Source organism: Rhizobium sp. C1, assembly GCF_021026335.1.
GTDB lineage: Bacteria > Pseudomonadota > Alphaproteobacteria > Rhizobiales > Rhizobiaceae > Ensifer_A.
Genome location: NZ_JAJNCY010000004.1, coordinates 342,726 through 396,070 on the forward strand (window position 1 = coordinate 342,726; position 53,345 = coordinate 396,070).

General features: G+C 61.1%; 46 protein-coding genes (1 of these 46 only partly in view). 19 read left to right on the forward strand and 27 right to left on the reverse strand.

Going from position 1 to position 53,345, the window contains the following annotated elements; genetic code table 11:
- Positions 1–361: the 5' portion of a nitroreductase family protein gene (locus LQK83_RS11775; RefSeq protein ID WP_230837593.1), read on the reverse strand. The gene continues 221 nt to the left of window position 1, outside the view; the window shows 361 of its 582 coding nt (coding positions 1–361); the start codon lies at positions 359–361; its stop codon lies off the left edge, out of view.
- 359 nt (positions 362–720) lie between these two features.
- On the opposite strand from LQK83_RS11775, the gene LQK83_RS11780 reads away from it, so the two are divergent.
- The 8 genes from LQK83_RS11780 to LQK83_RS11815 all read left to right on the forward strand — a co-directional run bounded on the left by LQK83_RS11780 (position 721) and on the right by LQK83_RS11815 (position 8,638).
- On the forward strand, positions 721–2,013 hold the full coding sequence (locus tag LQK83_RS11780; RefSeq protein ID WP_230837594.1) for a polyhydroxyalkanoate depolymerase: 1,293 nt from the start codon (positions 721–723) through the stop codon (positions 2,011–2,013).
- Between the two features lie 152 nt (positions 2,014–2,165).
- On the forward strand, positions 2,166–2,600 hold the full coding sequence (locus LQK83_RS11785) for a DUF2852 domain-containing protein (RefSeq protein WP_230837595.1): 435 nt from the start codon (positions 2,166–2,168) through the stop codon (positions 2,598–2,600).
- A gap of 110 nt (positions 2,601–2,710) precedes the next feature.
- Positions 2,711–3,451: a M48 family metallopeptidase gene (locus LQK83_RS11790; protein WP_230837596.1), complete on the forward strand. Its 741-nt coding sequence runs from the start codon at positions 2,711–2,713 to the stop codon at positions 3,449–3,451.
- 96 nt (positions 3,452–3,547) lie between these two features.
- Positions 3,548–4,222 carry a phosphoribosylanthranilate isomerase gene (locus tag LQK83_RS11795; RefSeq protein WP_230837597.1) on the forward strand — a complete coding sequence of 225 codons (675 nt, stop codon included), beginning with the start codon at positions 3,548–3,550 and terminating at the stop codon, positions 4,220–4,222.
- Positions 4,219–5,439, forward strand: coding sequence for a tryptophan synthase subunit beta (gene trpB / locus LQK83_RS11800; protein WP_230837598.1), 1,221 nt, complete (start codon positions 4,219–4,221; stop codon positions 5,437–5,439). The genes LQK83_RS11795 and trpB overlap by 4 nt, the downstream gene beginning before the upstream one ends.
- Before the next feature lie 5 nt (positions 5,440–5,444).
- Positions 5,445–6,284, forward strand: a complete 840-nt coding sequence (gene trpA / locus LQK83_RS11805; protein ID WP_230837599.1) for a tryptophan synthase subunit alpha — start codon at positions 5,445–5,447, stop codon at positions 6,282–6,284.
- A 136-nt stretch (positions 6,285–6,420) separates the two neighbouring features.
- Positions 6,421–7,287, forward strand: a complete 867-nt coding sequence (gene accD / locus LQK83_RS11810) for an acetyl-CoA carboxylase, carboxyltransferase subunit beta (RefSeq protein WP_230837600.1) — start codon at positions 6,421–6,423, stop codon at positions 7,285–7,287.
- Between the two features lie 55 nt (positions 7,288–7,342).
- Positions 7,343–8,638, forward strand: a complete 1,296-nt coding sequence (locus LQK83_RS11815) for a bifunctional folylpolyglutamate synthase/dihydrofolate synthase (protein ID WP_230837653.1) — start codon at positions 7,343–7,345, stop codon at positions 8,636–8,638.
- A gap of 59 nt (positions 8,639–8,697) precedes the next feature.
- On the opposite strand, the gene trxA is transcribed toward LQK83_RS11815, so the two are convergent.
- From trxA to LQK83_RS11875, 12 genes are all read right to left on the reverse strand, one after another.
- Complete coding sequence (gene trxA, locus LQK83_RS11820; RefSeq protein ID WP_109856249.1) at positions 8,698–9,018, reverse strand: thioredoxin; 321 nt, start codon at positions 9,016–9,018, stop codon at positions 8,698–8,700.
- 85 nt (positions 9,019–9,103) lie between these two features.
- The gene (gene addA / locus LQK83_RS11825) at positions 9,104–12,679 is read right to left on the reverse strand and encodes a double-strand break repair helicase AddA (protein WP_230837601.1); all 3,576 of its coding nucleotides are present in this window, start codon (positions 12,677–12,679) and stop codon (positions 9,104–9,106) included.
- On the reverse strand, positions 12,672–15,863 hold the full coding sequence (addB, locus tag LQK83_RS11830) for a double-strand break repair protein AddB (RefSeq protein WP_230837602.1): 3,192 nt from the start codon (positions 15,861–15,863) through the stop codon (positions 12,672–12,674). Before addB ends, addA begins: the two co-directional genes overlap by 8 nt.
- A 3-nt stretch (positions 15,864–15,866) precedes the next feature.
- Positions 15,867–16,601, reverse strand: coding sequence for a nucleotidyltransferase family protein (locus LQK83_RS11835; RefSeq protein ID WP_230837603.1), 735 nt, complete (start codon positions 16,599–16,601; stop codon positions 15,867–15,869).
- A 30-nt stretch (positions 16,602–16,631) separates the two neighbouring features.
- A complete protein-coding gene (gene tsaE, locus LQK83_RS11840; protein ID WP_230837604.1) occupies positions 16,632–18,155 on the reverse strand; it encodes a tRNA (adenosine(37)-N6)-threonylcarbamoyltransferase complex ATPase subunit type 1 TsaE in 1,524 nt (507 codons plus the stop codon).
- Positions 18,152–20,638 (reverse strand): ATP-binding protein, encoded by a 2,487-nt coding sequence (locus LQK83_RS11845; protein ID WP_442966740.1) that lies wholly within the window; start codon positions 20,636–20,638, stop codon positions 18,152–18,154. Before LQK83_RS11845 ends, tsaE begins: the two co-directional genes overlap by 4 nt.
- Before the next feature lie 257 nt (positions 20,639–20,895).
- Complete coding sequence (gene ahcY / locus LQK83_RS11850; protein ID WP_230837606.1) at positions 20,896–22,296, reverse strand: adenosylhomocysteinase; 1,401 nt, start codon at positions 22,294–22,296, stop codon at positions 20,896–20,898.
- Between the two features lie 236 nt (positions 22,297–22,532).
- A complete protein-coding gene (locus LQK83_RS11855) occupies positions 22,533–22,805 on the reverse strand; it encodes an HPr family phosphocarrier protein (RefSeq protein WP_230837607.1) in 273 nt (90 codons plus the stop codon).
- A gap of 28 nt (positions 22,806–22,833) precedes the next feature.
- Complete coding sequence (locus tag LQK83_RS11860) at positions 22,834–23,235, reverse strand: PTS sugar transporter subunit IIA (protein WP_230837608.1); 402 nt, start codon at positions 23,233–23,235, stop codon at positions 22,834–22,836.
- A 148-nt stretch (positions 23,236–23,383) separates the two neighbouring features.
- Positions 23,384–23,833, reverse strand: coding sequence for an HPr kinase/phosphorylase (locus LQK83_RS11865; protein ID WP_230837609.1), 450 nt, complete (start codon positions 23,831–23,833; stop codon positions 23,384–23,386).
- Positions 23,830–25,593, reverse strand: a complete 1,764-nt coding sequence (locus tag LQK83_RS11870) for a stimulus-sensing domain-containing protein (RefSeq protein ID WP_442966746.1) — start codon at positions 25,591–25,593, stop codon at positions 23,830–23,832. Before LQK83_RS11870 ends, LQK83_RS11865 begins: the two co-directional genes overlap by 4 nt.
- A gap of 114 nt (positions 25,594–25,707) precedes the next feature.
- Positions 25,708–26,439 carry a response regulator transcription factor gene (locus LQK83_RS11875; RefSeq protein ID WP_112628918.1) on the reverse strand — a complete coding sequence of 244 codons (732 nt, stop codon included), beginning with the start codon at positions 26,437–26,439 and terminating at the stop codon, positions 25,708–25,710.
- Between the two features lie 327 nt (positions 26,440–26,766).
- Between LQK83_RS11875 and LQK83_RS11880 the strand changes: the two genes are divergently transcribed.
- From LQK83_RS11880 to LQK83_RS11890, 3 genes are all read left to right on the forward strand, one after another.
- The gene (locus LQK83_RS11880; protein ID WP_230837610.1) at positions 26,767–28,377 is read left to right on the forward strand and encodes a phosphoenolpyruvate carboxykinase; all 1,611 of its coding nucleotides are present in this window, start codon (positions 26,767–26,769) and stop codon (positions 28,375–28,377) included.
- A 139-nt stretch (positions 28,378–28,516) separates the two neighbouring features.
- Positions 28,517–28,951, forward strand: coding sequence for an alternative ribosome rescue aminoacyl-tRNA hydrolase ArfB (arfB, locus tag LQK83_RS11885; protein WP_230837611.1), 435 nt, complete (start codon positions 28,517–28,519; stop codon positions 28,949–28,951).
- Positions 28,952–28,980: 29 nt separating this feature from the next.
- Entirely contained in the window at positions 28,981–29,592 is a 612-nt protein-coding gene (locus LQK83_RS11890; protein ID WP_230837612.1) for an alpha-ketoglutarate-dependent dioxygenase AlkB family protein, read from the forward strand.
- Between the two features lie 9 nt (positions 29,593–29,601).
- Here LQK83_RS11890 and coaA read toward each other — a convergent pair whose 3' ends face one another.
- The 8 genes from coaA to hisB all read right to left on the reverse strand — a co-directional run bounded on the left by coaA (position 29,602) and on the right by hisB (position 34,679).
- Positions 29,602–30,597: a type I pantothenate kinase gene (gene coaA, locus LQK83_RS11895; protein ID WP_230837613.1), complete on the reverse strand. Its 996-nt coding sequence runs from the start codon at positions 30,595–30,597 to the stop codon at positions 29,602–29,604.
- The gene (locus tag LQK83_RS11900) at positions 30,594–30,917 is read right to left on the reverse strand and encodes a phosphoribosyl-ATP diphosphatase (RefSeq protein WP_230837614.1); all 324 of its coding nucleotides are present in this window, start codon (positions 30,915–30,917) and stop codon (positions 30,594–30,596) included. The genes coaA and LQK83_RS11900 overlap by 4 nt, the downstream gene beginning before the upstream one ends.
- Entirely contained in the window at positions 30,914–31,708 is a 795-nt protein-coding gene (hisF, locus tag LQK83_RS11905) for an imidazole glycerol phosphate synthase subunit HisF (RefSeq protein WP_230837615.1), read from the reverse strand. The genes LQK83_RS11900 and hisF overlap by 4 nt, the downstream gene beginning before the upstream one ends.
- Positions 31,709–31,805: 97 nt before the next feature.
- On the reverse strand, positions 31,806–32,099 hold the full coding sequence (locus LQK83_RS11910; protein WP_230837616.1) for a hypothetical protein: 294 nt from the start codon (positions 32,097–32,099) through the stop codon (positions 31,806–31,808).
- 38 nt (positions 32,100–32,137) lie between these two features.
- Positions 32,138–32,875: a 1-(5-phosphoribosyl)-5-[(5-phosphoribosylamino)methylideneamino]imidazole-4-carboxamide isomerase gene (gene hisA, locus LQK83_RS11915; RefSeq protein ID WP_230837617.1), complete on the reverse strand. Its 738-nt coding sequence runs from the start codon at positions 32,873–32,875 to the stop codon at positions 32,138–32,140.
- Positions 32,876–32,900: 25 nt separating this feature from the next.
- A complete protein-coding gene (hisH, locus tag LQK83_RS11920) occupies positions 32,901–33,551 on the reverse strand; it encodes an imidazole glycerol phosphate synthase subunit HisH (RefSeq protein ID WP_230837618.1) in 651 nt (216 codons plus the stop codon).
- Entirely contained in the window at positions 33,551–34,021 is a 471-nt protein-coding gene (locus tag LQK83_RS11925) for a DUF2628 domain-containing protein (RefSeq protein ID WP_230837619.1), read from the reverse strand. The genes hisH and LQK83_RS11925 overlap by 1 nt, the downstream gene beginning before the upstream one ends.
- Before the next feature lie 49 nt (positions 34,022–34,070).
- Entirely contained in the window at positions 34,071–34,679 is a 609-nt protein-coding gene (hisB, locus tag LQK83_RS11930; protein WP_230837620.1) for an imidazoleglycerol-phosphate dehydratase HisB, read from the reverse strand.
- Positions 34,680–34,895: 216 nt separating this feature from the next.
- On the opposite strand from hisB, the gene hslV reads away from it, so the two are divergent.
- The 5 genes from hslV (at position 34,896) to LQK83_RS11955 (ending at position 41,269) form a co-directional block, all read left to right on the forward strand.
- A complete protein-coding gene (gene hslV / locus LQK83_RS11935) occupies positions 34,896–35,426 on the forward strand; it encodes an ATP-dependent protease subunit HslV (protein WP_230837621.1) in 531 nt (176 codons plus the stop codon).
- A 28-nt stretch (positions 35,427–35,454) separates the two neighbouring features.
- Positions 35,455–36,762, forward strand: a complete 1,308-nt coding sequence (gene hslU, locus LQK83_RS11940; protein WP_230837622.1) for an ATP-dependent protease ATPase subunit HslU — start codon at positions 35,455–35,457, stop codon at positions 36,760–36,762.
- 250 nt (positions 36,763–37,012) lie between these two features.
- On the forward strand, positions 37,013–37,942 hold the full coding sequence (locus LQK83_RS11945) for a DUF1402 family protein (RefSeq protein WP_230837655.1): 930 nt from the start codon (positions 37,013–37,015) through the stop codon (positions 37,940–37,942).
- Positions 37,943–38,056: 114 nt separating this feature from the next.
- Positions 38,057–39,739: a B12-binding domain-containing radical SAM protein gene (locus LQK83_RS11950; protein ID WP_269065497.1), complete on the forward strand. Its 1,683-nt coding sequence runs from the start codon at positions 38,057–38,059 to the stop codon at positions 39,737–39,739.
- A gap of 165 nt (positions 39,740–39,904) precedes the next feature.
- Positions 39,905–41,269: a cytochrome P450 gene (locus LQK83_RS11955; RefSeq protein ID WP_230837624.1), complete on the forward strand. Its 1,365-nt coding sequence runs from the start codon at positions 39,905–39,907 to the stop codon at positions 41,267–41,269.
- On the opposite strand, the gene LQK83_RS11960 is transcribed toward LQK83_RS11955, so the two are convergent.
- Positions 41,270–41,536 carry a DUF2798 domain-containing protein gene (locus LQK83_RS11960; RefSeq protein WP_230837625.1) on the reverse strand — a complete coding sequence of 89 codons (267 nt, stop codon included), beginning with the start codon at positions 41,534–41,536 and terminating at the stop codon, positions 41,270–41,272.
- Between the two features lie 259 nt (positions 41,537–41,795).
- Between LQK83_RS11960 and LQK83_RS11965 the strand changes: the two genes are divergently transcribed.
- On the forward strand, positions 41,796–43,796 hold the full coding sequence (locus LQK83_RS11965) for a hydantoinase/oxoprolinase family protein (RefSeq protein ID WP_230837626.1): 2,001 nt from the start codon (positions 41,796–41,798) through the stop codon (positions 43,794–43,796).
- A 111-nt stretch (positions 43,797–43,907) separates the two neighbouring features.
- The gene (locus LQK83_RS11970; protein WP_230837627.1) at positions 43,908–46,067 is read left to right on the forward strand and encodes a malate synthase G; all 2,160 of its coding nucleotides are present in this window, start codon (positions 43,908–43,910) and stop codon (positions 46,065–46,067) included.
- An 88-nt stretch (positions 46,068–46,155) separates the two neighbouring features.
- On the opposite strand, the gene LQK83_RS11975 is transcribed toward LQK83_RS11970, so the two are convergent.
- Positions 46,156–46,809: a L,D-transpeptidase gene (locus LQK83_RS11975; protein ID WP_230837628.1), complete on the reverse strand. Its 654-nt coding sequence runs from the start codon at positions 46,807–46,809 to the stop codon at positions 46,156–46,158.
- A gap of 186 nt (positions 46,810–46,995) precedes the next feature.
- On the opposite strand from LQK83_RS11975, the gene LQK83_RS11980 reads away from it, so the two are divergent.
- Complete coding sequence (locus tag LQK83_RS11980; RefSeq protein WP_230837629.1) at positions 46,996–47,502, forward strand: MmcB family DNA repair protein; 507 nt, start codon at positions 46,996–46,998, stop codon at positions 47,500–47,502.
- Between the two features lie 6 nt (positions 47,503–47,508).
- On the opposite strand, the gene LQK83_RS11985 is transcribed toward LQK83_RS11980, so the two are convergent.
- The 4 genes from LQK83_RS11985 to LQK83_RS12000 form a co-directional block, all read right to left on the reverse strand.
- Positions 47,509–48,054, reverse strand: coding sequence for an ActR/PrrA/RegA family redox response regulator transcription factor (locus tag LQK83_RS11985; RefSeq protein ID WP_230837630.1), 546 nt, complete (start codon positions 48,052–48,054; stop codon positions 47,509–47,511).
- 86 nt (positions 48,055–48,140) lie between these two features.
- A complete protein-coding gene (locus LQK83_RS11990; RefSeq protein ID WP_230837631.1) occupies positions 48,141–49,448 on the reverse strand; it encodes an ActS/PrrB/RegB family redox-sensitive histidine kinase in 1,308 nt (435 codons plus the stop codon).
- Between the two features lie 12 nt (positions 49,449–49,460).
- Positions 49,461–51,938 (reverse strand): ATP-dependent helicase HrpB, encoded by a 2,478-nt coding sequence (hrpB, locus tag LQK83_RS11995; protein ID WP_230837632.1) that lies wholly within the window; start codon positions 51,936–51,938, stop codon positions 49,461–49,463.
- Positions 51,939–52,026: 88 nt separating this feature from the next.
- Entirely contained in the window at positions 52,027–52,986 is a 960-nt protein-coding gene (locus tag LQK83_RS12000) for an ornithine cyclodeaminase family protein (protein WP_230837633.1), read from the reverse strand.
- Between the last annotated feature and the right edge of the window lie 359 nt (positions 52,987–53,345).

Sequence of the window (53,345 nt, forward strand, 5' to 3'; positions counted from 1 at the left end):
CCTGGAGAGCCAGCGACATCCAGGCAGCGCCTGCATCGAAGGCATGGCTGTAGAAAGGCTTTTCCTCGCCCGAGTCCGACGTCACCGTCTTCTGCGAGAAGATGAAGACGAGAGCCGACGCATTCTTGGCCCACATGGCATTGAACTCGATGAGTGCGGACGCAAGCTTTTCGAATTCCGGCGTGTCGCGATGCGCATAGACGAAGCGCCAGGGCTGCGCGTTCATGGCGGAAGGAGCAAACCGCGCGGCTTCGAGGATCGTCATCAGATCCTTGTCGGAAATCGCTTTCGGAACGAAGGAGCGGGGGGACCAGCGGTTGGTAAAGAGAGGATCGACGGGAAATTCTGACTGACGCGACATATCTATTTGCCTTGTCTTGATGTGAAGCCTTGGGGTGAATGACGTTTGAAAACTGCCTCATGAATGCCGGCGGGAGGAGCCGATACGAGGCAGGCGGACCTTAGTTCCATTCCTCAAAGCTGGGAAGAGTGTTGCAGCGCAACACCGTTCACTGATTCGTCATCGTTCAAGCCTGAGCGATATAATGACGGCAAGGCAATTCGTAAGCTGCCACCTGAATTCATTGAAAACAGAGGTCAATCCATCCCTAGTTCTGCTCCATAATCTTGATTGTTCGGAAAGGGAAAAGTGCTAGGCTTGAACAATAGTCCGGTGCAGTGCGTTACGACATCTGTGATCCGGCAAGAAAGGCACGGCTGATGTTCTATCAGATGTATGAGTTCAACCACGCGGTCATGGCCCCGTGGAGAGCAGCGGCAGAGGCGATGCGTGTAGCCTACCGCAACCCCTTCAACCCTCTCTCGCTGACCGCTTATGGACGCACGATGGCCGCAGGCTTCGAGGTCTTCGAGCGTGCCACGCGCCGTTATGGCAAGCCCGGGTTCGGCCTGCACCATACGGTTATCGGAGATGAGGAAGTCTCCGTCCACGAGAAGATCGTGTGGAAGAAGCCCTTCTGCAATCTCCTGCATTTCGAGCGCGTGCTGCCGCAGGGTGCGGAGCGAGGCCCGAAACTGCTGATGGTCGCGCCCATGTCCGGCCATTATGCCACGCTGCTGCGCGGGACGGTCGAGACCATGCTGCCGCATGCCGATGTCTACATTACCGATTGGGTAGATGCCCGCATGGTGCCGGTTCAGGACGGCACGTTCGATCTCGATGATTATATCGACTATGTCATCGATATGATCCGCTTCCTCGGCCCCGATACGCATCTCATGGCCGTCTGCCAGCCTTCCGTTCCGGTGCTCGCCGCCGCCGCCGTGATGGCGATGGATGACGATCCGAACGTGCCGGCCTCCATGACGCTCATGGGCGGACCGATCGATACCCGCAGCAACCCGACGGCCGTCAATCGTCTGGCTGAAAACAAGCCGATCGAATGGTTCGCCGAAAATGTCATCATGCAGGTTCCGTGGCCGCAGCCGGGTGCCATGCGCCTCGTCTATCCCGGCTTCCTGCAATTGACCGGCTTCATGTCGATGAACCTCGACCGCCACATGACGGCGCAAAAGGATTTCTTCTTCCATCTGGTCAAGAACGATGGCGAGCCGGCAGAGAAGCACCGCGAATTCTATGACGAATATCTCGCCGTCATGGACCTCACGGCAGAATTCTATCTCCAGACGGTCGATACCGTCTTCATACGCCACGCGCTGCCGAAGGGCGAGATGACCCATCGCGGCCGTCCGATCGACCTGAAGGCGATCACCAAAACGGCGCTGATGACGGTTGAGGGCGAGAATGACGACATTTCCGGCGTCGGGCAGACCGCGGCGGCGCAGACGCTCTGCTCGTCCATCCCGGACGGCATGCGGATGCATTATCTGCAACCGGATGTAGGTCACTATGGCGTCTTCAACGGCTCCCGCTTCCGCCGCGAGATCGCACCGCGAATTCTCAACTTCATGAAGGCAAACGCGCTGGAAAATCGTGCATCGACCGCCGAAGCGCCCCGCGTTGTCAAAGGCCGCTTCACACGCAAGACCTGAAGCAGGGGCGGGATTAGAGCGAAATCCTTGAGCGTTTCGCAGCGCTTATCCGGTTTCGGCCCGGATCGTCTTGAAAGCGATCCGGGCCTTTCCCACTTCGTTATCAGTGAGATCGCATGGGGCGGTCTCCTTGAAAAAACGAGGTTTCTTCAATGAACCAGTCTGCCTGGATCCGTCCGGAATGGAATCCGGCGACCATCGCGCTCATGGTATTGGGTTTTGTCATCTTCTGGCCGCTTGGCCTGGCGATGCTCGCCTATATCCTCTTCGGCGACCGTTTGCATGAGTTCAAGCGCGAAGCGAACGCCACCGTCGATCGCGGCTTCGAGACCATGCGCCGCTACACGGGCGGCAAGGGCTTCAGCCAATATGCCGGCGGAACCGGCAATGCAGCCTTCGACGACTGGCGCCGTCAGGAGTTGGAGCGCATCGAAAACGAACGCCGCAAGCTCGACGAGGCCCGCCGCGAGTTCGATGAATATGTGAGCGAACTGCGCCGTGCCAAGGATCAGGAGGAATTCTCCCGGTTTATGCGCGAGCGCAATGCCCGCAGCGGCGGTGACGCGAATGGAACGACCGGCAATTGATCCGTCTGATCGATCGAAAGGACCGGCCTTCGTCCGAAGGCCGGTTTTTTCGTGCCGGAAGCCTGGCCGAATCGGCTAAACATGCGGTGACCACAAGACAAAGACCTGAGATGTTTTTCAGACGATCCAAACCCGTAGAGCCACAGCAGAGGACGGTCAGCGTCGCCGGCCGCGCCATTCCGCTGACGATCCGCAGCGATCGGCGCGCGACGCGGTTGACGCTGCGCATCGAGCCGGGTGGCCGGGCGCTCAAGATGACGGTGCCGCTCGGCGTGCCGATCCGCGATGTCGAGGATTTTCTGGAGCGTCACCACGGCTGGATCGCAACGCGGCTCTCGAAGCTTCCGAGCGAAGGTGGCTTGCGTGAGGGCGGGCAAATGATGCTGCGTGGCGTCAGCCACCGCATCGTGCTGACGGGCAAGCTCCGCGGCCTCACGGAAAAGTCGCAGATTGATGGTGACCCGGTGCTTCTCGTCAGCGGTGAGCCCCAACATTTGGGTCGCCGCCTCTCCGACTTTCTCAAGAAGGAAGCGCGCCGCGATCTGGAAGAACTGGCGCGCTATCATGCCCGCATCAGCGGCAAGCGCATTGCCTCGATCAGCATGAAGGACACGAAAAGCCGCTGGGGCTCCTGCAGCCACGATGGTAACTTGAGCTTCTCCTGGCGCATCGTCATGGCGCCGCCCTCGGTCATAGACTATCTCGCCGCCCATGAAGTGGCGCATTTGACCGAGATGAACCACGGCCCGCGCTTCTGGGCGCTCTGTGAAAAGCTCTGCCCCGGAACGAGCGAAGCCAAGGCCTGGCTGAAGCGCCACGGCTCTGCGCTTCACGCGATTGATTTCAGCTGAACGGAACGTTCTCCAAGCCTCATATAGCGCAATGCGATCAGTCCATAACGCAATTTGGCTCGACTCTTTTGCCGTTTCATGCGAGTGCCAACAGCCATGACATTCTCGATCAAGATCTGTGGTCTCAAGACGCCCGAGGCGGTGGAACTGGCTGTCCGCCGCGGCGCGACCCATATCGGTTTCATCTTCTTTGCCAAGAGCCCGCGCTATGTCGAGCCGATGGATGCGGCGCGGCTAGCCGAAGCTGCGCGTGGTAAGGCGAAGATCGTATCTGTGACGGTGGATGCCGACACTGATTTCCTGGATGAAATCGTAGATCAATTGCAGCCGGATATCCTCCAGCTCCACGGTCACGAGTCCGTCGAAGAAATCCTCCGGCTGAAGGCTTTTTATGCCCGGCAGGTCATGAAGGTATTTTCCATTCGCGATTCCGATGATCTCGCCCGGATCGATCCCTATATCGGAGTGGCGGATCGCTTTCTGCTCGACGCCAAGGCCCCCAAAGGCTCGGAACTGCCCGGCGGCAACGGGGTTTCGTTCGACTGGTCGCTGCTCGATAAGCTTGACGCCGACGTCGATTACATGCTTTCCGGTGGGCTCAATAAGGACAATGTGGCGGACGCCATCCTGCGCACTCGTTGTTCCGGCATAGATGTATCTTCAGGTGTCGAAAGCGCTCCGGGCGTCAAGGATCTGGACAAGATGAATGAGTTTTTCGATGCGGCCGACCGCGCGATCGCGATGCGCAAGGGCCCTGGGAGAGTAATGTGAACGAGACGCCAAAGCTGAATTCCTTCCGCGCCGGTCCCGATGAGGACGGCCGTTTCGGTATCTATGGCGGCCGCTTCGTGGCCGAAACGCTGATGCCGCTGATCCTCGATCTCGAGGCCGAGTTCAACAAGGCCAAGACCGATCCGGAATTCCAGGCGGAGCTCGCTCATCTCGGCACGCATTACATCGGCCGTCCGAGCCCGCTCTATTTCGCCGAGCGCCTCACGGCGGAGCTTGGCGGCGCGAAGATCTATTTCAAGCGCGACGAGCTGAACCACACCGGTTCGCACAAGATCAACAATTGCATCGGCCAGATCCTGCTCGCCAAGCGCATGGGCAAGAAGCGTATCATCGCTGAAACCGGTGCCGGCCAGCATGGCGTGGCTTCGGCGACCGTTGCCGCCCGCTTCGGCTTCCCCTGCGTGGTCTATATGGGCGCAACCGACGTCGAGCGTCAGGCTCCGAACGTCTTTCGCATGAAGCTGCTCGGCGCTGAAGTGAAGCCGGTGACGGCTGGTCACGGCACGCTGAAGGATGCGATGAACGAGGCGCTGCGCGACTGGGTCACCAATGTCGACGACACCTATTACATCATCGGCACCGCTGCCGGCCCGCATCCCTATCCGGAAATCGTCCGCGAATTCCAGTCGGTGATCGGCAAGGAAGCCAAGGAACAGATGATGGCGGCCGAAGGCCGTCTGCCCGACATGCTGGTCGCGGCCGTCGGTGGTGGCTCGAACGCCATCGGCCTCTTCCATCCCTTCCTCGACGACGAGTCGGTCAAGATTGTCGGCGTCGAAGCCGGCGGCAAGGGCCTTGACGGCGAAGAGCATTGCGCGTCGCTCACGGCCGGCTCGCCCGGCGTTCTCCACGGCAACCGCACCTATCTGCTGCAGGACAGCGACGGCCAGATCAAGGAAGGTCACTCGATCTCCGCCGGTCTCGACTATCCCGGCATCGGCCCGGAACACTCCTGGCTCAAGGATACCGGCCGCGTCGAATACGTGCCGATCATGGACAATGAGGCGCTCGACGCCTTCCAGATGCTGACCCGCACGGAAGGCATCATCCCGGCGCTGGAGCCAAGCCATGCGCTGGCCGAAGTCATCAAGCGCGCGCCGAAGATGGACAAGGACCAGATCATTCTGATGAACCTCTGTGGCCGCGGCGACAAGGACATCTTCACCGTTGGCAAGATTCTCGGAATGGGGCTCTGATCGTCATGACCGCACGTATGGACAAACGCTTTGCCGATCTGAAGGCTGAAGGCCGTCCGGCCCTCGTGACCTATTTCATGGGCGGCGACCCCGATTTCGAAACGTCGATGAAGATCATGCAGGCGCTGCCGAAGGCGGGCGCCGACGTGATCGAGCTCGGCATGCCCTTTTCCGATCCGATGGCAGACGGCCCGGCGATCCAGCTGGCTGGTCAGCGCGCGCTGAAGGCCGGGCAGAACCTCGCCAAGACTATCGACATGGCCCGCCGCTTCCGCGAAACGGATCAGGATACGCCGATCGTGCTGATGGGCTATTACAACCCGATCTATATCTATGGCGTCGAGCGTTTCATCGAAGACGCCCTCAAGGCTGGTATTGACGGCCTGATCGTCGTGGATCTTCCGGCCGAAATGGATGACGAGCTTTGCATCCCGGCCGTTGCGCGCGGGCTCAACTTCATCCGCCTGACAACACCGACGACGGACAACAAGCGCCTGCCGCGCGTTCTCCAGAACTCGTCCGGCTTTGTCTATTATGTCTCGATGAACGGCATCACCGGTTCTGCCCTTCCGGACCCTTCGCTGATTGCCGGCGCTGTTGCCCGCATCAAGGGGCACACCGAACTTCCGATCTGCGTCGGCTTCGGCGTCAAGACAGCCGAACATGCCCGCCTCATCGGTGCATCTGCCGATGGCGTTGTCGTCGGCACGGCCATCGTCAACCAGATTGCGCTGAGCCTCACCAAGGACGGGCAAGCGACGCAGGACACCGTGCCGAGCGTTGAAACGCTGGTGCGCGGGCTGTCGACCGGCGTTCGTGCCGCCCGCCTTGCTGCTGCCGAATAAGCACGATTTAAAGCAATCCCAGCGAAAGTGGACACCAGTTTCGCGTCCGGGATTGTGTAGAAACAAACAGATGGAGCGTTTCAGTATTTCAATGAAACACTGAAACGCTCTAGATCCAGAACAAGGAGTTTCACCCATGAACTGGCTGACCAATTACGTTCGTCCGCGCATCAACTCGATGCTGGGCCGCCGCGAGGTTCCGGAAAACCTCTGGATCAAGTGCCCGGAAACGGGCGAAATGGTCTTTCACAAGGACCTTGAGGAAAACCAGTGGGTGATCCCCGCGTCCGGCCATCACATGAAGATGCCGGGCAAGGCGCGTCTCGCCTGGTTGTTCGACAACGGCCAGTATGAGCTGATGTCGCAGCCGAAGGTGGCGCAGGACCCGCTGAAATTCCGCGATTCCAAGAAATACAGCGACCGCCTCAAGGACAGCCGCACCAAGACCGAGCTGGAAGACACGATCCTTGCCGGCGTCGGCACGATCAGCGGCGTCAAGGCCGTCGGTGTGGTCCACGAGTTCGAGTTCATGGGCGGCTCGCTCGGTACCGCTGCCGGCGAGGCCATCATCGCCGCGTTTGAAAAGGCGATTGCCGAAAAGTGCCCGCTCGTCATGTTCCCCGCTTCGGGCGGCGCGCGCATGCAGGAAGGCATCCTCTCGCTGATGCAGCTGCCGCGCACGACCGTCGCGGTCGAGATGCTGAAGGAAGCAGGCCTGCCTTACATCGTGGTTCTCACCAACCCGACCACAGGCGGCGTCACCGCTTCTTATGCCATGCTGGGCGACATCCACATTGCCGAGCCCGGGGCTCTGATCGGCTTTGCAGGCCGCCGCGTCATCGAGCAGACGATCCGCGAAAAGCTGCCCGAAGGGTTCCAGACAGCGGAATATCTCTATCAGCACGGCATGGTCGACATGGTCCTCCATCGCCACAAGATCCCGGAAACGATCGGCCGCATTCTTTCGATGTTGAGCGAAGGCATGAAGTCCAAGGCGGCCTGAGAGCCGCGAATTGCGAGCAACCGTGAGCCAAGCCGCACTGGAAATCGACAAGCTGATGGCCCTTCATCCGAAGGGCTTCGATCTTTCGCTGGATCGCATCCGCCGGCTTCTTGACCGGCTCGGCAACCCCGAAAAGCGCCTGCCGCCGGTGATTCATATCGCCGGCACCAACGGCAAGGGCTCCACATCGGCCTTCTGCCGCGCCCTTCTCGAAAGCAAAGGGCTTTCGGTCCACGTTCATACCTCGCCACATCTCGTCAACTGGCATGAACGCTATCGTCTCGGCCGCAAGGGCGGGCGGGGCGAGCTGGTGGATGATGAGACCCTGGCCCACGCCATCCGCCGTGTCGGCGACGCCAATGCCGGCGAATATATCACCGTCTTTGAAATCCTGACGGCGGTCATGTTCTTGCTCTTTGCCGAACATCCGGCAGACGCAGCGATCGTCGAAGTTGGCCTCGGCGGCCGTTTCGATGCAACGAATGTCATCGCAAATCCTGCTGCCTGCATCATCACGTCTATTTCGCTGGATCACATTGCCTATCTCGGAGACCGGGTCGAACTGATCGCTGCTGAGAAGGCCGGAATCATGAAGCGTGGCCGTCCGGTCGTCATCGGGTATCAGTCGGAGAGCCCCGCGCTGGACGTGCTGGTCGAAACCGCGGAACGTCTCGGCTGCCCGCATGCGGTCTTCGGTCAGGATTATCTCGCCTTCGAGGAATTCGGCCGTCTGGTCTATCAGGATGAATTCGGCCTTTCCGACCTGCCGTTGCCGCGGCTTCCCGGCCGTCATCAGTATGGTAACGCCGCCGCCGCCGTCCGTGGTGTCAAGGCTGCAGGCTTCGAACTGGATGATGCGATCATTGCCAATGCGCTGAAATCCGTTGAATGGCCTGCGCGCATGCAGCGTCTGCCGGAAGGCAGGCTCGCAGGCGTCGCACCCGCTGGCGCGGAAATCTGGCTCGATGGGGGGCACAATCCGGGTGCCGGCGTGGTCATCGCGGAGGCGCTTGCGGAGCTCGAAGAAAAACAGCCACGGCCGCTTTTCATGATCGCCGGCATGATCAACACAAAAGATGCGACCGGCTTTTTCCGCGCCTTCACTGATCTGGTTGAGACCGTCTTCACGGTTCCGGTTGATCAGTCGGAGGCGAGCGTCGACCCGGTGGCACTTGCGACCGACGCCCAGAATGCGGGCTTGATGGCGCGGCCGCGCTCTTCTGTCGAAGAGGCATTGAAAGAAATTGCGGCGCTGGTCGAACCCGGAGAGGAACCGCCGCGCATTTTCATCGGTGGCTCGCTTTATCTCGCAGGATCGGTGCTGCGAGACAACGGGACGCCCCCGAACTGAAAAACAAAAAAAGGCCCGGTCGATGCCGGGCCTTTTCGCATTTCCATGGTCATCTGAAATCAGGCAGCGCCGTTGATCCAGGCCGACAGCTGCGACTTCGGACGCGCGCCGGTCAGCTGGTCCGCCATTTCGCCGCCCTTGAACATGGCCAGCATCGGAATGCCGCGCACGCCGAAGCGGGCAGCGATTTCCGGGTTTTCGTCGACATTGATCTTGGCGATCTTCACCTTGCCGGCAAGTTCGGTCGACAGCTCTTCAAGCGCCGGCGCGATCATGCGGCAAGGGCCGCACCATTCGGCCCAGAAATCAACAACGACGGGCTCGGCGGACTGCAGAACCTCTGTCTGGAAATTGGCATTATCGACCTTGACGGTGCTCATAGGGGAAACTCCTGAACGAATCTGGTTATGCCATCATGTATGCCTGCGGGCTGAGAATTCAATCCCTTTCCTGCGCAAGGCTGGCTTAAACGGCGCATGCACCGGAAAGACCGAGCTCCGCCAGCGTTGCGTCAAGCACGGAGGGTGGCAGCGCGAAGCCCGCACCTGAGGTGGTGAAAATCAGCCGGCATTCGATCTCCCGCCCCGGATAAAGCGGCCGCAGGATCTGGCGATAGATCGCAAGCTGCGCAACATAAGCCTTGGAGATGTCATCAGCCCGGTTTGGCGGCGCGCGATCCGTCTTGAAGTCGGCAATGATGACCCGCTTGGCCTCGACCGAAAGCCGGTCGATTCGGCCGGCGACGGAAAACTGTCGCTCCGCGGTAGCAAGGACGCCGATCAGACTGGCCTCCGCGCGTGCCGTTGGTCCGAACAGGCTGGCGAAATCCGGGTTCTCGAGAACGGCAAAAACCTGTTCGAGCGCCACGTAGCGGTCTTCCTCCCGCCACTCGGCGGCGGCACGCGCAAGATAGCGCTCGGCCGCTGCCCGTCGCTCGCTTTGCGGAAAGTCCGGCAGAACCTGAAACAGCCGATGGATCGTCTTGCCCCGCTTGATCGCGAAACTCGTCTGCTCCGCATTGCCGAACAGCCGGGAGCCCGGCGCCGGCCGCGGACCCACGCCTTCCAGTTCGGCGGCAGCTCCCGAGGGGCTCAGCGGCCGCGGCAGGCGCATGTGTGGCGGCAAAGGTTTCAGAAGCGAAGCGGGAAGGGGGAAGGCGCTTGCCGCACGCGCCTGTTCTTCATGCCGCTCAAGTTCCCGCATCGGCCGACCGGAGGTCCAGACGAGGCCCGCCCACTCTTCGGTTCTGGTCTTGAACACCGTCTCCCGGCATCGGTCGGCATCGAGTGCCAGCGCCGACCAGACGAGCTTGTGCCAGCAATCAGGCACCTCGCGCTTCTTGCGATGTCCGCAAATGATCAGCCGGTCGGCCGCCCGCGTCATGCCTACATAAAGAAGCCGGCGATATTCCTCTTCGGCCAGCGCTTTTCGCCGCGCGGCATCCTCTTCGGTAATTGAAACCGCCAGCGACGCATCGGACAGCCACACTGGAAGCGATGGGGCATCCTCACTCTCTTCAATCAGCCGCAGCTTCGGCATGTGGCCGGCATTGAAGGGCGCGCTGCCGTCGTCAACGAGGAAAACGATCGGTGCCTCAAGGCCCTTTGAGGCGTGGACGGTCATGATCCGCACCTCGTCGCGTCCCTTGTCCTGCTCGCGCTTGACCGTTGGCGGGTCGAGCTCCAGCGAAGAGGTGAAAGACTGCAGGCCGGGCAGGCCCTTGGACCCATGTTCGAGCGCCAGCGCCAGAAATTCATCCAGCACGTCCGTTACTTCCGTGCCGAGCCGCGCAAAGAACTTGCGGCGGCCGCCCATGGGGCCAAGAATCCGGGAAAAGAAATCGAACGGGTTTCGCGTGGCCGCCAGCCGTCGCCACGCCTCGATGAGATCGACAAATTGCGCGAATGCAGCATTGCCCTCAGCCGCCAGAACCCGGAAACGCTGCCACAGGCTCTCGCGCTGGCCGCGCCCGGCCGCGGCCAGCATGAGGGCCTCTTCCGAAAGTCCCATCAGCGGCGATTTGCTCAGTGCCGCCAGAGAGAGATCGTCATCCGGCAACAGCATAAAACGGCCGAGGGCCATCAGGTCTTGAATGGCAATGTGGCGCGTCAGAACGAGCCGGTCCGCGCCGCCAACGGGGATCGCGTTGCGCGACTTCAGTGCCCGCGTCAGCGCATTGACGAAGCCGTCGCGCTTGCGCACCAGAACAAGGACATCGCCCGGCCGCACCGGCCGCGCCTTCTTGTCCTCGACAATGATCTCATTGCCGATCCAGCCGGCAATCGTATCGGCAATGCGCCGCGCAAGGATTGCCGGCGGCGTGGTCTCCGGCGTTGCATCGAAGGGCAGCGTCCAGTCGTCCTCTTCCGTGCTTTCCACCGGAGCAATCATTTCCCACACTTCGGTAAGCCCTGGGTGACCGATACGGCTCGACTGATGCGTCACGCTTGCTCCGCCTTCGCCAAGGCCGCGGCTGTTTTCAGGGACCGAGAAGACCTGATCGACGGCGCTCAACACATGGTCCGTCGAGCGGAAGGAAAGCGGCAGGCGAATCGACCGAAACTCCAGCGCGGCCGCTTCCGCCATGGCTTTCGCATGCCGGCCTTCGCTGGCCAGCTTTTCCGGTCGCGCGCCCTGAAAGGAATAGATCGACTGCTTTTCGTCGCCGACCGCAAAGAGCGTACGCGAGAGGTTCCTTGCCGATTTGCCGGCGAAAAATTCCTCCGACAAGGCACGGATGATGCGCCACTGCATCGGGCTCGTATCCTGCGCCTCATCGACCAGAATGTGATCGATGCCCTGATCCAGCTTGTAATGGATCCACGGGCCGGCATCGCTGCGGGTCAGAAGATTGGCCGCGCGGTCGATCAGGTCCTCGAAGTCCATATAGCCGAACCGGCGCTTCAGGTCCTCGTAATCGCGCACCAGCCGGTTGGCAATCGTCAGCGCTGCAGAACTCGCCTCCAGCAGGTCGAGCTTGCGCAGCGCATCGAGATGTTCGACCACATGGGTCAGCATGTCAGCGACACGCTGTTCCAGCGCCGGGTCCTGCTTCAGCATGGCCGCACTGTAGAAGGCCTGGTTGCTGCGGATTTTTCCAGTCTGCGTGAAGGCAAAATCTTGGATGGCAGAAAGCCGGCGCTGCGGATCGCTCTCCGTCAGGATCGCTGAGAGCTTTTGCACGCTCTCCTGCACCTTTGCTCCACCTGCCTGACCTGCAAATGAAATGTAAGCCAAGCCTTGCGCGCCGGAGAAGCCGGGCAAGTGTTGCAGCGCCTCATGGCATGCCTCGCGGGTTGCATCCTGGGCAAGACCCAGCTTGCGGCGCAACAGGCGTTCATAGCTGCCGTCGCGAATGGCGCGCAGGCTTTCGGTCAGCGCGCTGCGCTGCGACACGATCTCGCCGATCAGCGTTTCAAGCCCGCTATCCGAGCCGTAATCCATGACGGTCGCGAAGGCGGCGGCAAGTTCCGCATCGTCTTCGGCCGTGGCGGCGACCAGGAGATTGCGCCGTACATCGCCAATGATGTCCGCAGCGGCGCGTTCGTCGAGCACGGTGAAATGACCTGCCACATTCGCCTCGAGCGGAAACTGATGCAGCAGCGCTTCGCAGAAGGCGTGGATGGTCTGGATCTTCAGCCCGCCCGGAGTTTCGAGCGCGCGTGCGAAAAGCCGCCGCGCTTCGGCCAACATGGCGCGCACCGGCGGAGTGCCTTCCATGGCTTCGATTTCGCGCGAAAGCGTTGCGTCATCCAGCAACGCCCATTTCGACAGCGTCCGGAAGACTCGGTTCGACATTTCGGACGCTGCGGCCTTGGTATAGGTCAGGCAGAGGATGGCAGAGGGCCGCGCGCCAGCCAACAGAAGCCGGATAACACGCTGTGTGAGAACATGCGTCTTGCCCGAACCGGCATTGGCCGACACCCATGCAAGGCTTTTCGGATCGGAGGCGAGCCCCTGCTGCCGCGTCGTCCAGCCGATCGAGGCGAGCGGATCACTCGGCATGGTGTCCGAAGCGGGCTCGATATGTATTTCAGCCATCGGTATCGCCCTCGTCACTGTCTTCGCCGGAGGTCCATTCGGCCACACGCGCGAGGTGATCGTAATCGCCGATGATCGCTGCACTCTCGGGAAGCACGCGCGACAGGAACCCGCGCTTGCCGGTCTTCAGCAGCGTCAGCAGCTTGACCAGTTCGCGTGCCGCGTCTTCCGCCAGTTGCGCGGAGGTCTTGGGTGGCGTCTTGGACCGCGAACTGGCCGGATCGCCATTGACGATTTCAAACTTGAAGCGATCGCCCGGCCTCAGACGCACATAGATCAGATCCCCCGGCTCCCGTGCGCCGACATCGGCAAAGCCCCCGGCCTGAAGCGCCGCCGCCTCCAGCGAAAGCTGCGGATCGATCAATGTGCGCGCCTGCTTGAGGGACGGCGAACTGCCGGTCTTGTAATCGATGATATCGGCAACACCGCCGCGGGTGATGTCGATGCGGTCGGCATAACCGGTGAGTTCGAACCCGCCGTCGAGCGGCATGATCGCACGCGCCTCGGTGAACGATTGTTTGATATTCGCCTGTCGCTTTTTCTCCCAGTCGAGAAAGGCTCGTGCCGTCTCGTCAAAACGCGGCCGCCACGTTGCCTCGATATGGGCGGGCAGATCGGCCTCGGCAAAGGCGCGGTCGGCAAGCGCGGCAAGAGCGGCAGTCGCCGCCTCGCTGGCCGGATCGATCTTTTCGCCGACGAAGGCTTCGATAATGGCGTGATAGAGCGTTCCGCGTTCCGCCGGCCCCGGATCGGCATTGAACGGATCTACCGGATCCAGCCGCAGGATGCGGCGCGCATAGACCGCGTAGGGATCGCGGCGAAGCTTGCCGGCTTCCGAGAAGGAATAGCGGATCGGAATGAGGTTTGAATCCGGCTTCGGTTCTGGCCGAAGTGCCAGCGGCTGCCGCTCGCCTTCGTCGATCAGCGTGGCGCAACGCAGATAGTACTCGCCCCTCTGCCGCATGGTCTTCGTGAGTTCGGGCCCCGCAATGGTGGTGAGCCGCTGCAGGAAACGCGAGGCGACCGAGGGCGCGCTGCCGGCCCGTAGCGCCCGCGAATAGATGACATGCGGCATCCCGCTCGCCATCTGAAAGTCATGCGCAATCTGGCCGGCACGGCGTTCGGGGGGCTCCAGTCCCATGCGGATTTTCATGATGCGCGAAAGGAACGGGTTCGTGCCCGCTTGTTGCGGCCAGACGCCCTCGTTCATGCCGCCGAGCACGATGGTGTCGACATGCTGCAGGCGCGCTTCCTGTGTCCCCCAGATGAAGACGCGCGGGTGGCTCATGGCGCGCGGCTTTACGGCTACGTCGGCCACCAGTGCATCCAGCACACCAGCCCAGTCTGCTCCGGTCAGCGCCAGTCCACCCGGCGCCTCCATGACGCCGGAGAGAAGATCGGCCAGCGCTTCGCCGGCTTCACCGGTCCAGAGTGCCGAGACGTCGCCCGCCTCGTCCGCCGCAAAGGCTTCCAGCGCGCGGCCCGTCCGCTCCGCCCATTCGGCGGTGCTACGGGTAATGGAGAAGCCCTGGCCGGGCAGGCGCCGCACCAGCGCCTCCACCAGCGGTTCGGCGGCGATGGCAATCCGTGCGGCGGCGTCGAGCGCAAGCGCGAGGTCGCCCGCTGAAAGCGGCGCGCGCCATGCCGGCTCGTGGCGCGCCTGCGCCGCGCGCTCCGCCTGCGCTTCCATCAGAGGCGCCAGTGTCGAGATGTCGACGGCGCCGGTGCCGCCGCGAAGGGCATGAACCTCCAGCAGGCGGGCAGCTTTGGCCATGGTCTCCGGTGGAAGGGCGAGCCGGGTCAGGGGATGCTTCAGTAGCGAAACGATCGGCACCGGGTCGCCCGGAAACAGCGTCGATTCGATCAATAGTTTGAGAAGCGTACCCTGCGGCGTGGCGTTGAGCGGCGTGCCCCCACTGTCGTCGGCCTCGATGCCGAAGCGCTCCAGTTCGGCCACGACCCGTCGGGCAAGCCCGCGATCCGGCGTGATCAGCGCGACCTGGCTTTCGTCAGAGCCGGCCGTGTCGAGCGCCAGTTTCAGGGCGACGGCAATGGCAGTCGCCTCCAGCCGCTCGTTCGGGGCTTCCATGAGGGCCACATCTGCAAAAGCATCGGTCATCGCGCTTTCACCAATCTCGGCCTTCATCTCGGGCCAGAGATGTGTGGAAGCGGAGGGGGCAAGCGCCAGCGAGACGGCGCGGGTCCGGGTATCGATAGCCGGCTCCGCCCTGCCATAGGAGCCGACATCGTCGCGCTTCAAATGCAGTACATCGAGAAGCCGCGCCAGACCGAATTGCGGATGGCCGAAAATGGTCGGGTCAATGCCCGTTCCATCGGCGGTAGAGGGAAGGGCCAGACAATCCCATTGCGCCGGCGGCATATGGAGATCGAGCCCCGGCAGGACGACCGCGCCCTCGTCAAGCTGGCTCACCGCATCGATCAGCCGGGCCGTGGCGGGAAGCGAACCGGTCGAACCGGCGACGATCACCGGCCCCCTGTGCACCGCCGTCGCCAGCCGTTCCACTTCCGCTTTCAGCACCGCATTGCGATGGCGAGAGGCGGAAGAGGCGTTCAGCTCCTCCAGGCGCGCCGGCCAGTAGACATGCGCGATCTTGAGGAATTCCAGCGTCAGTTGCCACCAGGAGGCATAGTCCTGCGTGTTGAGTTTATCGAGATTGTCCCAGCCGATTTCCGCCGTCTCGACTTCGCCAATCAGCGCGATCAGTTCTTTCGCCAGCCACACCGCATCCGCGGGACTTGCCGGCGCAATTACCGGCGCGCCACCATGAAAGTTGACGACCGCTTCCGGCAGGCTGTTGCGCCAGACAGTGATCAGCCTTGCCAGTTCCAGCGCTGCCGCCACCGGGCCGACGGGCGGCAGAAGGTCCAGCGTTTCCGGCAGGCTCGCTTCGAAGAAGCCGCTGTCGTCGTCGGTCTCACCAAGGGGCCGGATCGTCGGCAGGATGGCCGAGCCGTGAGACAGAAGCAGCGCAAATTCCGAGCGCAGCACGCGCGCCGCGCGCCGGGTCGGCACGAAGACAGTCACGTCGGCGAGCGTTTCAGGTTGGGCGGGATCGAAGACAAAGCCCTCGACAATCTCGCCGTTCAGAATGCCCTCTGCCAGCGTCCGTAGAAAGGCGGGGCCGGGCGGACTGGTCAGAACACGCTTTTGCCGCCGCGCCATGGTCTAACCTCCCGAAGCTGCGAAGCGGGCGACGGCGGCTTCTGCAGGCGCAATCGCGTCCGGCGTTCCGACCGTGATCCAATGGCCGGAAAGCTCCAGCCCGAAGAGACGGCCGGCGGCGATCGCCTTGTCGAAACTGGCGTTCAGCCCGAAGGGCCCGTCCGGCGCGTCGTCCAGAAGTTCGGGTGCGAGGACGAAGGCTCCGGCATAGACGACCGGGCGAGGCAGACCATCCTTGTAACGGCTCAACCGTCCGTCTTCGCCCAGCGAAAAATCGAGCTTGCCGTTATGTCCCGTCGTGTCCTCGTTGCGCACGACCAGCATGGCGATGTCCATCCGTTCCGGCTCGAAGAATCCGGCTAAGCGGGAAAGATTGCTCGGCTCGTCTTTCTTCTCGCCGACCCAGAAGAGATCGGCATTCATCACGAAAAGCGGCTGACGCGGCAAAAGCTTCATGCCCCTGACGAGACCGCCGCCGGAATCCAGTAGGCTTTCCCGCTCGTCCGAAATTTGAACGCGGGGTCTTGCCCGGCGCGCCAGATGCGCTTCCATCTGATCCGCCAGATGGTGGACATTGACCACGGCCTCCTCGACACCAGCTTCGGCGAGCGCATTGAGCACATAGTCGATCATCGGCTTGCCGGCGATGGGCACCAGCGGCTTGGGCATCGTGTCGGTGATGGGGCGAAGTCTCGTGCCGAGGCCGGCCGCAAGCACCATCGCGGTATCGATTTTCATATGGGAATGCCCTGCTGCCTGTTGTCCGCCTTATGCGGACACTGATTCGCGAGACAGGATTCCAGCCTCCAGGCACCAATTGCGCAAGGGGGCAAGCGCCTCATGTTCAAAGGCGACCTCGAGATGCCAGAGCGTACGCGGCATATGCTGCATGTAACCCGGCAGGCTATCGCGTTTCAAAAGCCGCACCCAGAGCCCGTTCAGCCGGCAGGCGCGCTGCGCCGACATGATCGACCAGTGTCTGATGAACGACTTGCGATCGAACGAGCCGGCGGCCTCGCGGGCGCGCATATAGGTTTCCATCAGATCGTCCAGAAGCGGCCGTTCGACGGTGACACGGGCATCCTGAACCAGCGAGACGACGTCATAGGAGGACGGGCCGATGATGGCATCCTGAAAATCGATGATCCCGATCTTGCGGAAGCCTTCTCGCTCCGGCAACCAGAGCAGGTTCGGAGAATGATAGTCGCGCATGACGAGATGCGTCTCACCCGCAAGCGCCTCGTCGATCAGCCCGCTCCAGATCGCCATATAGGCGTCCCGCTCTGCCTTCGTTGCCTCCTTGCCATTCCGCTTCCAGGGAATATGCCAGTCAAGCAGCAGTTCGACTTCATAAAGCATCGCGGCCTTGTCGAAGGCAGGAACACGGTGAACCGAGGTCGCGTCGATCGGCAGATCACGGACGATGGGAAGCTGGTGATACTCCGCCAGACACAGAACGGCCTCATGATAGCGTTCGGCAATCGGCTTGCGGTCTGCGTCGATGACGCCCTCGCTCCCCAGATCTTCGACGACCAGAATGCCCTGTTCCTGATCCGCCTCATAAATCTCCGGCGCTGACAGGCCGATGCCGCGAAGATAGCGGTCGACGGCGATGAAGGGCCGCACGTCTTCGGCCAGATGCACCAGCTGCGAATAGGTCTTGCCGTCGCGGATCACCGGCCCGTTGGAGCGCGCCGGCGCATCCATCAGCACAAGCCCGCGACCGTCCACCGTCTGGATGCGCTCATAGGCGCGGAAGGATGAATCTCCTGTCAGAAAACTGCGACGCGCACCGGCAAACCCATGCGTATCGAGAAATGCCCGGATGTCCAGAACCCGCTTCACCCGTGCCAGCCGACGATCCGGCCCTGTGATGGTCGCTTTGCGGCCTGCGCCTTCGCTTGTCAGTTCGATGCGCAACAGGTCCGCTGGCAGGCGGCTGCCCGCACGGTCCGGCCATTCGACGAGGCAGACTCCGGTTTCCAGGATTTCATCAAAGCCGAGTTCATCGAGTTCGCTCGAATCCCCGATGCGATAGAGATCGAAATGACCGACCTGAAAGCGCAGGTCATAGACCTGAACGAGTGTAAACGTTGGGCTTGGCACCTCAAGAGACGGATCGTTGGCGAGCGCCCGCAGGACCGCCCGCGCCAGCGTTGATTTCCCTGCACCGAGATCGCCGTCAAGCGCCACGCAAAGCCCAGATCCCAGCGCCAGCGCCAGATCTTCCCCAAAGCGGAGCGTGGCGGCCTCGTCTGCGAGATGAAGCGTAAGCGGGTCCATGCGGTTCACTCCGCAGCGGCAATCGAGCCCATGTCGGGCAGGACTTTCGACGGGATCCGGCAGGTGACTTCGGTGCCCCGACCTTCGACGGAATCAATGGTGACCTGCCCACCGTGCAGCGTGACGAAGCAGTCGACAATCGCAAGGCCGAGCCCTGCGCCGCTCCCCTTGCCGTGCGATTCGAAGCGATTGAACACCGTGTCGAGAATATCCTTGGGGATACCCGGCCCGTCATCGGAAACCTTGAAGACGAAATCTTCGCCGTCACGCCAGCATTTCAGCCGGATATTGCTGTGCTCAGGCGCGAAATTGGCAGCGTTGGTCAGGAGCTTGAGCAGGATCTGCTTCAGCCGCTGCCGATCGGCGTTGATCGCGCCCAGGCCCGCAGGTGCGGTGATCTGCAGCGTGATGTTCATCTCGTGCAGACGCTCGGCGATCTGCTGGGCAACCTCGTCGAGGAAGCCGTCGAGCGCGATCGGCGCGAAATCCAGCTGCATGATTCCGGCGTCGACCGTTGCGAGATCGAGGATGTCGTTGACGATGGTGAGCAGGATCGAGGAAGAGGCGGAGATATGTTCGACATATTCCGCCTGCCGCTCGTTGAGTGTCCCGAGCGCCGGCGTCTTCAGAAGATCGGTGAAGCCGATGATATTGGTCAGCGGCGACCGCAGCTCGTAGGAGACATGCTGGACGAAGTCGTTCTTGATCTCGTCGGCCTTTTGCAGTGCAGCGTTCTTTTCGGTCAGCGCCCGTTCGGCGAGAACGCTGTCGGTCATGTCGACAAAGGTCAGCATGGTCTGCGCATTGGGCAGCGGCGTCACCGCATAGTCGAGCACGAGACCGGTATTGAGCTCGAGGGTCCCGCTGAAATTGGTGCGCTCATCGTCGAAACTGGTGATCAGCTGGCCGAAGCGGCGCCAGCCATCGGCCTGTCCATAAGCCGCCATGCAGGCGGTCTCGACCGAGCGGATATGCGTGCCGGGCTTGGCATCGTCTTCGCGTAAACCCCAGAGCTTGCGGAAGGCGGGGTTGGAAATCCGGATCTTGCCGTCCGGGCCGAACACCGCCACGCCCTCGGCGAGATGATTGATTGTTTCTTCCTGCACCTTGACGAGCGAATTGTAGAGCGTTTCGAGATTGACCTTCTCGGTCAGGTTCTCGAACACCCATGTCGCGCCGCCCTGCGGCAGGGCATTGGCAAACACGCGGAGCGTCTGACCATTCGGCAGATACCAGATATCGGTCTGCGTCTCGACGGCGCGATAAACGCCAAGCGCATGCTCGCGCCAGGATTTCCAGTTGAGCTGTTCAGGCAGGCGGCCCTTGGCGCGCAGGCGGTCCAGAAGCGCGCCATTATCCGGTCGCTGCTCGAGGAAAACGAGATCGAGTTCCCAGAGCTGCTGGAAGGCCTGATTGTAGAACTGCAGGCGCTGGTCCTTGTCGAAGATCGCGACTGGTGTGCCGAGATGATCGAGGATTTCCGCGTGGCTTTTCAGCGTGCGCTTGAGCTCTTCGCGCAGCGCCTCCTGCGCCGAGGTATCGATCGCCATTCCGGCAGAGCCGGTGCGGCTCTTTACGTCGAAGACGTCAAAGAAGGCGCGTTCGCCCCGAACAACGGTCGACACCTTGTCGTGAAAGGGCGCGTCCGAGGTGGCGGTGGCGCGGATTTTCTCGCGCGCGACCGTCGGCAGCAATTCGCGCCCTTCGCGCAGCGCTTCTTCGCGCGTCTTGGCCTCGACCGCGTCGCCATAGGCTTCGTTGACCCAGGTCAGCCGGCCTTCGGTGTTGCGCTGCCAGACCGGCATGTCTATCGTGTCGAGGAGCGCCTGGAACGAGGCGATCGTTGCCGCCAGCCGGTCGCGCTCGATCTGCAGTTCCGCCAGTTCCGCGCGCAGGCTGTTGAGCGCCACGAAACGCACGAAAGAGCGCCCGCCGGAGACACGGCCCTGCGCCTCGATGGCCTCACCGCGCTGGCTTTCCACCACGAGATCGAAGGGCGAGCCGTGGCTGCGCAACCTGTCGACGGCGTTTTCGATTTCGGAGGCCGAGCGCGGGCTGAGCCAGCGCCCGAAGGCGATGAAATCGCGATCCTGCACCGGCGCGCCGGTCTCGAGCGGCAATTGACCGATCACCTCGGTCTGGCCCGAAAGCCCATCCCAGATGACAATGCGGCGATTCTTGTCGGCGATCAGGGCCTGATAGCTCGAGATTTTCTGGCTCGCTTCGGAGAGCGCGCTGCGGATTTCCCGGCTTTCGGCCTCGACGGAATTGCGCCGACGGGCATTCCAGAACGAAGAGATGAACGCGGCCGATAGGATGCCGGCCAGAATGGCCGCCCCGGCGATGCCGCCGGATGTATAAAGCGAACCGACCGAAGGCGAAGCGGCGAACACGTCCGTCGCCGTCAGCGCTGTCGTCGCCGTCATGAACACACGAATTGGTCTCAATGGGCTATTCTTCTTGGGCGAACCGGATGTCTGTCCCGAAATCATGTCCGGTTATTCTCCATGCAGGTCATGTGAAAGGCCGAAGCGACCATTCCGGGCACAGCCTGCCACGAAGAACTTGTGCGAAGGCTGCGCGGAACGCCTTGATCAGCGGCCCCCGCAAAACAGTTCAAAACTGCCGAATCATTGCTGGCGACATTACTGCCTTCGGGAATCGTCATAAAGCGAAATGGCCAAAAAAGAGCCGCCGGCAGGTTGCCCCGCCGGCGGCCTCTATATGTGGTGGTTGCGACCGAGGGGTCTCAGTAGCGGTAGTGTTCCGACTTGAACGGGCCTGTCTGGCCGACGCCGATATAGGCGGCCTGTTCTTCCGAAAGTTCCGTCAGCTTCGCGCCGAGCTTGGCGAGATGCAGGCGAGCAACCTTTTCGTCGAGGTGCTTCGGCAGGACGTAGACATCGTTCTTGTAGTTTTCGCCGCGGGTGAACAGCTCGATCTGGGCGAGAACCTGATTCGTGAACGAAGCCGACATGACGAAGGACGGATGACCCGTTGCATTGCCGAGGTTGAGCAGGCGGCCTTCCGAGAGAAGGATCATGCGGTTACCCGCGGGGAACTCGACGAGATCGACCTGCGGCTTGACGTTGGTCCACTTCAGGTTACGCAGCGCGGCCACCTGAATCTCGTTGTCGAAGTGGCCGATATTGCCGACGATCGCCATGTCCTTCATCGCGCGCATATGCTCGATGCGGATAACGTCCTTGTTGCCGGTCGTCGTGATGAAAATGTCAGCGGAGGAGACGACATCTTCGAGCTGAACGACTTCGAAACCGTCCATGGCGGCCTGAAGCGCGCAGATCGGGTCGACTTCCGTGACCTTCACGCGAGCGCCGGCGCCCTGAAGCGAGGCGGCAGAACCCTTGCCCACGTCGCCGTAACCGCAGACGACGGCAACCTTGCCGGCCATCATCACGTCGGTGCCGCGGCGGATGCCGTCAACCAACGATTCCTTGCAGCCGTACTTGTTGTCGAACTTCGACTTCGTGACCGAGTCGTTGACGTTGATGGCCGGGAAGGGCAGCAGGCCCTTCTTGGCGAGCTGGTAGAGACGGTTGACGCCCGTCGTCGTTTCTTCCGTCACGCCCTTGATGGCGGCGCGCTGCTTGGTGAACCAGCCCGGCGAAGCTTCCAGACGCTTCTTGATCTGTGCGAAGAGGATCTCTTCTTCTTCCGAACCCGGGTTCGAGAGGACGTTCTCGCCGGCTTCAGCGCGGGCGCCGAGCAGGATGTACATGGTGGCATCGCCGCCGTCGTCGAGGATCATGTTCGACACGCCGCCGTCGGTCCACTGGAAGATCATGTCCGTGTAGGTCCAGTATTCGTAGAGCGACTCGCCCTTCTTTGCGAAGACCGGGATGCCGGCAGCGGCAATGGCTGCTGCGGCATGGTCCTGCGTCGAGAAGATGTTGCACGAGGCCCAGCGGACTTCGGCGCCGAGCTTGACCAGCGTTTCGATCAGAACCGCAGTCTGGATCGTCATGTGCAGAGAACCGGTGATGCGTGCGCCCTTCAGCGGCTTCGTGGTTCCGAATTCCTCGCGCGCAGCCATCAGGCCCGGCATTTCGGTTTCGGCAATTTGGATTTCCTTGCGGCCAAAATCGGCAAGGTTGATATCGGTCACGATATAGTCGTTGGCTTTGCTCATCAAATTCTCCAGATCCGGCGGAAACAGGGCTCAAAACATCAGAACCCAACGGACGCAATGCCGGTCATTGGCGTCCGAGAAATGGATATGTGCTATGTATCAGCGATGGGGTCTTTTGGCAATCAGGATATAAAGAAGTCTTTATGTCTTTATATGAAAGGATGAATCAACCGTTAGGGACAGCTTTCGCAGGCCGGGAATGCCGGCTGAAAAGATCTGATACGCGTTGGAAAAGTTCAGGCCTCTTCACCGAACTTGTTGGCAACCAGGGCTGCGATGGCCTCAAGCGCTGCATCGGCCTGGACGCCTTCTGCTTCGATCATGATGGTGCAGCCGGGGCTGGCGGCCAGCATCATGAGCCCCATGATGGAGGTGCCACCAACCGTCATTCCATCTTTGGAAACGGTGATCTTGGCATCGAAGCCCTCGACAGTCTGGACAAATTTGGCTGAGGCCCGGGCATGCAGGCCGCGTTTGTTGATGATCAGAAGCTCGCGAGAAACGGACACCTTGAGGTCTTGCTCCTGATCCTGAGGACTACTTGCTGGCCAGCACGCTGCTAGCGACATTGATGTATTTGCGCCCGGCTTCCGACGAATCCGTGAGCGCCTTCTGCATGTTGTTTTCGCCGCGAATGCCGGCAAGCTTGATCAGCATGGGAAGATTGACGCCGGCAATGACCTCGATCAGCCCCGCCGACATGACGGAGATGGCGAGGTTTGAAGGCGTACCGCCGAACATGTCGGTCAGGATGATGACGCCGTGGCCTTCGTCCGCGCGCATCACGGAATCGAGAATATCCTGCCGGCGCTGATCCATGTCGTCTTCCGGCCCGATCGAAACGGTTTCAAGCTGCTTTTGCGGCCCGACCACATGTTCGAGGGCATGACGAAATTCTTCAGCCAGCTTGCCATGGGTGACAAGCACAAGTCCGATCATGTCGCATTTCGCTCCATTGCACAGTCCAGAGGGACGCCTGTTATCGCATTGTATTCATAACGTCCACCGACAAGGTGGACATCATGGCGAGGAAATTTCGAAGTGCAAGAGCAAAATAGAGGCCGATAAAGCCCCTAAATGCCCTGAATTACCGCCGCGAGGCGGCAAGACGAAGCAATTGATCCAGGATTTGTGTCGAGGTAGCCGGCAATCGCAACAGGGGCAGGGCGCCGATTGATTCCATTTCAAACTGCTCGTCTTCAGGCGGGATTCGTTCCGATGTTGCAACCTCGACTGGAAGAACTGCGAAGTCCATGACGGCGGCGGCAATTGCGGGAACGTCGACAATTCCGGCCCCGCGTAGTTCTGCCTGCCCCGCGATCGTATCGATCGCCTCCGCAACAATGCGCTCCGCCCTCAGAGACACGATTACCTGATCGTCGCCGACAAAGGCTGCGAACTGACCCAGCGTCCGTGCCTCGGCAAGACAGGCAAGGGCGCTTGTCGTCTTGCCGCTTCCGGAGGGCCCCACAAAAAGAAAACCCTGCGTGCCGATCACGATGGCGGTGGCGTGCTGGTTGCGGACGGTTCCACTCATTCTTCGGTAAAGGCCGGCAGCGTCAGAATGAAGCGCGCGCCTGCCGGCTTTTCGCCGTCGTATGACGGCAGGTTTTCGGCTCGCAGTGTGCCTTGATGCGCCTCCGCGATCTGGCGGCTGATCGAAAGGCCGAGGCCCGAATTCTGCCCGAAATCCTCGCCCTCCGGCCGGTCGGTATAGAAGCGTTCGAAAATGCGCTCAATATCCTCGGCCTGGATGCCGGGCCCGTTATCCTCGACGATGACGACGCACTGATGGCGGTTGCGCGTGAGCTTCACCAGGATCCGGCCGTTTTTCATCGGCACGAACGAGCGGGCGTTTTCGATGAGATTGGTGATGATCTGGCCGATGCGCAGATCGTGACCCGGCACGCGGAACCCGTCCTTGACACCCTTGGCGTTACGATCGATCTGCAGGTCGATCGTAACCGGCTTCTTGGCGCTGCGGATTTCACGTGAAATGCTGACGAGATCGCCGAGCAGCTTTTCAAGATCGACCTCGCGCTGGTCGACGCGCGCCAGCTCGGCATCCAGACGCGACGCATCGGAAATATCGCTGATCAGTCGATCCAGCCGGCGAACGTCGTGCTGGATAATGTCCATCAAGCGTTGCTTGGACGTATCGGTCTTTGCGAGCGGCAGCGTCTCGACGGCGCTCCGCAGCGATGTCAGGGGGTTTTTCAGCTCGTGGCTGACATCGGCCGCGAACTGCTCGATGGCGTCGATGCGGTCGTAAAGCGCGTTGGTCATCCCGCGAAGCGCGATGGAAAGATTGCCGATCTCGTCCTGACGATCGGAGAAATCCGGAATTTCCGCACGTTCCTTGCCGCGTCTCACCCGAATGGCGGCGGCCGACAGGCGCCGGAGCGGCGTCGCAATTGTCGATGACAGCAGCAGCGAAACGATGACGTTGACCAGCGTCGCCACACCAAAGACGCGCAGGATGGCGAAGCGCTCCGCATGCACGATCTTGTCGATATCGCCGGCCTGGGTCGACAGAAGCAGCACGCCCAGCACGGCGCGGAAACGCTGGATCGGCACAGCGACCGAAACGATCAGCTCGCCGTCATCATTGATGCGAACCACCGCGCCGCGAACGCCGGTCAGCGCATTCATCACTTCCGGATAGATCGAACCGTCACCGCCGGGCGATTCCTTGTAGACCGGCAGATCGCCTTGCTGCAGCAGCCGGTTGAAGAAATTGGCGATCCGGTCGGTCCAGCTGACGGGCTCGCCCTGCAGCGGCGGCAGGTCGAACCGCAGCACCTGCGCGCCGGTATAGAGATGCTTGGAATCCAGGATCAGATTGGCGTCGGCATCATAGATGCGCGCCCGCGTCCGCGTCGGCGAAATCAGGCGGCGAAGCACGGGGGCCACGCGCTGCGGCACGATCGGGAATTCCAGATCCTCGTCATTGGGAACCGGCGTGATGCTTTGCCCGGCCTGCAGCTCCAGCAGCTTTTGGGGGTCGATAGTGATCGAATTCGTGTCGACAGAGGCAGACGCAGCAATCGCCCCCGAAATGATCTCGCCCTGTGTCAGCAGGCTTTCGACGCGCGCGTCGATCAGGCCCTCGCGAAACTGGTTGAGATAGAGAATGCCGCCGACAAGAACGATGAGGGCGGTGAAGTTGAAGAAGAGAATGCGGCGCGTGAGGCTTGAGAAAACCGCATGGCGCAGTATCCGGCGGATACGCGGAAACGGCCAGAAACGCACACGTCCGCCGGGACGCTTGTCCCCGGCATCCAATGTGTCTTCCAGGCCGTGATCGAGAGAATTGTCCGCCAATGGTGCTGTCCGCGTCGCCTGATTGCGACACCCGGGGCGCACCGAAATGGCCCCGCTGATTACTCGCTACTACCGTAAATCCGTGGTTCAGGCGGCTTCGCGGAACCTGTATCCGACGCCATAGAGCGTCTCGATCATGTCGAATTCCGTGTCAACCATCTTGAACTTCTTGCGCAGCCGCTTGATGTGGCTGTCGATCGTCCGGTCGTCGACATATACCTGTTCGTCATAGGCCGCGTCCATAAGCGAATCGCGGCTTTTTACCACGCCTGGACGCTGTGCCAGCGAATGCAGGATGAGGAATTCGGTGACGGTCAGCGTGACCGGCTCGCCCTTCCACGTGCAGGTATGGCGCTCCTGGTCCATGATGAGCTGCCCGCGTTCCAGCGAACGCGACGGCGCGGCGGCTGCGGCACCCGGCTTTGCCGTGGTGCCGGCAATGGCGGCAGCCTCGCGGCTTGCGGCCCGGCGAAGCACCGCCTTCACGCGCTCCACCAGCAGACGCTGCGAGAACGGCTTGGTGATGAAATCGTCCGCGCCCATCTTCAGGCCGAAAAGTTCGTCGATCTCTTCATCCTTGGAGGTCAGGAAGATCACCGGCAGATCGGATTTCTGGCGCAGGCGACGCAGCAGTTCCATGCCGTCCATGCGCGGCATCTTGATGTCGAAAATTGCAAGCTGCGGGGGGCGAGCCAGAAGACCCTCGAGGGCGGATGCGCCATCTGTATAGGTCTCGACCTTGTAACCCTCCGCTTCGAGGGCGATCGAAACAGACGTCAGAATGTTCCGGTCATCGTCCACGAGTGCAATTGTCAGCATGGGCATTCATCTCCTTCATACGATCGCGTGGCGCAGCCGGCATGTCAGGCCGCGCCCGTTTGAGTCGGTTCGCTTCTTGAGGATAAAGGTGGAACAAATTGTGGCAAGCGGAAAGAGCCCGCACCCGCACGCAATTTTTTACCGCTCGGACAAAATCGTCTTACGGGGACTTTCTTCAAACGATTTAAAAAATCGGTTGGAAAATTAAATCGATTAATATATTGATATCATTGTAAAATTATACGTTTTGCCAATTGTCTTTTTAAAAAACTCTGCCTATGTTCGCCCACATCGACGGTGCAATGAGTTAGAAAAGGATTTTGCACGATGGAGGAGCTCGGCGTTCGCAACCAGGCCAACGGTCTGGCAAAGATCGGCTTCAGGAATCTGGCGACGGTTCGCTATAACTTCCTGGAAGCATCCCTTTACGAAGAGGCCATCCGCAATGGCGAAGCCGTTCTGACGGCTGATGGTGCGCTGCGCGCCATGACCGGCCAGCACACGGGCCGCTCCGCCAAGGACAAGTTCGTCGTCCGCGACACCAAGACCGACGATCAGATCTGGTGGGACAACAACAAGCCCATGTCGCCGCTGCATTTCGAAGTGCTCTACAACGACATGCTGCACTTCGCTGAAGGCAAGTCGCTCTATGTGCAGGACCTCATCGGTGGCGCTGACGCCGACAATGCACTGCCGACCCGCGTCGTCACCGAATATGCCTGGCACTCGCTGTTCATCCGCAACCTGCTGATCCGCCCGGACCAGTCGGCGCTCGCAAGCTTCCTGCCGAAGCTGACGATCATCGATCTGCCGTCCTTCCGCGCCAATCCGGAGCGTCATGGCTGCCGCACCGAAACGGTCATTGCGTGCGATCTCGAAAACGGCGTCGTCCTCATCGGCGGCACGTCCTATGCCGGCGAGATGAAGAAGTCTGTCTTTACGGCGCTGAACTACCTGCTGCCGGCCAAGAAGGTCATGCCGATGCACTGCTCGGCAAACGTTGGCCCCGCTGGCGATACGGCTGTCTTCTTCGGCCTTTCCGGCACCGGCAAGACCACGCTCTCGGCTGACCCGACCCGTACGCTCATCGGTGACGACGAGCACGGCTGGGGCGAAGACGGCGTCTTCAACTTCGAAGGCGGCTGCTATGCCAAGACCATCCGTCTGTCGGCAGAAGCCGAGCCGGAAATCTACGCCGCCTCGCGCCGCTTCGGCACGGTTCTGGAAAACGTGGCTCTCGATGACGCCCGCGTTCCGAACTTCGACGATGCTTCGGCCACGGAAAACACCCGAAGCGCCTATCCGCTGCACTTCATCCCGAATGCCTCGGCGACGGGTCGTGCGGGCCAGCCGAAGAACATCATCATGCTGACGGCGGACGCTTTCGGTGTGTTGCCGCCGATTGCAAAGCTGACGCCCGAACAGGCCATGTACCACTTCCTGTCCGGTTACACCGCCAAGGTTGCCGGCACGGAAAAGGGCGTGACCGAGCCGGAAGCCACCTTCTCGACCTGCTTCGGCGCACCCTTCATGCCGCGTCATCCGTCGGAATACGGCAACCTGCTGAAGGACCTGATCGCCAAGCATGGCGTCAACTGCTGGCTCGTCTCCACCGGCTGGACCGGCGGCGCTTACGGTACCGGCAAGCGCATGCCGATCAAGGCGACCCGCGCGCTTCTGACGGCAGCTCTCGATGGCTCGCTGAACAATGTCGAGTTCCGCGTCGACCCGAACTTCGGCTTCCGTGTGCCGGTCGCTGTTGAAGGCGTCGACACGGAGATCCTTGATCCGCGTTCCACCTGGAGCGATGGCGCAGCCTATGATGCCCAAGCCCGCAAGCTGGTCGACATGTTCGTCGCCAACTTTGCCAAGTTCGAAAATCACGTCGATGGCAGCGTCCGTGACGCCGCCCCCGGCACCCGTCTGGCGGCTGAATAAGCCAGAGGACCACAGACGGATTCACGTGAAACCCGGTGTGCTGGAACGCGCGCCGGGTTTTCCCGTTTCCGGGTTGTTTGACGCCGGCGGAACATGTGAAATAGAGGTCAGCGTCCGCAACGCCGCAGGAATAGGAAGAATGGCCAGCGAAGACCTCATCATCTCGAGCCGCGTCACGATCAACGGCTGGGAACTGACCGAGCAGTTCATCCTCGCCGGCGGGCCCGGCGGGCAGAATGTCAACAAGGTCGCGAGCGCCGTCCAGCTCTTCTTCCCGCTGATGGCCTCGCCCTCGTTGTCCGATACCGTCAAGGAGCGCGCCGCCAAGATCGCCGGTCGCCGACTGTCGAAGGAGGGCGTGCTGCTCATCGAGGCAAGTCGCTTTCGCAGCCAGGACCGCAACCGGGAAGATGCCCGGGAACGCCTGAAGGCACTGATCGTTGAGGCGATGCAGCCCCCACCGCCGCCGCGCCGGAAGACGAAGCCGACCAAGGGTTCCATCGAACGCAGACTGAAGGCCAAGTCCGGCCGCTCTGAGATCAAGAAGATGCGCGGCAAACCGGGTGGCGATTGAAGGCGTAGAACGATCTGAGGAGTAGGGCGATGAAAGAGCTTCCCGAAGATTTCATCTATTTGCCCGGCTATCTTGACCGGGAGGCTCAGGCCTCGCTGCTTGAGGCCGTTCGCGCCGGTGTCACCGAGGCTCCGCTTTTTACGCCCACCATGCCAAAGACCGGCAAGCCCATGTCGGTCCGCATGACGAATTTCGGTGCGCTGGGCTGGGTGACCGACAAGGAGCGGGGATATCGTTATCAGCCCACGCATCCCGTGAACGCCAAGCCATGGCCTGCCATCCCTCCAGCTCTTCTCGACATGTGGCGCGCGCTATCGAACTACCCGAAAGACCCGGAAGCCTGCCTCGTCAACTTCTATGGCCCCGAGGCCAAGATGGGCTTGCATCAGGATCGCGACGAGATGGAGTTTGCGGCCCCGGTGCTATCAATCTCGCTGGGCGACACCTGCCTGTTTCGCATCGGAGGCGAGGAGCGAACCGGACCGGCAGCTTCGATCAAGCTTTCGAGCGGCGATGTGGTTCTGCTGGCAGGCAAGAGCCGGCTGGCGTTTCACGGCGTGACGCGCATCTATCCCGGAACCTCGACACTTCTAAAAGGCGAGGGCCGGGTGAACCTGACTTTGCGCCGCGTCAATCCCTGATAGCTCAACTCAAAGCTTGCGCAGCGCCACTTCCTCGATGAGGTGGTTATTGCCCTTGCGCAGAATGAGATCGGCGCGCGGCCGCGTCGGCAGGATGTTTTCACGCAGGTTCTTCAGGTTGGTATTCGCCCAGAGGCCTTCCGCGATCTTCAGCGCATCCGCTTCGCTCACTTCCGCATAGCGATGGAAGTAGGATTCCGGCTTCTTGAATGCCGTTTCCCGCAGCCGCATGAAGCGGTCGATATACCAGGTGTGAATCTGGCTTTCTTCCGCGTCGATATAGATCGAGAAGTCGAAGAAATCGGAGACGATCGGCACGATCTTGCCGTCTGCCGGCAGATTGCGCGCTTGGAGGACGTTGATCCCTTCGAAGATCAGGATATCGGGACGGTCGACAATGTCGAACTCGTTGTCGAGCACGTCATAGGTCAGGTGCGAATATTTCGGCGCCTTCACATTCGGCTGCCCCGCCTTGATGGCGGAAAGGAAGCGCAGGAGCTGCCCGATGTCGTAGCTTTCGGGGAAGCCCTTCCGGTCCATGATCTTCTGGGCATTCAGAACGGCATTCGGATAGAGAAAGCCGTCCGTCGTCACCAGATCGACCTTCGGGCTCGACGGCCAGCGGGCCAGTAGCTGCTTCAGGATACGCGCCGTCGTCGACTTGCCGACCGCCACGGAGCCGGCAATGCCGATCACGAAGGGCGTCTTGATGTCATTATCCATCGACAGAAAGCGCTGCCGCTGCCGGAAGAGAAGCTGCGAAGATTCCACGTGAGCGGAGAGCAGGCGCGAGAGGGACAGATAGATTCGCCGTACTTCCGAAATGTCGATCGGGTCATTGAGCGAGCGAAGCTGTCGAACTTCTTCGGCAGTGAGAGTTAGCGGCGTATCGGCTCGAAACTGCGACCACTGGTCTGCGGTGAAAAATCGATACGGGGAATAGTCGTTGGGTTGGAAATGGTCCAAGGCTTCCGCCGCTTCGATGTCACCGACGATGCTGTTCATGATGGCTTCCGGCTCGCCTTTTCCTTGAGGCCCGATTGCGCCGTGCGACGCTCGAGCTCTGCCATGACGTCGCTGATCGGGATGCCGGCAATGCCGAGAACCACGAGAAGATGATAGATCAGGTCCGCCGCCTCGTAGGTGAGGTTTTCGCGGTCATCAGTGACGGCGGCCATCACGGCTTCGATAGCCTCTTCGCCGAGCTTCTTCGCCGCCTTCGGCTGCCCACCCGCATAAAGCTTGGCCGTCCAGGATTCCTCCGGCGACGCCTTGGCGCGATTGGCGACAATGGCTTCGAGATCAGAAAGCGAAAAGCCGCTCATGCCGCCTCTCCCGCAGGATCGAGCCGCATGGCAATGCCGTGTTCGGCCATGTAGCGCTTCGCCTCGCCGACCGAATAGGTGCCGAAATGGAAGATCGAGGCGGCGAGAACCGCCGTTGCATGGCCGTCACGAATACCCTCGACCATGTGATCGAGATTGCCGACGCCGCCGGATGCGATCACCGGCACATGCACGGCATCCGCAATGGTGCGGGTGAGGCCGATATCGTAGCCCGACTTCTGCCCGTCGCGGTCCATGGAGGTCAAGAGCAACTCACCAGCCCCGCGCTCGACCATCTTGATGGCAAATTCAACCGCATCGATGCCGGTCGCGTTGCGGCCGCCATGGGTAAAGATTTCCCAGCGATCCGTCTCGCCCGGCTTGGAAACCTTCTTCGAATCGATGGATACGACAATGCATTGATCGCCGAACTTGTCGGCAGCTTCCGAAACGAAATCCGGGTTGTGCACGGCCGCCGAGTTGACCGACACCTTGTCGGCACCGGCCAGCAGGAGCTTACGGATATCGCCGACCGTGCGTACGCCGCCGCCAACCGTCACCGGCATGAAGCAATGGTCAGCCGTGCGCGCCACGACGTCGAAGATCGTGTCACGATTGTCGGAAGAGGCCGTGATGTCGAGGAAGCAGAGCTCGTCGGCGCCGGCCGCATCATAGGCCTTGGCGGCATCGACCGGGTCACCGGCGTCCACGAGGTTGACAAAGCTCACGCCCTTGACGACGCGCCCGTCCTTGACGTCGAGGCAGGGAATTACGCGTGCTTTCAGGGTCATGACTACCGCTCCCGCGATAAAGGATTACTGTTTTCAGGTAGAAAGGGCGATAGCGCTCTCTTGTCAAGGCGTTGATCAACCGCAAATCGTTTGAAGGTCACGAATTCTTGCTTCTGTATTTAACGATGAGCACGATCATCAGGATGAGGCACCAGACGACGGCTGCGAGGGCGCCGAGCGGCATCGTGATCAGCCCGAACCAGCCAAGGACGAACATGATGGAAAGCGTTTCGCCGTAATCCGTCCCGCCGATCAGGCAGGGATGAACTCCGCCTTCATCCAGCGCGCAACCATTCGCGTTGGCAATCGCACTTGCCGAGAAGGCCGAAATCAGTGGCGCGAAGGCGAAAAGCAGGATGACCGCCACGGACAGCGCGAAAGCGATAATCATGCCCCTTGCGCTTTTCTGTCCCGCCGGCCGCCTTTCCGTCATCCGCCGTTTGCCTCACGCAGAATGGCCAGCGCTTCCGCCGGATCGACGCGGCCATCATAAAGCGCGCGGCCCGAAATCGCCCCTTCCAGCTTCTTCGCATCCGGCATGGTCATGCGCACGATATCGGCAATCGAGGCAAGACCGCCTGACGCGATGACCGGAATGCTCACGGCATCGGCCAGCTCGATGGTCGAATCCCAGTTGATGCCGGTAAGAATGCCGTCGCGGTCGATGTCGGTGTAGACGATAGCCGACACGCCAGCGCCCTCGAATTTCTTCGCCAGCTCGATCACGCCGAGCTCGGAGGCCTCCGCCCAGCCCTCGACAGCAACCCGGCCGCCCTTGGCGTCGATGCCGACGGCGATGTGGCCCGGGAACTTGCGGCAGGCTTCCTTGACAAGCTCGGGATTACGGACAGCGACCGTGCCGAGGATGACACGTGTCAGACCTTTGGAGAGCCAGGCCTCGATATGCTCGAGTGTGCGGATTCCGCCGCCGAGCTGAACCGGGTTCTTCGTCGCCTTCAGGATCGCCTCGACCGCAGCACCATTGACGGATTCACCGGCGAAGGCGCCGTTGAGGTCCACGACATGCAGCCATTCGAAACCCTGGTTTTCGAAGGCCAGCGCCTGCGCTGCCGGGTCGGGATTGTAGATCGTTGCCTGGTCCATATCGCCCAGCTTGAGGCGAACGCACTGGCCGTCCTTGAGGTCGATTGCCGGAAAAAGGATCATGATCGTCTCTCGAGGGTTCGTGTCTTTATGGCTTCCATTTGAGGAAGTTTGAAATCAGGGCTAGGCCGAGCTTCTGGCTCTTTTCCGGGTGGAACTGTGCGCCGGCCTTGTTGTCATGCGCGACGAAGGCCGTGACCGGCCCACCGTAATCGGTGACGGCCACGACGTCATCGGCCCGCTCGGCCTTCAGGTGATAAGAGTGGACGAAATAGGCATGCAGCCCGTCCGGCCCGGTCGGAATACCGTCGAAGAGCGGGTGCGGACGGTTCAGCGTCAGCGTGTTCCAGCCGATCTGTGGCACTTTAAGTGAGGCGTCGTCCGGCTCGATCAGAACGACATCGCCCTTGATCCAGTCGAGGCCTTCGGTGATCGTCTTTTCAAGACCGCGCGAGGACATGAGCTGCATGCCGACGCAAATGCCGAGGAAGGGATTGCCCTTGACCTCGACCGCTTCGCGAAGCGCCTCGACCATGCCGTCGACGGCATTCAATCCGGCGCGGCAGTCGGCATAGGCGCCGACACCCGGCAGCACGATATGGCTGGCGGACGCCACAACATGCGGATCGGCGGTCAGCACGATCTCGTGGTCAAGGCTGGCCTCGCGGGCGGCGCGCTCGAACGCCTTGGTGGCGGAGCGCAGGTTTCCTGAACCGTAATCGACAATGGCGGTCAGCATCAGCGTCCCTTCTGAAAATCAATCATGCCGAACTGGAGTTTCGGCCCTTGAGGCGGTCTGACACTCGCGTCCGGATCGATCCTGGAATTCCGATCGTCCGTCTCATCCGCATCGTCTTCGCCGTAGTGGATTGCCTCGGCATCCGCAAGGCTGCTCGCGGTAATGATGCGTTCGGTTTTCCAGCCGCGGTGTGCGAGATTGTCGGCCAGCCGCCGTTTGGCTTCGAAACCATAGATCAGGCTGGAGGCGGTAAGAAGAATAAAGCCTGCGCCCGCTGTTTCCTGGGCGGCAAGGAAGACAAAGCCGAAGGCTCGCACCACCAGGAGAACGAGTGCATCCACAGTGAGCCCATGAAAGAACGCATGGATGACGGGAAAGATCGCGGCGAGCCACGAAAAGCCGTCGCGCACGAAGCGGCAATCCGGATCGTGGAGCCGGCCGTTGGGCGAAAGAACGATATAGGCTGCCATCTCCGTCAATCCCGATGGAGCGGGCTGCTTGGCCGATCAGATGAACGGATCAGACCAGCATGCCCTTGGTGGAAGGAACCCGGCTTTGCTGGCGCGGGTCGATCTCGCAGGCGGTACGCAGAACCCGCGCAACCGCCTTGAAGCAGGTCTCGGCGATATGGTGGTTGTTGGCGCCGTAATGGTTCATGACATGCAGCGTGATGCCGCCATGCTGCGACAGTGCCTGGAAGAATTCGCGCATCAGTTCGGTATCGAACGTGCCGATCTTCGGTGCCGAGAAGTTCACGTTCCAGACGAGGAACGGCCGGCCGGAGATGTCGACAGCTGCCTTGGTCATCGTCTCGTCCATCGCAAGGTCGAGCGAAGCATAGCGCGCGATGCCCCGGCGGTCGCCGAGTGCCTTCGAAATCGCCTGGCCGATGGCAATGCCGGTATCTTCCACCGTGTGATGGTCATCGATATGCAGGTCGCCCTTCGCCTCGATTTCCATGTCGATCAGCGAATGACGCGACAGCTGTTCCAGCATATGGTCGAAAAAGCCGACGCCCGTCGAGATGCGCGATGTGCCCGTGCCGTCGATATTGACGGAAACGGAGATCGACGTCTCGTTCGTCTTGCGGGAAATGCTCGCGCTTCGGCTTTGCATGGTCTCGGCCATTGCACACTCCAGTCAGAAAGGCTTGGCCCGCTGCATATCAGGCGGGGCGTCAAGAATCCAGCGCGAAGCAGAAATGTCTCGCGCGCGTGAGACATAGGCGTGGGAGCCTTGCGTTTCAACGGATTGCAATCGTCACGCCACGGCTTACATAGGTCTCGAAACGTGCCTGAAGGGGCGTCTGACAAGGGCCGGCTTAGCCGGTGCAACGGGTGTTTGATGACAACGATTATTACGGTCCGCAAAGGCGGAAAGGTCGTCATGGCCGGCGACGGGCAGGTGAGCCTCGGCCAGACTGTGATGAAGGGCAACGCGCGGAAGGTTCGCCGCATCGGCAAGGGCGGCGAGGTAATTGCCGGTTTTGCAGGCGCCACGGCAGACGCCTTCACGCTGCTCGACCGTCTGGAAAAGAAGCTCGAACAATATCCAGGCCAGCTGATGCGTGCCGCCGTCGAACTCGCCAAGGACTGGCGGACCGACAAGTATCTGCGCAATCTGGAAGCCATGATGCTGGTGGCCGACAAGGATATTACGCTCGCCGTCACAGGCAACGGCGACGTGCTGGAGCCTGAACATGGCGCGATGGCCATCGGTTCGGGCGGGAATTATGCCTTTGCGGCTGCCCGCGCGCTGATGGATACGGACCTGTCGGCTGAAGACGTGGCGCGCCGCGCGATGACGATCGCGGCAGACATCTGCGTCTACACCAATGGCAATGTCATCGTCGAAACCCTCGACGCTGCCAAGTAAGCCCTCATTTTCGATTGGATTCTCTCAAATGACCAATTTCTCTCCCCGCGAGATCGTCTCCGAGCTCGATCGCTATATCATTGGCCAGCATGAGGCCAAGCGCGCGGTGGCGATCGCGCTGCGCAACCGCTGGCGCCGGCAGCAATTGCCGGACGACCTGCGCGATGAAGTCATGCCCAAGAACATCCTGATGATCGGCCCGACCGGCGTCGGCAAGACGGAAATCTCCCGCCGTCTCGCCCGTCTGGCCGGTGCGCCCTTCATCAAGGTGGAAGCCACCAAGTTCACTGAAGTCGGCTATGTCGGCCGCGACGTCGAGCAGATCGTCCGCGATCTGGTCGAGGCCGGCATCGTGCTGGTCAAGGAAAAGAAGCGCGCCGAGGTCAAGGCCAAGGCGCATCTGAACGCCGAAGAACGGGTTCTCGATGCGCTTGTCGGCACGACCGCATCGCCCGCCACGCGCGACAGCTTCCGCAAGAAACTGCGCGACGGTCAGTTGGACGACAAGGAAATCGAAGTCGAGGTCGCCGATACGGGCAATGCAGGCGGCGGTTTCGAAATCCCCGGCATGCCGGGCGCCAATATCGGCGTGCTGAACATTTCCGATCTTCTCGGCAAGGCCATGGGCGGCCGGACGAAAAAAATCCGCACGACCGTCAAGAATTCCTATGCCGATCTCATCAACGATGAGTCCGACAAGCTGATCGACAACGAGCAGACCACCCGCGAGGCGATCCGTTCGGCGGAAAACGACGGTATTGTTTTCCTGGATGAAATCGACAAGATCGCCGGAGGCGAAGGCCGTTTCGGCGCGGGCGTTTCCCGCGAAGGCGTGCAGCGCGACCTGCTGCCACTGGTCGAAGGCACGACGGTTGCCACGAAATATGGCCCGGTGAAGACGGATCATATCCTCTTCATCGCGTCGGGGGCCTTCCATGTCTCGAAGCCTTCCGATCTGCTGCCGGAACTTCAGGGCCGCCTACCGATCCGCGTCGAGCTGAAGGCGCTGACCAAGGAGGACTTCCGCCGTATCCTGACGGAAACGGAAGCGAGCCTCATCCGTCAGTACAAGGCGCTGATGGCGACGGAAGAAATCGAACTCGATTTTACCGAAGACGCCATCGATGCGCTTGCCGATGTCGCAGTGCATCTGAACGGGACGGTCGAAAATATCGGCGCGCGCCGTCTGCAGACCGTTATGGAACGCGTGCTGGATGAGATTTCCTATGTTGCACCCGACAAGTCGGGCGAGAAGCTTTTGGTCGATTCCGATTACGTGACGAAACATGTCGGCGACCTTGCCGCCAACACGGACCTCTCGCGTTACATTCTTTGATCGTCGGATCGAAAATGGGCCCGGCCGAAAAATGCGGCCTGGCCCGCTTGTTTTGTCAGTCCTTTTTTGCAGCCCTTGAAGCGCCTCTTGAAATAGTTCGGCCGCGTCGCGAAACCGCTGTTGCCCTCGCGAGCGTTTAAGGGCATTTTTCCGCCAAATTTTGCAGGCACTTGCGCCCCTCATGGCGGCAAGAGACATTTGAACGGGTAGGAAGATCGTGAAAATCGGGTTGCGGATCGGAACGCTTTTTCTGGCGGCGGCACTTGTTTTGCCGGGTGCAGCCGCATGGTCGGCCGATATCTTGAAGGTCCCGCCGGGCAATCGCAATGCCGAACAGCCGCCGATCCCCGGAGCCTCCTACAAGCGCACGAAAGAAGGCCGCACGACCTTCGACGACAAATATGACAAGGTTCGCGATCTGCTGAAGACCGACCGCGCGCTGATGTCGAAGATCGAAGCCACGGCCTCGCGCTACAATATCGACCCGATCCATATCGTCGGCGCGATCGTGGGCGAACATACCTATAATGTGGACGCCTATGACCGGCTGCAGAGCTATTATATCAAGGCCGCGTCCTATGCGGGCGACAGTTTCCGCTTCGCTTATGACGGCCAGTCCGTGGACCAGTTCGTGTCGCAACCGCAGTTTTCTGCCTGTGCGACAAAGGAAGACAGCTACACGCTTTGGACCTGCCGCGAAGATGTTTGGGAGAAGGATTTCCGCGGCAAGACCGTGAATGGCAAGTCCTATCCCAACAACCGTTTCAGCGCCGTCTTCTTCCAGCCTTTCTACGCGGGCCAGACCTTCGGTCTCGGCCAGATCAATCCGCTGACAGCGCTCAAGCTGACAGACCTCGTGCATCAGAAGTCCGGCTATGAGCGCCTGGACGAAAACAAGGCCGCCGACGTCTACAAGGCGATCATGGATCCAGATCAGTCGCTGGCCTATATCGCCGCCGCCGTTCGCAAGTCGATCGACGACTACCGTTCGATCGCCGATATGGACATTTCCGGTAACCCGGGTATCACGGCGACGCTCTACAATCTCGGCAATTCCGCCTCGCGCGCAGCCGTGCTTGCCGCCAAGAACCGTGGTCGTTCCTCGCCGGAGTGGCCGGAAGAGAACTATTACGGATGGCTGATCAACGAGAAGCTGGCCGATCTCAAGTCGCTGCTCTAGCTAGTCTTAGCCAGTTATTGTACTGCATATCTCCTTTTTCCGGGACAAACCCGACAGCCTCGCGCATGCTGCTTTTAGTAACCAAGCAGCAAAGCCGTAAACCGGAGAATTGCAATGCGAAGAGTTCTTTTCGTAATACCGCCTTACTTCGATGTTCACGGTGTCGCTGCACAAGGGCGCGCAGCAGTGCTTCCATCATTCACAATTCCCTACGGCATTCTTTCCATGGAAGCCTATCTGAGGGTCAATTGCTCCAAGCTCGAAGCCGTCAGGCTCATCGACCTGAATGTCACCTTGAAGAAGTTGGTGGAAGATGGGCGCACGGACGAATACGAAGCAGTGTTTCGACGTGAGATCGAAGCTTCACTGATTGAGTTTCGGCCTCAAATCTTCGGGGTGTCCGCGCTTTTCAATACGTCTTTCGGTTACGTGGAAAGCGTACTCGACGTCGTCAAGTCGCATGATCCGTCAATTCTCACGATTTGTGGTGGCGGCTTGCCATCGGCAGCCTTTGAAATGATGCTGCGCACATGTCCTTCGCTGGACGCGATCTGCAAGGGCGAGGGCGAGTTGCCCATGAAAGCCCTTATCGACTCGGAAGATCCTTGGGACGTCATTACCGAGCACAAAGCTTGGGTCGATCGGGCGCAACTGGCGACCGGAAAGGTGCCGCAGCATGATTTTATCCAGGAGCTGGATGAAATCCCCGAGTTCGACTACAGCTTCATTGACCTCGATAACTATAACAGCCGCAGCATTGACAAGCGTTATGCCGATCGGCCCAAGCGCGAAATGGCGATCCACACATCGCGTGGATGCCCATTCCTCTGTGTCTTCTGTTCCAATCCCTCGCTCCATGGCCGGTCCATGCGCGCCATGTCGGTCGAGCGCGTGGTCAATGATGTGACACGAATGCGGGATGAGTTCGACATGACGGTCCTCCTGATCGAGGATGACCATTTCTTCTTTGACAAGGAGCGCGCGAAGACGCTTCTCAAGGCCTTCGCGGATCTCGGGATTCGTTGCGAGTTTCCGAACGGCGTCGCCGTTTACGCAATTGATGACGAGGTGGCTTTTCTCTTTTCTGCGGCTGGCGTTTCCGCTGTGGTTCTCGCGGTTGAATCCGGGTCAGATTATGTTCTCAACCACATTATCAAGAAACCCCTGAAAAAGAAGCTGATACGCCCAGCAGTGGAAGCTCTGAGGCGCCATGATGTCCGCTCCCATGTTTTCATCGTCGTTGGTCTCCCAGGTGAAATGGACGAGCACCGAAAAGAGACGATGGATATGTTGCTGGAAACAGGATTCGATTGGATTCATATCAATCTCGCCATACCGATCTTCGGCTCGCGCCTTTACGATATTTGCGTCGAGAACGGTTATCTCGAAACCACGAGAGCGGAAGATTTCGTGGCCACCAGGGCAAATATCCGTGCACCCGGTGTGGATCCGATCGCTGTGGAAAATTTTGCTTACGAGGCGCAATTGCGCGTCAACTTTGCTGAAAGCGCCAATATGCGTCTTGGCCGTCACCATATCGCCATGCCGTATTTTCAGAATGTTGTTTCAAAATATCCAGAACATGCTTTTGGGCAGTTCTTCTACGCCAAGTGTCTCGAACTGGAAGGCCGCTTTCAAGAGGCACGTCTGCATCGCGCGCACGCCGAAAGAATTTTTGCTGATGATCCCTGGTGGCGAGATCTGGCGGAGCGTTTCGGGGTGATTGAGCGCAGCGAGCCCGCCGATCATCTGCTCCCCTCAGCTTTGGGCGCGGAGTTGCAAGCAATAAGCGCCTGAGAATGTCCGGCGCTAAAAGGTCGCCAGACGTTCGAACAGGAGCACGAAATGCAAGCAGAGCCCCAAGCCCGAGAAAATGATTCGGCCTTGCATTTGGAGACAGAAAAAGGGCTGGTTACGCCAACAAATGTAGCGGGCGCTCGCGCTTTCGAACCGCCCGCGCCCGTGCCGAGAAATACACCGCCCTCGCGGCTTGAGGTGATCCGTACGCTCTTTCGCAATCCGCTCGAACTCTGGGGCGAGCCGAGCTATACCCAGCCGGTCATCCAGGCGAAATTTTTCGGCCAACTGACGACCATCGTCAATCATCCCGGCCTCATCCGCCATGTTCTGGTCGATAACGCCGCCAATTACGGCATGCAGCCGGTGCGCCAGCTGGTGCTTCGGCCGATCCTGCGCGACGGCCTGCTGACGGCCGAGGGTGATACGTGGAAGCGCTCGCGTAAGGCGATGGCACCTGTCTTTACCCCGCGCCATGCCCGCGGCTTTGCCAACCAGATGCTCGACCAGTCGCAGAAATTCGCCGACGGCATGGTGGCCTCAGCAAAGGCAGGCGCAGAGGTCAATGTCTCGCAGGAGATGACCGAACTCACCTTCGCCATTCTGGCCGAGACATTGTTTTCCGGTGAGATCGTCCGCACCGCCGGCAATTTCGCAGAACATGTCGACAAGTTGCTGCACACGATGGGCCGCATCGACCCGATGGACTTGCTTCAGGCCCCGTCCTTCGTGCCGCGCGTCACGCGCTGGGCAGGCCAGCGGCCGCTCAACCATTTCCGCCGTATCGTGGCGGAAACGATGGAGCAGCGCCGCCCGCGCATCGCCGATGGAACGGCGCCGCGCGATTTCCTGACGCTGCTTCTGGAACTGGAAGGGCCGGACGGCCTCACGCGCGCGGAGATCGAGGACAATATCCTGACTTTCATCGGTGCGGGCCATGAGACGACCGCTCGCTCACTTGCCTGGACGCTCTATCTTCTCGCTGAGGCTCCAGATTTTCGTGCTCAGGTCGAGGCAGAAGTGGATCGCGTCGTGGCAAGTGGAGCCGATCCGGTCGAGTGGCTGGAACTTCTGCCTTACACAAGAGCCGCCTTTGAGGAGGCGATGCGCCTCTATCCCCCAGCCCCCAATCTTGGCCGTGCGCCGCTGAAGGATGATGTCTGGACGGACGAGAACGGGAAGCGCTACGAAATGCCCGCGGGCGAGGCAGTCCTCGTCATGCCCTGGGTTCTGCACCGCCACAACCTTTATTGGGACAAGCCACGGCAGTTCATGCCGGAGCGTTTCCTGCCCGGAAACCGCGAAAAGATCGGCCGGTTCCAATATCTTCCCTTCGGTGCTGGGCCGCGCATCTGCATCGGCGCGACCTTTGCGCTGCAGGAGGCGGTCATCGCGCTCGCCGTCCTGCTCAATCGTTTCCGTTTCGAAACGACGACCAACACCAAGCCCTGGCCGGTCCAGCGGCTGACGGTGCAGCCGCTGGCGGGACTGCCGCTGCGTATCCGCGAGCGGCAGGATCGACGGGTCTGATCAACGCCGCGCCGGGGATTCGACGACCAGACCGACCAGCCACCGAACCACCGGCAGGACGAGCAACAGGGTCGGGAAGGCGACGAGCCAGGAAAGGCCCCAAGCCGTCGGCCATGTCGCGAGGAACGCGGCATTGAGACCGAGGCTTTTCAGCGTCGAAATTGCCGAGACCACGAAGGTCATGACGATGGAGAGAAACAGCGGCATGACAAACGCGGCATAGCGCGCCGGAAGTTTGGGCGCGCGTGAAGTGTTTTCATAGGACATGGAAATAGACTTTCGATTTGCGGGTCCGTCTTGGCGCGTCGCTGTCGATTGGCTTTGCATTCGCGGGGACGAAACCCGGTTGAACGCGTTGCCTGACGTCGGACGCTTACGGTGCTCTCGCAAATCTGGAAGCACAGCCCAGTTCAAACACAAGTCTTGATGACGGTCAAGTTGAACGCTGAAGGTCGCGGGCAAGCTTGCAGGCCGCCGCTAATAATGTCATCGCTCGGCTAAGGTCATTCATTCGCATGGGCTGGCAGTGGCAGACATCATCTCTCTCGGCATCGACACCGGCGGCACCTACACTGATGCCGTCATTTTTTCGGACACGCGTGGCGTCCTCGCCAAGGCGAAAGCGCTGACCACCCGCCACGATCTGTCCGAGGGCATTGCCGGTGCGGCCGATGCGGCGCTGGCTGCTGCCCAGATTGATTCACGTGAAATACGTCTGGTCTCGCTGTCGACCACTCTGGCCACCAATGCGCTGGTCGAGGGGCAGGGCCAGCGTGTCGCGCTCGTCATGATCGGCTTTGGCGAGGACGATCTCGCGCGTGATGGTCTCGGCGAGGCGGCCAAGGCAGGCCCGGTGATTTTCCTCCCTGGTGGTCATGATGTGCATGGCCGCGAAACCCCGCTCGAGATGGACACGCTGCAGGAGGCGCTGCCGCAGCTGGCAGGAGAAGTCTCCGCCTTTGCCGTTGCCGGCTATTTCGCCGTTCGGAATCCCGCCCATGAGCAGCGCGTCCGCGATCTCATCCTGCGAGAGACCGGACTGCCGGTGACCTGCAGCCACGAACTCTCCTCCAAGCTTGGCGGCCCGCGCCGGGCGCTCACCACGCTGCTCAACGCCCGCCTCGTCGGCATGATCGGCCGTCTGGTGGGCGCTTGCGAGACTTATCTGGAAAGCCGAAACATCGCAGCGCCGCTGATGGTCGTGCGCGGAGACGGGGCTCTGATCTCGGCGTCAGAGGCGCGCCTTCGCCCGATCGAAACAATCCTGTCCGGCCCGGCGGCAAGCCTTGCCGGTGCACAGTTCCTGACCGGTCTCGACAGTGCCGTCGTCAGCGATATCGGCGGCACCACGACCGATGTGGCAATCCTCGAAGACGGTCGACCGAAGCTCGATCCGGATGGCGCGATGGTTGGCGGTCACCGCACGATGGTCGAGGCGGTCGCGATGCGCACCTATGGGCTCGGTGGTGATTCCGAAGTGCGTATCGACCTTGCCGGCCTCATCGCGCGAATCGAGCTCGGCCCGCGCCGCGTCCTGCCGCTGAGCCTCATCGGGCATCGCTTTCCGGACATCGTCATGCCGGCACTCGAAAAGCAGGTCGGCGCGGTTCACGCGCAGCGTCACGAGGGCCTGTTCGCGATTCGCACCGGTCTGCCCCATTCGATGGCCGCCGGGCTCTCGGCGCAGGAAGCTGCCCTCTATGCCCGGATCACGGATCAGCCCCAGCCGCTGACCCAGCTTCTGACCACCGCCCCTCAGAAATCCGCGCTCGACCGGCTCGCAGCCCGAGGCCTCGCGCATATCTGCGGGATCACGCCGTCCGATGCCCTGCATATCCTTGGCCGGCAAGGCCAGTGGAATGCGCCCGCCGCCCGCCTTGGCCTCGATCTCGCCGCCCGTCAGAAGGGCGGCAACGGCAAGCCGATCGCGGCGGACGCCGAGGATTTGGCAAATTGCATCGTCCAGCGCCTGACGCGGCAATCCTCTCATGCAATTCTCGAAGCCTGTCTGACTGATGATGGCGAAACTGGTATCGAGCCGGCGAAATCCCGCGCGATTGCCCGCGCGCTGGATCGCCAGCCGGGCGTCGTGCGGTTCTCGCTGGCGCTTGATCGACCGTTGATCGGGCTCGGTGCCTCCGCCCCGGTCTATTATCCGGCGATTGCAGAGGAGCTCTCCGCCCCCACCGTCATTCCCGATCACGCAGATGTCGCCAACGCCATCGGCGCGGTCGCTGGCCAGATCCGCGAAACGGTAACGGTCTTCGTGACCAGCCCGGAAGAAGGCATCTTCCTGCTCAACGGTTCGGGCGAAACCCTGCGATTCGTCTCCGAGACCGAAGCGCTGGAGGCGGCCCGCGCTCGCGCCGCCGAGCATGCCCGCTCACTTGCTGCCCGTAGCGGCCTTGCCGAGCCGCATGTGGAACTGACGGAAGAGGCGGACGCCGCCGAAATCGAGGGCAAGCGCAAACTGGTGGAAGCGCGGGTGAGGGCGGTTGCGTCCGGTCGGCCGAGGGTTGCCGATTGATTATTGCCAATCCGGCGAAAATCTTTGGCATTCTTGCCCCATTGACCGGGAATGGCGCTTCGCAGAGACTGCGCTATAAAGGCAGACATTGTACCTGACGGGAGTGTTATCATGGGCATGATCGACAAGAACGGGCTGAAGATCGACAGCGAGCTTCACGATTTTATCGTGAACGAGGCAATCCCCGGAACCGGGGTCGATGCGGACGCCTTCTTCAGGTCTTTCGCCGCGATCGTGACGGAACTTGCGCCCAAAAACCGCGCGCTTCTTGAAAAGCGCGATGCGTTCCAGGCAAAGCTCGACGACTGGTATCGCAAGAACGGCGCGCCTTCCGATATGGCGGCCTATGAAGCCTATCTCCGCGAGATCGGCTATATCCTGCCAGAGGGTCCTGAATTTCAGGTTGCGACCGAGAATGTCGATTCGGAAATCGCCGAAGTCGCCGGCCCGCAGCTTGTCGTTCCGGTTTCCAATGCGCGCTATGCGCTGAATGCCGCCAATGCCCGCTGGGGCTCGCTCTATGATGCGCTTTACGGCACGGATGCGATGGGTGATCTGCCGACTGGCAAGGGATACGACACCGTTCGCGGCGCGCGTGTGGTTTCCTGGGCGAAATCCTTCCTCGACAAGAGCCTGCCACTGGCCGGTGGCAGCTGGGCGGAGGCTACGGACTTCGAGTTCGAGAATGGCGCGCTCTTCGTGGATACGAAAGCCGGCCGCACTGGCCTTGCCGATCCCGCTCAATATGTTGGCTTCAAGCGCGAGAGCGAGACGGCCTATCGTCTGTATTTCCGCACCAACGGCCTTCACACGCTCGTTTTCGTCGATCCGGACAGCCTTATCGGCAAGGATGATCCGGCAGGCATTGCAGAGGTCGCACTGGAATCGGCACTTACGACGATCATGGACTGCGAGGATTCCGTCGCCGCCGTCGATGCCGAAGACAAGGTCGGCGTATATCGCAACTGGCTCGGCCTCATGAAGGGCGACCTGACGGAAGAGGTCAGCAAGAACGGCAAGACCTTTACCCGCAAGCTGAGCGGTGATCTGGAACTGACGACGCCCGATGGCGCGTCAACAACGCTTCCCGGCCGCTCGCTGATGCTGGTCCGCAATGTCGGCCACCTGATGACCAACCCGGCGATCACCTTAGACGGTGGTCGTGAAGTACCGGAAGGCATTATGGATGCGCTGGTCACGGGCCTGATCGCGCTCCACGATATCGGCGCCACCGGCCGCCGCATGAATTCCCGCGCCGGCTCCATGTATGTCGTCAAGCCGAAGATGCATGGTCCGGAAGAAGTCGCATTCGCCTGCGAAATCTTCAACCGCGTGGAACAGGCGCTCGGCATGGCACCCAACACGATGAAGATGGGCATCATGGACGAGGAGCGCCGCACGACGGTCAACCTCAAGGAATGCATCCGCGCCGCCCGCGAGCGCGTCGTCTTCATCAATACCGGCTTCCTCGACCGCACCGGCGACGAAATGCACACGTCGATGGAAGCGGGTCCGATGATCCGCAAGGGCGACATGAAGCAGGCCGCCTGGATTTCGGCCTATGAAAACTGGAATGTCGATATCGGCCTGGAATGCGGCCTCTCCGGCCGCGCCCAGATCGGCAAGGGCATGTGGGCCATGCCGGACCTGATGGCCGCGATGCTCGAGCAGAAGATCGCCCATCCGAAGGCCGGGGCGAACACGGCCTGGGTTCCGTCTCCGACGGCAGCGACGCTGCATGCGACGCACTATCACAGCGTCAATGTCGCCCACATTCAGGACGGTCTTCGCAAGCGCGGCCGCGCAAAGCTCTCCGATATTCTTTCCGTTCCGGTCGCCCCGCGTCCGAACTGGAGCCCGGAAGACATCCAGAAGGAACTGGACAACAATGCGCAAGGGATTCTCGGCTATGTCGTGCGCTGGATCGACCAGGGCGTCGGCTGCTCCAAGGTTCCGGACATCAACAATATCGGCCTGATGGAAGACCGTGCCACGCTGCGCATCTCCTCGCAGCACATGGCCAACTGGCTGCGCCACGGCGTCGTCACGGAGGCGCAGGTTGTTGAAACGCTGAAGCGCATGGCCGTTGTCGTGGACAAGCAGAACGCGGATGACCCGATGTATACGCCGATGGCGGTAAATTACGAGGGTTCCGTCGCGTTCCAGGCGGCGCTTGAACTGGTGCTCAAGGGCCTTGAACAGCCGAACGGCTATACCGAGCCGGTCCTGCATCGCCGTCGCCTGGAGCTCAAGGCCAAGCTCGCCGGCTGAGCCTCGATAGGTTGCCAAAAAAGACAAAGCCCGCGATCCTCATCGGATCGCGGGCTTTTCCGTTTCAAGAGCGTGAGGCGAAATCGCCTTACTGGATGACGACGACCTTGGTGTTGCGGCCCGGACGGACGCGGCTATAGAGGTCGATGACGTCCTGGTTGATCAGGCGGATGCAGCCTGAAGAGGCGGCCGTGCCGATGGAGGACCATTCCGGTGTGCCGTGCAAACGGAACAGCGTGTCCTGGCCCTTTTCATTGAAGAGATACATGGCGCGTGCGCCGAGCGGGTTGGTCACGCCCGGGTTCATGCCGTCTTCGACATACTTGGCGACTTCCGGCTTGCGGGACGCCATTTCCTTCGGCGGATGCCAGGTCGGCCATTCCTGCTTCCAGGCGACGTAAGCCGTGCCGGACCATGCAAAGCCCTGCTTGCCGACGCCGATGCCGTAACGAACGGCCTTGCCGCCGGACAGAACGTAATAGAGGAAGCGTTCGCGCGTGTTCACGATGACCGTGCCGGGGCTTTCCTTGGTCTGGAAATCGACGATCTGGCGATGAAACTTCTTGTCGAGCTTCTGGATCGGGATGGCCGGAAGCTGGAAGCCGTTGTCGATGATCTTGCCATAGGCATCGGGAACCGGGCTACCGGCTTCGGTCGGTGCTGCGAGCGAGGCGGAAGCAAAACCGGAAATGGCGAGGGCGGCGAAAATGCCGAGAATTTTTGTCTGATTGCGCGGGCGCATGGTAATCTCTTGAAGTCGGAGGGTTTCCGGCCGGACGTTCATGTCCGTGCAGAACCGGTTCATTCGTTATTTTACAGAGGCTACTCGATTGCAAGGCGAGCTTGGGACTCGCATGGGCCGAATCAACCAAAAAAGCCGGCCGCGGGCTTTTTTGCAACAGAACCCGAATCGTGCCAAGATCTGTTCATGCCAATTCTCAACCTGCATGATTTTCACCCCCTGATCGACGGGCGGCAGTCGGAACGCGCCATGCTGGTGCGCCGCGGCGTGCAGCGTCTGCTTCACGCAATGCGGCTCGCCGTCCTGCCGGAACTCTCCCTCTCAAGCGGCCGTCGCGCCGATCTGATTGCCCTGACGCCCAAGGGCGAGGTCTGGATTGTCGAGATCAAGTCCTCGATCGAGGATTTCCGCGTCGATCGCAAATGGCCGGATTATCGCCAGCATTGCGACAGGCTTTTCTTCGCGACCCACAAGGACGTGCCGCTAGAGATCTTCCCCGAAGAGTGCGGGCTGTTCCTGTCGGACGGATATGACGCCCATATCATCCGCGACGCGCCGGAGCACAAGCTGCCTCCGGCCGTGCGTAAATCTGTGACGCTGAATTTTTCGCGCATTGCCGCGCAAAGATTGCTCATGGCGGAACTGGCGCTCGAGTCGGGCAGGCCGCTGCCGCCGTCGTGGGAAGACGGCTGAAGCCGCCTACTTCGGCGCCCGCTTGGCCAGAATGCGCTGAAGCGTGCGGCGATGCATGTTGAGGCGGCGGGCCGTCTCGGACACGTTGCGCTCACACATTTCATAGACGCGCTGAATATGCTCCCAGCGCACCCGGTCTGCCGACATCGGATTTTCCGGCGGCTCGACCTTCTCACCCGGGCTTCTCACAAGCGCCGCATAGATCTCGTCCGCATCGGCTGGCTTGGCGAGATAGTCTTCCGCGCCGAGCTTTACCGCGTTGACGGCGGTGGCGATATTGCCATAGCCGGTCAGGACGATCACCCGCGCATCCGCCTTGTTCTGGCGAATGGCGGCAATCACGTCGAGTCCGTTGCCGTCACCCAGCCGCAGGTCCACGACAGCATAACGCGGAGGCCGGGCGCGGGCGCGGTTGATACCTTCGCTGACCGATTCCGCACTTTCGACCGCAAAGCCGCGCGTTTCCATCGCCTTGGCCAGCCGTCGAATAAACGGACCGTCGTCATCAACGATCAGAAGCGAGTTGTCCGGGCCGATTGCGTCATCTGTCATGGGAAAAACAGCCGTGTTGTTCTTGAGATTTGCTGTCAGGATTGCATTCATCAAGTCTATAGGCCCCGTCTGCCGTTGACGTAAAGTCATTTCGCGCGAGAAACATCCATCCGGTGTCGCGGCCATTCGACACTCACACGCGCGCCTCCCTTTTCGCCGGAACTGTTGCCGAAGCTGAGACGTGCGCCGGACCGTTCCAGCAGCGTCTTGGCAATGAAAAGACCAAGGCCTAGTCCGCCTGCATTGTCCTCACGACTTCGAGAGGTGACATAGGGTTCGCCAATCCGTTGCAGGATGTCGGGGGAGTAGCCCTCGCCATCGTCCTCGATCGTGACGATCACCTTGTCGTTCCGTGCTTCGGTCGTGACAACCACGTGATTGCGCGCATAGTCGACAGCATTCTCTACGAGATTTCCAAGCCCGTAGATGATGCCGGCGTTTCGGGCGCCGACCGGTTCCGTTTCGCGCGGCGTCTTTTCAATCACAATGATGCGGATGCCGAAGTCTCGATGCGGCGCGGTCACCTCCTCGATCAGCGAGGAGAGCGGCAGCAGCTTCATCGCCTCCGCCTCTTCCGATGAGAGGGTCGTCAATCGCCTCAGGATGTCGCGGCAGCGTTCCGCCTGGCTGCGCAGCAATTGCACATCTTCGCCGTAGCGTTCGTCGGTGGCGAGTTCCCGCTCCATTTCCTTCGCGACGAGACTGATCGTCGCGAGCGGCGTCCCAAGCTCATGTGCGGCGGCTGCCGCCAATCCGTCGAGTTGGGTCAGATGATTTTCCCGTTGCAGCACCAGTTCGGTTGCGGCCAGCGCTTCCGAAAGCTGCATGGCCTCCAGCGACACGCGGTAGGAATAAACGGCTGCAAAGGCTGTGGTCGTCAGGATGGCCAGCCAGATCCCGACAATAAGCTCGGTCGGCATCGTATAGGAGGACCCTGGATACCAGGGCAGCGGGTAGGGCGAGAAAGTCAGGATCGATACAAACAGGATCAGCAGCAGCCCAAGCGCCAGCGTATAGCGGATCGGTTGGGTCGAGGAGGAGATGATGACCGGCACACAGAGCAGCGGCGCAAACGGGTTGCTCAGGCCCCCGGTTACAAAAAGCACGCCGGCCAGTTCCAGCAGATCGATCGTCAGGAGCGCCAGCGTCGCCTGAGGTGCAAGACGCAGCGTCGGAGGGTAGCGGACGGAGAGATAGAAGTTGAAGAAAGCCAGAAGCCCGATCATCGCGCCGCAGACCATGTAGGGCAGCGGAAAGGCGATCCAGACATGAACCAGATAGACCGTCAGCGATTGCCCGACAACGGCAAGCCAGCGCAGTCGGACCAGCGTTTGCAGCCTCACACGCCGGCTGTCGCGATAGTCGCTGATTTCGCTCTGGCCGGCTTCGGACATCTTGTCTTCCTCTCAGGTTCCGCGCGGCTTGGCCCTGTGCGTGGCTGCGGCCTCTGACGGGTCTTCCGGCCATGGGTGTCTAGGATAGCGCCCGCGCATGTCGGCCCGCACATCCTTCCAGGACCCGGCCCAGAAACCGGGCAGGTCGCGCGTTGTCTGAATGGGCCGGTGCGCCGGCGATGTCAATTCAAGCAGCAGAGGCAGTTTACCGCCCCCGATGACAGGATGCGACTTGAGGCCGAACAGCTCCTGCACACGCACAGTCAGAACCGGCTCCTCGCCATCATACTGAATCGGATGTCGCTGTCCCGCCGGTGTTTCGAAATGCGTTGGCGCCAGCCGGTCCAGGTCGCGGCCCGCACCATGCGGCAGAAGCGCTATCAACCCATCACGTAGGCTGGCTTGAGAAACCTCGTTCAGCCCGCGCGTGTCGTTCTGGAAAGGCACGAACCAGTCGTCGAGCCTCTCCAGCAGCCCCGCATCGCTGACATCAGGCCATGGCTCGCCCAGCGAGCGGTGCAGAAAGCCGATGCGGTCGCGCAGCTGCCCCGCTTCCTTGCCGAAATTCAGTATTTGAAGCCCGAGCTTTTTCAACCCTTCTGCCAGTACGGTCGCAGCTTCAGGTCCGGAGGGGCGCTGAATGGGCGTCTCTTCAAAGACAATCGCGCCCAGCCGGGTCGACCGCCGCGCCCGCACCTCGCGCGCTGCCTCATCGAAATAGACCTGCGCACCGGAGATGATCGCGCCGGGAAGACCTTCTTCAATCTCCGCTCGCGTTACTTCCGCTGCCGAAAGAATGCGCGTCTTACCCGCCCGCCCGGTCGCATCCGCCACGACCAGCATGGCCGCGCCGGCAAGCCGCGTTTCCGCATCCAGCTCGCCGCCGCGTCCGTTCGCCATCACAAACCTCCCCCGCCCCCCGCGTTGCAGGGCGATGCGATCGGGAAAGGCGTGGATCAGCAGTGGGCCGGGCTGAGGTGTCGTCGCTGTTTTTCGCGCAGAACCTTGGCTTGCCACCTGCGCTGCGATGCGTGAGGCCAACCCCTTTGCCGCCTGCGCGCGCGGGCTTCGGTCATTGCGGAAATTCCGAAGTCGGTCTTCCAGATCGATGGAGGAGCCTCCGAGCCCTTGCTCGGTAATCAGGACGGCAAGTTCCGCTGCCGCAAGCGTCGAATCGGGCTCATGCAAGGCCGTCCTCGCCACCATGGCCGACAGTCTCGGCGGTAGGCCGAGCTTGCGCATGAGCTTGCCCGTCTCGGTGAGCCGACCCTGACGGTCGAGCGCCTCGAGACTGACCAGCAGATTGCGCGCCTCCTGAAAGGCGGGATTCGGCGGCGGATCGGCAAATCTGAGCGCCGACGGCTCCGTCACACCCCATCCCGCCATGTCGAGCACGAGCCCGGAGAGATCGGAAGCCAGAATCTGCGGCGCGGTATGAGCGGTCAGCGCCGCCGTCTGGCCCTGATGCCAGAGACGGATTGCAATACCCGGCTCCGTTCGCCCGGCGCGGCCGGCGCGCTGGTCGGCGGAGGCCCGCGACACGCGCACCGTCTCCAGCCGTGTCATGCCCGTTGCCGGTTCATAGGCCGGAATGCGCTGCAAGCCGCTATCAATGACGATCCGCACACCGTCAATGGTAATCGAGGTTTCCGCAATCGAGGTCGCCAGCACGACCTTGCGCGTTCCGGGCGCGGATGGGCGTATCGCCTGATCCTGTTCCTTCTGAGTGAGGTTGCCGTAAAGAGGAATCACGGCGACATCGGCTCCGAGCGTCCCGCTCAATGCATCCGCCGCCCGCGTGATCTCCCCCTGGCCTGGCAGGAAGGCGAGGATCGAACCTGCTTCCTCCGCGATGGCTCTCCGAACTGTCCGGATCACTGTCTGCTCGACCGCCTCGCCAGCCGGCCTCTCCTCATGGCGGATCTCAACCGGATAGGCGCGGCCTTCGCTGATGATAACTGGCGGACCGTCCAGCAGCACGCCAACCTTTTCCACATCGAGCGTCGCCGACATCACCAGGATCCGCAGGTCTTCCCGCAATCCCGCCTGCGCATCGAGCGCCAGCGCCAGTCCGAAATCCGCATCGAGCGACCGCTCGTGGAATTCGTCGAAGATGACGAGCCCCACATCCGTCAGTTCCGGATCTTCCAGGATCATGCGCGTGAACACACCTTCGGTCACCACTTCTATGCGGGTGCGCGAGGAGATGCGGTTGTCGAGGCGCATGCGATAGCCGACCGTACCGCCCGGCTCTTCACCCAGCAGGCTCGCCATCCGCGAGGCCGCCGCCCGCGCCGCCAACCGGCGCGGCTCCAGCAGAATGATCTTGCGGCCATCGAGCCAAGGCTGATCGAGAAGGTCAAGTGGCACGATCGTCGTCTTGCCGGCGCCTGGCGGTGCACACAGAACAGCGGAATTGTGATCGTGCAGGGCATCGCGAAGCTGCGGCAGCACCGCGCTGACGGGAAGTTGGGGCAGATCGCGGGTCAATGTCGCATTCCTGTATTGGGCAGGCCTTCGCCATAGTCGCCCGTGGCTCCCCGCGTCAACTCTGCAGCTTTGTAGAGAGAAGAGAACCTTAGCCGTCGGACTGCACCAGCCGCGTGGATGTCTCGAAAGCAAGGATCGCTCCCGCCAGATCCTCCAGCGCCGCGCCGACCGACTTGAACAATGTGATCTCGTCAGGACCGGATCGCCCCGCATGTTCCCCTTTCGAAAGCGAGGCCAGATCGGCCTTCACCGCATCGCGTCCAATGACGCCGGCCCTGATCGGCTGCACAAGATCGCCGCCTTCCGAAAGCGCACCTTCATAGGTGTCGACGAAAATACGAGCACGCGAAACCGCCTCATCATCGCATTCACGCATATCGGGGGTGAAGGCGCCGATGAGGTCGAGATGGGCGCCCGGCTTAAGCCAGGCCCCTCGGACGATAGGCGCATCGGAAAGCGTTGCGCAGGAAATGATGTCCGCCTCGCGAACCGCTGCCTCAAGATCTCTGGCGATAGAGACGTTTGGATGAAGCCGCGACGCCAGCTTGACGGTCTCGGCAGCTTTCTCGGTCGACCGACCCCAGACAAGGACCTTCTCAAGAGGGCGCTGCGAACCATGGGCCTCGATGAGATTGAGTGACAATCGTCCTGTTCCGCAAACGAGAAGGATCTTCGCGTCCGCGCGTGACAGAAACCGCGAGGCGAGCGCGGAACTGGCAGCCGTCCGCCGTGCGGTCAGCTCCGCCCCGTCGATCATCGCAAGGTTCTGCCCAGTCAGTGCGGAAGACAGAAGATAAGTGCCGCTGACAGAGGGAAGCGACCGGCGCAGATTGCCCGGAAACACCGAAACGATCTTCACGCCCATATACCGGCCTTCTGTCCAGGCCGGCATCAGCAACAGCGTGGCGTCTGGTTCATTCGGAACCTGGAGCGAATGATGATGACGGGTGGGCATCTTGCAGTCGGACCGGAACATGGTCCGAACCGCCTCCACGAGTTCCGGAAAGGCGGTGGCGTTTCTGACGTCGGTCTCATTGAGGATCAGCATGCGGTCTTCTCTTTTCATGCAAATAGGACGCTTCGGTAACGTCGAGTTTGGCACGCACGCACGGGTCCGGCAACCAAAGGCGCAGAAGCCCGCGATCGCCGGAAGCCAAACCCCGCTCAGCATGGTTAATAGACCGAAAATCTGAGCATGACAGACGCACAACAGAAATTATTGATAAGAATCATACACTTATTTAATTTCTTCATTTTTTTGTTTTGTTGGTGTTGACTGTTTCTGGGGTGTGGGTCTATAAGGCGGTCACTGACGAGGGCGGCGGCGCTGCTAGCGACTGACGAGCTCGTCCTTGAGAAAATCTTCTGATGGTTGCGAGAGTGACTGGGGCCTGGATTGCGGTTTGG

Bases quoted from the DNA above. Each gene is read 5' to 3' on its own strand.
- LQK83_RS11780 (WP_230837594.1), top strand. From the start codon at position 721: ATGTTCTATCAGATGTATGAGTTCAACCACGCGGTCATGGCCCCGTGG.
- LQK83_RS11785 (WP_230837595.1), top strand. From the start codon at position 2,166: ATGAACCAGTCTGCCTGGATCCGTCCGGAATGGAATCCGGCGACCATC.
- LQK83_RS11790 (WP_230837596.1), top strand. From the start codon at position 2,711: ATGTTTTTCAGACGATCCAAACCCGTAGAGCCACAGCAGAGGACGGTC.
- LQK83_RS11795 (WP_230837597.1), top strand. From the start codon at position 3,548: ATGACATTCTCGATCAAGATCTGTGGTCTCAAGACGCCCGAGGCGGTG.
- trpA (WP_230837599.1), top strand. From the start codon at position 5,445: ATGACCGCACGTATGGACAAACGCTTTGCCGATCTGAAGGCTGAAGGC.
- accD (WP_230837600.1), top strand. From the start codon at position 6,421: ATGAACTGGCTGACCAATTACGTTCGTCCGCGCATCAACTCGATGCTG.
- LQK83_RS11815 (WP_230837653.1), top strand. From the start codon at position 7,343: ATGGCCCTTCATCCGAAGGGCTTCGATCTTTCGCTGGATCGCATCCGC.
- trxA (WP_109856249.1), bottom strand. From the start codon at position 9,018: ATGAGCACCGTCAAGGTCGATAATGCCAATTTCCAGACAGAGGTTCTG.
- addA (WP_230837601.1), bottom strand. From the start codon at position 12,679: ATGGCTGAAATACATATCGAGCCCGCTTCGGACACCATGCCGAGTGAT.
- addB (WP_230837602.1), bottom strand. From the start codon at position 15,863: ATGGCGCGGCGGCAAAAGCGTGTTCTGACCAGTCCGCCCGGCCCCGCC.
- LQK83_RS11835 (WP_230837603.1), bottom strand. From the start codon at position 16,601: ATGAAAATCGATACCGCGATGGTGCTTGCGGCCGGCCTCGGCACGAGA.
- LQK83_RS11845 (WP_442966740.1), bottom strand. From the start codon at position 20,638: ATGATTTCGGGACAGACATCCGGTTCGCCCAAGAAGAATAGCCCATTG.
- ahcY (WP_230837606.1), bottom strand. From the start codon at position 22,296: ATGAGCAAAGCCAACGACTATATCGTGACCGATATCAACCTTGCCGAT.
- LQK83_RS11860 (WP_230837608.1), bottom strand. From the start codon at position 23,235: ATGATCGGACTTGTGCTTGTCACCCATGGCAAGCTGGCTGAAGAATTT.
- LQK83_RS11865 (WP_230837609.1), bottom strand. From the start codon at position 23,833: ATGAGTGGAACCGTCCGCAACCAGCACGCCACCGCCATCGTGATCGGC.
- LQK83_RS11875 (WP_112628918.1), bottom strand. From the start codon at position 26,439: ATGCTGACAATTGCACTCGTGGACGATGACCGGAACATTCTGACGTCT.
- LQK83_RS11880 (WP_230837610.1), top strand. From the start codon at position 26,767: ATGGAGGAGCTCGGCGTTCGCAACCAGGCCAACGGTCTGGCAAAGATC.
- arfB (WP_230837611.1), top strand. From the start codon at position 28,517: ATGGCCAGCGAAGACCTCATCATCTCGAGCCGCGTCACGATCAACGGC.
- LQK83_RS11890 (WP_230837612.1), top strand. From the start codon at position 28,981: ATGAAAGAGCTTCCCGAAGATTTCATCTATTTGCCCGGCTATCTTGAC.
- coaA (WP_230837613.1), bottom strand. From the start codon at position 30,597: ATGAACAGCATCGTCGGTGACATCGAAGCGGCGGAAGCCTTGGACCAT.
- LQK83_RS11900 (WP_230837614.1), bottom strand. From the start codon at position 30,917: ATGAGCGGCTTTTCGCTTTCTGATCTCGAAGCCATTGTCGCCAATCGC.
- hisF (WP_230837615.1), bottom strand. From the start codon at position 31,708: ATGACCCTGAAAGCACGCGTAATTCCCTGCCTCGACGTCAAGGACGGG.
- LQK83_RS11910 (WP_230837616.1), bottom strand. From the start codon at position 32,099: ATGATTATCGCTTTCGCGCTGTCCGTGGCGGTCATCCTGCTTTTCGCC.
- hisA (WP_230837617.1), bottom strand. From the start codon at position 32,875: ATGATCCTTTTTCCGGCAATCGACCTCAAGGACGGCCAGTGCGTTCGC.
- hisH (WP_230837618.1), bottom strand. From the start codon at position 33,551: ATGCTGACCGCCATTGTCGATTACGGTTCAGGAAACCTGCGCTCCGCC.
- LQK83_RS11925 (WP_230837619.1), bottom strand. From the start codon at position 34,021: ATGGCAGCCTATATCGTTCTTTCGCCCAACGGCCGGCTCCACGATCCG.
- hisB (WP_230837620.1), bottom strand. From the start codon at position 34,679: ATGGCCGAGACCATGCAAAGCCGAAGCGCGAGCATTTCCCGCAAGACG.
- hslV (WP_230837621.1), top strand. From the start codon at position 34,896: ATGACAACGATTATTACGGTCCGCAAAGGCGGAAAGGTCGTCATGGCC.
- hslU (WP_230837622.1), top strand. From the start codon at position 35,455: ATGACCAATTTCTCTCCCCGCGAGATCGTCTCCGAGCTCGATCGCTAT.
- LQK83_RS11950 (WP_269065497.1), top strand. From the start codon at position 38,057: ATGCGAAGAGTTCTTTTCGTAATACCGCCTTACTTCGATGTTCACGGT.
- LQK83_RS11960 (WP_230837625.1), bottom strand. From the start codon at position 41,536: ATGTCCTATGAAAACACTTCACGCGCGCCCAAACTTCCGGCGCGCTAT.
- LQK83_RS11970 (WP_230837627.1), top strand. From the start codon at position 43,908: ATGGGCATGATCGACAAGAACGGGCTGAAGATCGACAGCGAGCTTCAC.
- LQK83_RS11975 (WP_230837628.1), bottom strand. From the start codon at position 46,809: ATGCGCCCGCGCAATCAGACAAAAATTCTCGGCATTTTCGCCGCCCTC.
- LQK83_RS11980 (WP_230837629.1), top strand. From the start codon at position 46,996: ATGCCAATTCTCAACCTGCATGATTTTCACCCCCTGATCGACGGGCGG.
- LQK83_RS11985 (WP_230837630.1), bottom strand. From the start codon at position 48,054: ATGACAGATGACGCAATCGGCCCGGACAACTCGCTTCTGATCGTTGAT.
- LQK83_RS11990 (WP_230837631.1), bottom strand. From the start codon at position 49,448: ATGTCCGAAGCCGGCCAGAGCGAAATCAGCGACTATCGCGACAGCCGG.
- LQK83_RS12000 (WP_230837633.1), bottom strand. From the start codon at position 52,986: ATGCTGATCCTCAATGAGACCGACGTCAGAAACGCCACCGCCTTTCCG.